We start from the raw sequence: 57,136 nt of genomic DNA, 5'->3' as shown, positions 1-57,136 counted from the left end.
TTTTACAGCTTCATACTCGGTGGTCATACCTCAAGGCTAGTCGAGAATTTCACCGGTAGTCATGTTCACACCCGCACGTGAAGTATCTTCCAAGGATTCTTTGATGGAAGTCGCAAGCTTTTCCCCGACTCCAGACACCGCCATGAGCTGCTCCAAGGACGCGGCCCGGATCTTTTTCATCGATCCAAAGTGCTTGCGGAGCGCTTCTTGCTTCGATTTGCCTAAGCCCGGAATGGCGTCCAAATCCGAGGAAATCATCGACTTCGAACGCTTGGCTCGGTGGAAGGTAATAGCAAAGCGGTGTGCCTCATCGCGCAGGCGCTGCACCAGGTACAACGCCGCCGAGGCACGCGGCAGGATCACCGGGAAGGGGTCCTCCGGCAGCCAGAGCTCTTCGAGCCGCTTCGCCAAGCCAACGACGGGAATATCATCAATCCCCAAGTCATCGAGGGCTTTTTGAGCAGCAGCTACCTGCGGCGGGCCACCGTCGACGATCACCAAGGACGGCGGGTAAGCGAATTTCTTGACGTCGCTGGCACCGGGCTCAACCTCGCCGGTATTAAAAGTCTCCGGGTCGATTTTTTCCTTCAGGTACCGGCTGAAGCGCCGGTGGATCACGTCGTACATGCTGGCGGTGTCATCCCGCGCGGCATCACCGGTAATCGAGAATTTTCGGTATTCGCTCTTCTTGGGCAGCCCATCTTCGAAGACCACCATCGAGGCGACGACGTTGGTCCCCTGCGTATGCGACGCGTCGTAACATTCGATGCGCAACAGGGCGGTTTCCGCTCCCAGCGCCTCCTGCAGTTCCTGCATCGCGGCCGATCGGGTCGAAATGTCGCCGGCGCGTTTGGACTTGTGCAGGCGCAACGCCTGTTCGGCGTTCTCCACCACGGTTGATGCCAGCGCCGCCTTGTCACCACGCTGCGCGACGCGCAGGGATACCTTCGAGCCACGCAGTTCGGTCAGCCAGGTGGTCACATCTTCAAGGTCATCGGGCAAGGTGGGCACCAGCACTTCGCGCGGGATCCGGTCGGCATGATCGGCATACACCTGGGTGAGCAGCTGTTCGACGAATTCGGCGTCGGTCAGGTCCGCAACCTTTTCGACCACCCATCCGCGTTGCGAGCGGATACGGCCATCGCGCACGTGGAAGACCTGCACCGCGGCTTCAAGTTCATCGGCGTGAATGCCGAAGATATCCGCTTCGGTGCTCTCGGCAAGCACCACCGCATTGCGCTCGAAAACCCTGTTCAGGGCGGCGATGTCGTCGCGATAGCGGGCCGCCTGTTCGTATTCGAGATCGGCGACGGCAGCGTGCATTTGCGCGGTCAGCTCGCGGGTGAACTTTCCCGCCTCGCCGCCCATGAAGGTGCACAGGTCATCGGCCAATGCCCGGTGGTCTTCCGGCGAGATCCGGCCGACACAGGGCGCGGAGCATTTATCGATATACCCCAGCAAGCACGGCCGGCCCGAGGCTTCGGCACGCTTGAACACCCCGGGCGCGCAGGTGCGCACCGGGAAGACGCGCAGAAGCGTATCGAGGGTTTCACGGATCGCCTTGGCCGGGTAGAACGGGCCGAAATACTTCACGCCCTTGCGCTTGTCCCCGCGCATGACCAGGGCGCGCGGGAACTTTTCGTCCATCGTGATGGCAAGGTACGGGTAGGTCTTGTCATCGCGGAAGACAATGTTGAATCGCGGAGTGTACTCCTTGATCCAGGTGTACTCGAGCTGAAGGGCTTCCAGCTCGGATCCGACGGTTGTCCATTCGACGCTGGCCGCGGTGAACACCATCGTGCGCGTTTTAGCGGTCAGGCGTTCGGGGTTAACGAAATATGAGGCCAAACGATTGCGCAGGACACGGGCTTTACCCACATAGATGACCCGGCCGTGCTCGTCGCGGAAGCGGTAGACACCCGGTTTGGTGGGGATATCCGAGGATTTCGGACGGTAGCTGGCTGGATCTGCCATGGCTACTTCGCGTCCGGCGGCAACTGGTTGTACGAGTCGACACGTTCCTGACCGCTCAGCTCGGCGATCGCGTCAACGATCCGGTCCGTCGCGCGGCGGCGTTCGGGCAGCGGGTGCTTGCGGCCCAGCTGGTCAAAGTACAGCGGCTCCCCGTAATGAATGGAGAACTTCGTCGGGCGAATGCCCTTGGTGTCGGCCGGCTGCAGCTTCTCGGTGCCGATCAGTCCCACCGGGATCACCGGGACGCCTGTGGTCAGGGCCAGCCAGCCCACGCCGGTGCGGCCGCGGTAGAGCTTGCCGTCGCGCGACCTGGTACCTTCCGGATAGATGCCGATTCCACTTCCGCTTTCGACGATGTCCACCAGCGAATCCAGAGCCGCCACGGAGGCCGCCTGTTCACCGCGCTGCACCGGGATCGAACCCACGGATTCGAAAAAGGTCTTCATCGCCTTGCCTTTGAGCCCGGGGGTGGTGAAGTATTCGGCTTTGGCGAAAAACGCGACGTCGCGAGGGGTCAACGCCTGGACGATGATCGAGTCGAGGAAGGACAAGTGGTTTGAGGCGACAATGAAGCCACCTTCTTTGGGCACATTATGGATGCCGGTGATCTCCGGACGGCACAAGGTGTGGAGCATGCCGCGGATCGAGGAGCGGGTCATGGTGTAGAGGCTCATTACTTCAGGCCCTCCTGCATCGGCTGTCCGTCTAGCGCAGCGGCGCGTTCTGCGTCCAGCAGCAAGACCGCGAGCTCATGCACGCTATCGGCCAGGTGGTCTGCCGCATCCAGCTCATTGGGAAGCGCAAAACCCCAGCTGACACCAATCGATGCCACCGAGTTTTCACGCGCCGCGTCCAGGTCGTAGTAGCGATCGCCGACGACCACGGTGCGCGCCGGATCCAGGTCGCCCGCTTGCAGTGCGGCCAAGACGATATGCGTCTTGCTCGAGCCCATGGAGCCGTGCTCCGAGGCGTTGCCGAAGATGGCGTCCAGCGAGGAGTCCAGTCCCTGCTTGGCGATCAGCTCCCGCGCAATGGGCTCCGGCTTGGCCGTTGTCACTGCGACGTAGATTCCGGCCGCGCGGAGCGCAGCCAGAAGTTCACGCAGTCCCGGGTACACCCGCGAGGCGGCCATGCCCACCGCGGCGTACCGGGCCCGGTATGCGGCGATGATCTGATCGATATTCTCATCGGTAACACCGTCCAGGGTGCGCAGGCCGATTTGCAGCGGTGGACCCACCAGCGCCTCGACGGCTTCCTCTCCGGGATCGGCGACATCATGCGCCGCGAGGGCATGACGAATTCCGGATGTAATGGAACCTGCGGGGTCCACGAGAGTCCCGTCCAGATCAAAGAGCACGCTTGTTACCGACATATTCACTTAGACATCATCCCATGAAGCGGACTCACGTTAGGAATCCATAACTGAAAACGCATATTCCGCGGGTCCGCCTCGCTCCGGATTTGAGGTTTTAAAGAATTTCGGCCAGGTACTTTCCGGTGTGCGATGCGGAGACCTTCGCCACGGATTCCGGGCTTCCGGTGGCCAAAATCGTTCCGCCGCCCGAGCCGCCTTCCGGCCCCAGATCGATCACCCAGTCGGCCGACTTGATGACGTCCAGGTTGTGCTCGATGGTCAACACGGTGTTTCCCTTGTCCACCAGTCCTTGCAGAACCAGCAGCAGCTTGCGGATGTCTTCGAAGTGCAGACCGGTGGTCGGTTCGTCGAGCACGTAGATGGAGCGGCCGTTTGAGCGCTTCTGCAATTCCGCGGCGAGCTTCACACGCTGCGCCTCGCCGCCCGAAAGCGTGGTGGCCGGCTGCCCCAGGCGCACATAGCCCAGTCCCACATCGACCAGGGTCCTCAGGTGGCGGGCGATCGGGGTGAACGCGGCGAAGAACTCGGCGCCCTCGGAGATCGGCATATTCAGCACGTCCGAGATGTTCTTGCCCTTGTAGAGCACCTGCAGGGTTTCGCGGTTGTAGCGCGCGCCCTGGCAGACCTCGCACGGCACATATACGTCCGGCAGGAAGTTCATTTCGATCTTCAGCGTGCCGTCACCCGAGCAGGACTCGCAGCGCCCGCCCTTGACGTTGAATGAGAAGCGGCCCGGCTGGTAGCCGCGCAGCTTCGCCTCATTGGTCTCCGCAAAGAGCTTGCGGATATTGTCGAAAACTCCGGTGTAGGTGGCCGGGTTCGACCGCGGGGTCCGCCCGATCGGCGACTGGTCCACGTGCACGACCTTGTCCAGGTGCTCGAGGCCCAGCACCCGGGTGTGGCGGCCGGGAACCTGCTTGGCGCCGTTGAGCTTATTGGCCAGCACCTTGTACAGGATGTCGTTGACCAGCGTCGACTTGCCCGAACCTGAGACACCGGTAATGGCGGTCAGCACGCCCAGCGGGAACTCCACGGTGACGTCCCGCAGGTTGTTTTCCTTCGCGCCCACCAGCTTGAGCATGCGCTTCTTGTCGGCCTTGCGGCGCTTTTTCGGCAGCTCGATCTGCTTGCGCCCGGAGAGGTAGTCTCCGGTCAGCGAGCGGGTGTTCTCCTTCAGCCCCTCCAGCGAGCCGGAATGGACCACCTCACCGCCGTGCTCCCCTGCGCCCGGACCGATGTCCACAATCCAATCCGCCTCGGCGATGGTGTCCTCATCGTGTTCGACGACGATCAGCGTATTGCCCAGCGAACGCAGATGCAGCAGGGTTTCGATCAGCCGGCGGTTGTCGCGCTGATGCAGGCCGATGGAGGGCTCGTCCAGCACGTAGAGCACGCCGACCAGCCCGGAACCGATCTGCGTGGCCAGGCGGATGCGCTGCGCCTCGCCACCGGACAGGGTGCCCGCGGCGCGTTCCAGGGTCAGGTATTCCAGGCCCACGTCCAGCAGGAACTTCATGCGCGCGCCAATTTCCTTCAGCACCTGGGTGGCGATCTGCGCCTCGCGGTCGCTGAGCTCCAAGGTGGTGAGGAATTCGGCCGCCGCGCGCAGATCCATGGCAGCCACCGCGGCGATCGACTTGCCGCCGATCAGCACCGACAGCGAGGCCGGGTTCAGGCGTGCGCCGCCGCAGGTAGGGCACGGAATCTGGCGCATGTACTGCTCGTAGCGGTCGCGTGCGTGATCCGATTCGGTTTCCTCATGCTTGCGGTGCACATAGGAGATGACGCCTTCGAATCCGGTGGAGTACTTGCGCTCCCGGCCGAAACGGTTCTTGTACTGCACGACGACCTTGTGGTCTTTGCCGTTCAGGATCGCCTGGCGCGCCGGTGCCGGCAGGTCCTTCCAGGCGGTGTCCATGCCGAAGCCCAGCTCCTTGCCGAGCCCCTCGATCAACCGGTTCCAGTATTCGGTGGTCGCCTTGCCCAAGGACCACGGCGCGATGGCCCCGTCGGCCAGCTTGACCTCGGCATCCGGGACGATCAGGTGCTCATCGACTTCAAGCTTGGTGCCGATGCCGCTGCAGGCGGAACAGGCGCCGAAGGGGTTATTGAAGGAGAAGGTCCGGGGTTCGATCTCATCGATGGCCAGCGGGTGCTCGTTCGGGCAGGCGAGGTTCTCGGAGAACGCACGGACGCGCTTCGGGTCATCCTCCGCCAGATCCACGAAGTCCACCAGCACGCGGCCATCGGCCAGAGTCAGTGCGGTTTCCACCGAGTCGGTCAGCCGCTGGTGCACCGTGTCGTTTATGGCGAGGCGGTCAACGACCACCTCGATGGTGTGCTTGACCTGCTTGGCCAGCTTGGGCGGCTCGGTCAGCTGAATGGTCTTGCCGTCGACCCTGGCACGGGAGAATCCCTTGGAGGAGAGCTCGGCGAACAAGTCAACGAACTCGCCCTTGCGGGCGCGCACCACCGGGGCCAGCACCTGGAAGCGGGTCTTCTCCGGCATTTCCAGCAGCTGGTCGACGATCTGCTGCGGCGACTGCTTCGAAATGGGCTCCCCGCATTCGGGGCAGTGCGGGCGTCCTACACGGGCCCAAAGCAGGCGCATGTAGTCATACACCTCGGTGATGGTGCCCACGGTGGACCGCGGGTTGCGGCTCGTGGACTTCTGGTCGATCGACACAGCCGGGGAAAGCCCCTCGATGAAGTCCACATCCGGCTTGTCGACCTGGCCCAGGAACATCCGTGCATAGGCGGACAGGGATTCGACGTAGCGGCGCTGGCCCTCGGCGAAAATCGTGTCGAAGGCCAGCGATGACTTGCCGGAGCCGGACAAGCCGGTAAAGACGATCATCGCGTCGCGCGGAAGATCCACATCTACGTTCTTCAGGTTGTGCTCGCGCGCACCCTTGACGATCAGACGGGACAAATCCAGTTTTTTGCTTTCTGCAGTAATAGCCACGAAGCAATACTAATCGAAAACTACTTCGAATAAACGTGGTGCTTGGCACAAATGCGCGTTACTTTCGCGCAGGGCGATATCCCGGGCATTTCCAGCCCTGAAGATTTGCTGGTCGGCGGCCGTTTGGGGCCTCAAACGGATCGAGCAGGAGAAACCAGACGATTAGGCACCAGCGTCGGCAGCGTTCATCCACTTGGCATGTCCCCATAAAATTTTCTTGACGAGCCTTGCTGCTTGCGCGTCTGGGCGAGGTGCTCCAGCCCGGCCACGGAACCCTTGGCCTTCAACTAAATACGGCCACCGGCGTCCGCTGGGATGACTTGCCAGTTCGCTCGGATAATGGGAGGCTGAGCTCCCGCGCCGGCATTGAGGAAATGTATCCACCATGAGCAAAACCATTATCATCACCGGCGGCAGCGACGGCATCGGTGCGGCCGCCGCGCGCACGCTGGTTGGCCGTGGCCATCGCGTCGTCATCGTCGGGCGCTCGGAGGGCAAAACCAAAAGCATCGCCGCAGAGCTGTCTGTGCCTTACTATGTCGCGGATTTCGCGGAGCTGAACCAAGTCAGAAAGCTGGCAGATGATCTGCTGAAGGCATACCCGGAAATCAACGTGCTCGCGAATAACGCAGGCGGGATCATGGGTAAGCGAACCCAAACCGTTGATGGGCATGAAACCACTTTCCAGGTCAACCACCTTGCTCCGTTCCTGCTCACCAGCTTGCTCATGCCAGCGCTATTTGCCGGCAAGGCAACGATTATCCAGACAGCCAGTGCGGCCGCTCGGATCTTCGGGCGGATGGATATCGAAGACCTGCAGAATACCGTGGGCTACGCCCCGCAGAAAGCCTATGGCAACGCGAAACTCGCTAACATCCTCTTCACTCAGGAATTGCAGCACCGGTTCGGACCACGAGGCGTCGCTGCCGTTGCTTTCCATCCGGGTATCGTCGCCAGCAGCTTTGCCAGCGAAACTACGCATTTCATGCGGCGCATTTACCACGGGCCACTCAAACGACTATTTACGGTCACTCCCGAAAAAGGGTCAGATCAGCTTGTTTGGCTCGCGGAAGGGACTCCTGGAACGACTTTCCTGCCGGGTTCCTACTATGAATCCCGCAGGATAGCGACAAGGGTAAGTGCCGAAATGCACAACCCGAAGTTCGCAGAACAGCTCTGGAAGAAGTCGGCTTCACTGCTCCGAACCGCCAACTGACAGGATTTGCCCGAGTTATCTGAGCGTGGCGCAGAATCTGCCGATGGTTCTGGTGCAGTGCGGTTTGGGCCCAACTTGCATGAACCAACCTCTAGGGACACTCAAATCGCGTTTCGGGTTAGCTCGCCTCGCACAGCCCGGTGCCCCATGGCCCGAAGGCCACTAATTAACGGGGCAGCGAGCTGAAAGCGGCGCGCAGGTATCTGACCGCGGTTTCTTCGTCCACCGACCAGGTCTGGGCAACGCGTGCCAGATCGGCTGCGGCATCGCTGACTTCTTGCTGGGCACGATCCTCGGCCGCTTGCACGATGGTTCCGTGCCGCCCGCGGGTCACGACCGCGCCTTGGGCTTCCAGCTCCTTATAGACCTTAGCCACCGTGTTCACCGCAAGATCCAGGTCACCGGCGAGCGCCCGCACCGAGGGAAGCTTGGTTCCGGGTGCCAAATCTCCACCCGCAATACGTGCCAGGATTTGCTCTCGTACCTGCTGGTACGGTGCGACAGCCGATTTCGAGTCGATACGGATGAAATCCAGATTGGCCATGGGCGCTCCATTCGGTGCAATGCTTTAGTTGATTCACTGAGCCTATCGCGTTCAAGCCAGTCGCCACCGTAGGGTAATGGGTATGAGTGAACTTCTATTAGCCGACGTCACGATTCGGTCGGTGAGCGTCTCGGAAATGAACAACAACGTTTACTTGGTCACCGAACGGGCCAGTGGCAAACAACTACTGATCGATGCGGCCGACGAAACTCCTGCGATTCTTGAACTCGTGGCCAGCGCCGCCAAGGATGGCCCCGAACCAGAGGTCGTTGGCATCGCCACGACCCATGAGCATTGGGACCACGTGCGGGCCCTGGCCGAGGTCGTCGAACGCTTCACCGTTCCCACGTACGCAGGCGCCGAAGATATCGACGGTATCGCCAAGGAGTCCGGCGTGAAGATTAGCCACGGGTTGACCCATGGCGATCGAATTTCCGTTGGCGAGATGGAGCTTGAGGCCATTCACCTTCGCGGGCACACCGCGGGCTCGATCGCCTATGCATTGCACGACTCCTCGGGACAACAGGTCATCTTCAGCGGAGACAGCCTATTTCCCGGGGGTGTAGGCAATACCTGGGAGGACCCGGAGCGGTTCGAGTCGTTGCTCAACGACGTATCCGAACGTATCTTCGAAAAATTCCCAGATGAAACCGCCGTCTTACCTGGTCACGGCGGCTCCACCACCGTAGGCACCGAGCGCCCGCACCTCGATGAATGGCGCCAGCGCGGCTGGTAGTCCATACTTTGAAGAATTGCCCGTCAGGCTACGGCCCGGTGGGCAATTCTTGCAGGTAGAGCAGCATCCGCCACTCACTGCCCGGTGCGTGGTTCACAAACCCGCGGTCCTCGTAAAAGCGACGAGTCTGCGCATCGTCTTCATCCACGTTGATGTGCATTTCGCTGCCCCCGCGCGCGGCCAGCTGGATCAGGACATGATCAAGGATGGCGCCGCCGATGCCTTGGCCGCGCAGTGGAGGGCGCACATACAGCTCATCAAGCACCGCGAGCGGTCCGTCGGAATAGATGGTTGGCCGCAGGGTAACGATGGCGTGACCCGATGGTTGAGATGCAGGACCGGCGAGCACTGCATAACAGTGCGGGCCAGCGAGCATGCCCCGCAACCGCCTGGCTAGTATCTGCTCCGCGGGGCAGGGAGAACCGAACTCCGCATTAAAATCAGCCTGCAGCTTGGCCAGCTGCGCGCAATCTTCCGCCGTAGCCAAGTGGGTGCGCCGCTTTTCCATGCGGCCATTGTCCTCCATGTCCAGCGGCGGCACCAGTGATTCAGCCCTGCTTGCGTGCCACCATAAAGATGCGCCGGAAGGGAAAGTTCGTCAGCTTGGCACCGTCCGGTGCCGTGAATGACGGGTAATGCTCGGCGACGGCAGCGGAGTAGTCCGCTTCGAAATCCAGGTATTCGTCCTCGGGCAGTGTTGCCTTGATGGGCAGCAACGCGGTGCCTCGCACCCAGTCAAGGATCGGGCTCTCCCCCACCATCACCTGGTGGTAGGTCGTCTCCCACACATTTGCCTGGAACCCTGCCTCTAGCAATAGCCGCTGGTACTCTTGTGGTTCGCCCACCACGTCTTCGTGCCGCAGCACGCCGCCGAGCCTGCCTGCCCACTTCTGAGAGTCGGCCACCTGACGCATCACCGCATGGGAGGCAGCGCCGAAGTTTCCCGGCATCTGGATTGCGACGTAGGCGCCGGCCTTCAAATCACCCAACCAGTTTTTGAGCAGTTCGCGGTGTTCGGGGAGCCACTGCAGCATGGCGTTGGAAAAGAGCAGGTCGATCTCGGGTCCCGGGTGCCAGTGGCGTGCGTCGAGCAGCTCGAAGCCCAGATTCGGCTGCTGCACCGCGCCGTTGGCTTGGGCGATCATCTCCGGGGAAGAATCCAATCCGGTCACCTGCGCCTGCGGCCACCGCTCGGCCAGCAAGCTCGTCTTGTCTCCCGGCCCGCAGCCCAGATCGACAATCTGCTTGGGGATGATTCCGCCTAGCTGGCCCAGCAGGTCTTCGTAGGGTCGTCCGCGGTAATCCGCGAATTCAGCGTATTTGTTCGGGTTCCACTTCATATTTCCGAGCCTAGTACCACGGCTCAGCGTTCAGCTAGCCTCCGGTCGCAGTTCTCAACGGATAGGCTTAGAACATCATGTTGCTCACCGATTACCTGCCTGCAGATGCGAAGAACGTTTCCGACGACGAGATTTACGAGTCCTTTGGCCGCTGGGTAACCACCCGCGGCATCGACCTATACCCTGCCCAGGACGAGGCTTCGATGGCCTTGGCCGCCGGAAGCAACGTCATTTTGGCGACGCCCACCGGCTCGGGCAAGTCGCTGGTCGCCATTGCCGCGCACTTCTACGCGATGTCCCGCGACCAGATCAGCTTCTATACCGCCCCGATCAAGGCCCTGGTGTCGGAGAAGTTCTTCGACCTGTGCAAGATCTTCGGCGCCGAAAACGTCGGCATGGTCACCGGCGATTCCTCGGTGAATGCCGACGCGCCGATCATCTGCTGCACCGCCGAGATCCTGGCCAACATCGCCCTGCGCGAAGGCTCGCGCGCAGATGCGGGTGTGGTCATCATGGACGAGTTCCACTTCTACGCAGATCCGCAGCGCGGCTGGGCCTGGCAGCTGCCGCTCATCGAGCTGCCGCAGTCGCAGTTCCTGCTGATGAGCGCCACCCTGGGCGACGTCAGCCGTTTCGAGAAGGAGCTTGAAGACCGCACCGGCAAAACCACCGTGACGGTGGCGCACTCCGAGCGTCCCATCCCGCTGCACTTCTACTACTCGATGGAACCGGTCCAGGAAGCCGTCGAGGAACTGATCAAAACCCAGCAGGTCCCGATCTACATCGTGCACTTCTCCCAGCTGGACGCCATCGATCGCGCCACCGGCTTGATGAGCGTCAACGTGTGCACCCGCGAGGAAAAGGACCGCATCGCCGAGCTGGTGGCCGGATTCCGCTTCGCCGCAGGGTTCGGCAAGACGCTGAACCGGCTGGTGCGCCACGGCATCGGCGTGCACCACGCCGGCATGCTGCCCAAGTACCGCCGGCTGGTCGAACAGCTCGCCCAGGCCGGACTGCTCAAGGTCATCTGCGGCACCGACACCCTGGGTGTGGGCATCAACGTGCCGATCCGCACGGTGCTGATCACCGCGCTGTCCAAGTTCGACGGCACCCGCACCCGCACCCTCAACGCCCGCGAATTCCATCAGATTGCCGGCCGCGCCGGGCGCGCCGGCTTCGACACCGCCGGCACCGTGCTGGTCCAGGCCCCCGAGCATGCGATCGAAAACCACAAGGCCATGGAAAAGGCCCTGAAGAAGCACGGCGAGGGCTCCTCAAAGCTCAAGCAGATCCCGAAGAAGAAGCCGCCGCAGAACTTCGTCACCTGGGGCGAGAAGACCTACGACAAGATCGTGCATGCCGATCCGGAAACGCTGAAGTCCTCCTTCCAGGTCTCCCACTCGATGCTGCTGAACCTGCTCGAACGCGAGGACAATGCCTTCGAAGCGGCCATGCGCCTGCTCACCGAGAACCATGAGACCCCCGCCTCGCAGCGCAAGCTGAAGCTGCGCGCCCTGGGCATTCTGCGCGAGCTGATCGCCACCGGCGTGGTGGTGCGGCGCGCGGAACCCGATGAATACGGCAACTACTACGAGCTGACCGTGCATCTGCAGCAGAACTTCGCGCTGAACCAGCCGCTGTCGCCATTTGCCCTGGCGGCCTTGGAACTCTTCGAACCAGAATCCCCCAGCTACGCGTTGGATGTCGTCTCGGTGATCGAGGCGACCCTGGAGAAGCCGCGCCAGGTACTTTCGGGCCAGGAGAAGAAAGCCCGCGGCGAGGCAATTGCCGCGATGAAGGCCGACGGCCTGGACTACGACGCGCGCATGGCGGCCCTGGATGAGGTCACCTACCCGCAGCCGCTGGCGGAGAAGCTCGAGGCGGCCTTCGAACAGTACCGTTCCGGTGCCCCCTGGTTGGCGGACTTCGAGCTTCAGCCCAAGTCCGTCGTGCGCGACATGTACGAACGCGCCATGGGATTCTCGGACTTCGTCCAGTACTACCAGCTGGCTCGTTCCGAAGGTGTGCTGCTGCGCTACCTCACCGACGCGTACAAGGCCCTGCGCCAGACCGTGCCGCAGGATTCGCTGCGCGAAGACCTCGAAGACCTCATCGAATGGCTGGGCGAGCTGATCCGCCAGATTGACTCTTCGCTGCTCGACGAATGGGAGGAGCTCTCCCGCGGCGAACTGCACGAGGAAACCGAGATCGCTCCCCCCGCCCCGGAGAAGTTGACCACAAATATGCGTGCCTTCCGGGTGATGGTGCGCAACGAGATGTTCCGCCGGGTCAAGCTCTTCGCCGATGAACAAGATCAGGCCTTGGGCGAACTCGATGGGCATAGCGGTTTTGCTGCCGAGGCGTGGGCCGAGGCCATGGATGACTACTTCGAGGAACACGAGGACATCGATGACGGCCCGAACGGGCGCGGCTCGAACCTTTTTGTGGTCACCGAGAAGCCGAACCGGATCTGGGAGGTCCGCCAGATCTTCGCCGATCCGGAAGAGCACCATGACTGGGGAATCAACGCCACCATCTCCTTGGACGACTCCGATGAACTCGGCGCCCCGGTAGTTACGGTCACCGCGGTCGGACGAATGGACTAGTTCTCCTCGGCAGTCGATTGCCTTGCCTTTAGCTCACCTAGTGGCGGTTGTCATACACCTGATTCAGGTGCATGAGAACCGCCACTTTTGTGGCAGCAGGGTTTTTCATATCTCCTAGTCCGACTGGTTATTAAACAAGGCTGGCCGGCTCTTGCCCCAGGGCAAACGCAGCCGATAAAAGTTTGGTGAAAATTAACCCGTCACGGCTAACCTTTTACGTGGATTCGACGGTATTGTTTGTCCCATGAATCCAATCAGGCTGCGCAAGATCGGCAGTTTCGTCATGTTCCTCGCATGGCTGAGTCTCATTAGCAATCACGCGGTGATGTTCACCGCCGAAGGTCTGCTGGCCACAGTGCTGCAGGTGGCGTTGACCGCGGCGGGTACGTGGCTGCTGTACCAGAGCTGGAAACCACGGTCCCAGGCGCAAGCGTTGCCTCAGCCCTAAACCGGCGAACCGCCCCCGTCCGGGGAAGAAATATTTCGCGGTTCGCTACGGCGCCTGGCCTAGCGGCTGGTTCCGCGCGCGGCGGCAGCCAAATTTTCCAGGACGCCTGCCTCCTCTTCACGGCTCAGACCGGTCCGTGCGCGGTCGGTTCCGTTGAGCCATTGAAGCGTGTCAAGACTCGTCCGCGCCAAAGGCCGGGTGCGCAGCCCCGCTTGCCGAGCCGGACGATGATCGCGATCAAGCATGCCGGCCACCGCCGGATCCGGGAGCCACAGCGGAAGCGAGTGTTCCCCGCTCCATGGCACGACGCCCTGCCCGTGCAGCAACGCAGCGTCGGCCCAGTGCACCCTTGGTTCGCCTTCCAGCGCCTCGAAGATCTGCGTGATGAATTCGCGGCGCGAGGTTGCCGGGCCCACCGCGTCAATGGTTCCGGTGCATTTATTCTCGGCGAGCTCGATGAGCCAGGTGGCCAGATCGCGCGCGTCCAGCACCTGCACCGGGTCTTCGGCGGCAAGCGGCACCAATAGTTCCAAGCCGTCCGCTAGGCTGCGCGCCGCATGCTCTGGCCAATAGCTGAACCTGCCGGTGGGATCCTTGGGCCCGATGAGCAGTCCCGGCCGGATGATCGCGGCCGGCGCGTGAAGTTCTCCAATGAGTTGCTCGCAGGCAACCTTCATCGCCCCATAGGACTCGGCCGTTGATTGCCCTCCGTCGCTTTCCAGCGGATCGAGCAGCTTGGTGTCGGCTGGTGTTCCGCCGGGGTGCGACAGATCGGCATACGCGGAAATGGTGGACACGAAGACCCAATGATCGGCGCGGAGCTCTTGCGTGGCCCGGCGCACGTGCGCCGGAATCCGCGACACATCGATCACCGCATCGTATTGCCGGGAGGCAAGTTCGGCTGGCGCCGGGTCGTTCCGGTCCCAAAAAATGAACTCGCTGCCCTGCGGAGCCACCCCGCTTTCCCCGCGGGCCGCGCAAGTCACCTGGTGCCCGGCATCCAACGCGAATTGGGCTACGTACTGCGATAGGAACATCGTTCCGCCAAGCACAAGAAGTTTCATGCTCCCAAGTACAGCAGTGGCAGAGACCACAACCAAGGGCTTTCACTCTGGGCACACCGCCAAGGCCCAGCTCCCTAGCCTCCGTATACCGTGCGTGTTAACATGTGAAAATTACCGGGCCGAGAAATGGTTCGCAGGAGGGTGTGCGCGATGAGTCGAAAGCTTGTTTATTATGTGGCGGTGAGCCTGGACGGTTTTATCGCGGCGCCCGATGGAGACTTTGCGGCGTTTCCCACCGAGGGAGACCACATGCAGACGATCCTTGGCGAATACGCCGACGCGGTACCCGCACATATTCACCGCGCCCTTGGTACCAGCGCTCCAGGCACCAAATTCGACACCGTGCTGATGGGCTGGAATACCTACAATCCCGAAATCTACGGCGGCCTCGACAGCCCCTACACCCATCTTCACCAGATTGTGGCGTCTCGTTCCGCGCGCTCGGTCCCGGAGCACATTGAACTCACCGGCGACCCGGTGGGCAAGGTACGCGAATTGAAACAGGAAGCCGGGCTGGACATCTACCTCTGCGGCGGCGGGCAATTGGCCGGAGCGCTCAGCGAGGAAATCGACACGCTCATCCTCAAGCGCTATCCGCTGGTCTTCGGCTCGGGAATTGCGGTGTTCGGCGCCGCCGGCTACGCAGCCTTGCCCTTTAGCCCGGTGCACACCCGGAGTTTCGACTCGGGCGTGAGCATCACCGAGTACGAGCGCAGGCGCTAAGCCAAGATCACCGCGACGGCTACATAGGAAGTCATCAGGCTGGCAAGGATCCATTCGGCTTTCGAACCGGTTTCGGCGAGGATCGGCAAGGCGACCCGCCCGTTGGCTTTCCAGCAGTCCCCGATGACCGGTATTCTGCGGAACCAACGCGGGGCACCGATCTTGATCGGCCACAACAGATTGCACCCGCCGATGGTGAGCATATCCCCCAGAATGTGCACGATCACCCCGGCGGTGACCGCCAGCGGGAACCAGGCCCGTTCGAGCGGAGCATTCATGCCGACGAACGCCCCGGCGGCCAGGGCAATCACCCAGCAAAGCAAGGGAGGCATGAATTTCACGCTTTTCACGGCGAAGGAAATCAGCAGGATCGCAAAGAGCGCTGCGCCGGGATACACCACCCCGAGCTGGGCGACGTCCATCGACCACGAGTCGGCCAGCCAGGCCACAAAAATGAAGAACAAGATGCCCAGGATCGAGTGCGTCCCGTTGCGGTGTCCGCCGGCGACCTTCCCGATGATCCGCGTGAGGATATTGGAGATCGGCGGCAGGGAACGGGCGATCGTGGCGTTGTGATGGTCGGCGTCGGGCAGCAGGGCCGCCCCGGCGCAGACGATCGCCCCCGCGAGGGTTTCCCACCGCTCCATGTGCAATGTGCCGAATCCCAGGTTCACGGATCCTACGGTCACCGGAGTTGTTATTGCTAGCCATGCGGCTGCGCCGCTCATGGCGTGGTGTCCACCCATCATGGATTCCACCTTAGGACTGGTCACCGACGTTATAGCCGCACGACGGCGGTAAGCTTAAGCACATGTCACGAATCAGAGAAGCGCGCCTCGCGGACTGCCCGCGAATCCTCGACTTGATCCACGAGCTGGCGGTGTATGAAAAAGAACCGGATGCCGTGAAGAACACCGTCGCGGACTTGGAAGAACACCTCTTCGGCGCGGATCCAAAGGTCTTCACCCACGTCGCCGAGGACGAGTCCGGGCAGCTTGTCGGAATCGCGATGTGGTTCCCGACCTACTCCACCTGGGAAGGACGCCACGGCATCCACCTGGAGGATCTGTACGTGCAGGAAAGCGAGCGCGGCAAGGGCACCGGCACCGCGCTGCTCAAAACCTTGGCGCAGATCTGCGTGGCGCGCGGCTACCGCCGGCTGGAGTGGGCGGTACTTGACTGGAACGCCCCGGCGATCGCCTTCTACGATTCGATTCTTTCGTCCACCATGGACGGTTGGAGCACCCGCCGCCTAGACGGCCCCGCACTAGAGGAGATGGCCCGATGATTCACTACCGAGGCATGGACGTCACCGAGCACCGCATCGAAGTCCCGCTGGAGCATGGGACCGCAGGCGGGGAGAAGATCACCGTCTTCGCCCGTGAAATCAGCACCGATGCGGGCAAGCCATGGTTGCTGTTCCTGCAGGGCGGCCCGGGCGGGAAAGCCCCGCGCCCCGGCTCCCTGTCCGGCTGGCTGGCCGAAGCGGTCAAGCACTTCCGCGTGTTGCTGCTCGATCAGCGCGGCACCGGCCTGTCCACCCCGGCGAACCACCAGACGCTGGGTTTGCGGGGCGACGCGGCCGCCCAAGCGCGCTACCTCACGCATTTCCGCGCCGACTCGATCGTGCGCGACGCCGAGGCGCTGCGTGAGCAGCTGGGCATCGAGAAGTGGAGCACCTTCGGGCAGAGCTACGGCGGGTTCTGCACGCTGACCTACCTGTCGATGTTCCCCGAATCCCTCGAACGCAGCCTGGTCACCGGCGGGCTCGCCTCCCTGGATGCCGATGCGCAGACCGTGTACCGGGCCACCTACCAGCGCATGGCCGAACGCAACCGCGAATACTTCTCCTGGTACCCGCAAGATTTCGAGACCCTGCACAGGATCTACGAGCACCTGCGGCACAATGACGACGAACTGCTGCCCGACGGGCGCAAGGTCACGGTGCAGCTGGTGCAGATGCTCGGCATGTTCCTAGGCGGCAACACCCGCGTGCACCTGCTGCACCACGTCTTCGAGGAGGCCTTCGCACCGACTCCGGGAGGCCCCCGGCTCTCGGATGCCTTCCTGTCCGCCCTGTACGCCCAGGCCTCCTTCGCCGCCAATCCGCTCTACGCGCTGATGCACGAAACCATCTACGCCCAAGGTTCGGCGACCCAGTGGGCCGCGGAGCAGGTACTGGAGGAGTATCCGGACTTCGCCGAGCAGGCGGACACCCCGCTGCTCACCGGTGAGATGGTCTACCGCTGGCATTTCACCGAAGATCCCGCGCTGCGCCCGCTCGAAGAGGTGGCGCGGATTTTAGCCGAGCACGAACATTTCGGCCCGCTCTACGACCTCGACGTGCTCGCGCGCAACACCGTCCCGGTCGCGGCCGCCGTCTACCACGATGACGTCTATGTCGACCGCGAACTGTCCTTGCGCACCGCTTCCCAAGTCAAGGGCCTGCAACCCTGGGTCACCGAGGATTTCCACCACGACGGAATCGGCGATGACGGTCCGGCCATCTTCCGCCGGCTGCTGGCGATGACTAACGGGGAAGACCCGGAAGCCGCAGCGGCCGGCGACTGAGCACTATCGCCGGTGCTCCGCGGTGGCTAGACTGGCACACAAGCAAAGGCGCCAACCAACCTCGAAGTTGCTTGGCGCCTTCGCTTTGGCGGGCCTTGGTGCAACTGGTGTGGCGGATGCTGTTCGCGCACGCCGCGCGTGCTAGGTTTTCGCTCAAGGGCAGCTAGCCCGATATATAGGTCGAAAGGAACACTATGGGAAACAATACTAATGGTGTCGATGTTCCAGACGATCTGGTCTCGAAGGTCGAAGAATTTGACGGCATCATCGCAGCCGCACACCTGCCATACAACATGACGATCGATCGCGCCGAAGAGGACGCGTTGGTCTACAAGTTCGTCGAGTCCGAAATTGACTTCGCTCTGGTTCTGCATGGTGAAGCAATTTTCGCCACGACCTCCGCACTGGATGATTCGGACGCGGATTTCGAGCCGGTTTATACCTTCGACCCGGAGTTCCCGCTCACCGCCGAGGACTTCGCCGAACGGCTCACCGACTTCGTGAACCTGACGCAGAATTGGCAGGAAGTTTCCGAACTGCCTTTCGTGGCCGAGCACCCCGAGTACTTCGGCCCCTCGGACAAGCCGAACAGTGTGCTGCTCTACGAGGATGGCTACCGCTACGAGCTGCTGTTCGTTGAGAACGGCGACCATTTGGTTCTGGCACGTCCCATCGATACCGAGGCCTACGAAGTGGACCCCGAAGAGGACGAAGACGAAATCCCGTTGATCTACACCAACCACCACATGCTGCACCCCACCATGGGCGGAGCATTCATCGTGATGTTGGCGGAGACCTTCGGGCTGCCGGCCGAGGAAGAGGCGCTGCTCGCGCCACTGCGCATCATCCTCACTCCGACGAACTAAGTATCAGTTAAACACGGCTGGGGCCTGAGTTACCTTAAGTGGTAAGTCAGGCCCCAGCATCGTTTTAAGCCCGGCTAGCGGGTCGAACCGGTGGGAGCCACCGTATCGGCGGCAGCTATTTCCTCGGGCCCCGTGTGCGCCCCGGCGCCGAGGTGGGACAGGTGCCCACCGAGCAGTCCCAGCACCAGGATCGAGGCGAACACGGCGGCGGCGCCGAACCAGTAGGGCGCGCCGGCCCCCATGGCCGCGGCGATCGGTCCGGCCACCGCAGGGGCGATCGCTCCTCCCAGGAAACGCACTCCCGAGTAGGTGGAGCTTGCCACGTTGCGCGGCAGCTCGGTGGCTTCCATCACCGCCTCGGTCAGCGCGGTGTTGAGGATGCCCAGCACCAGGCCGGCGACGACGATCAGCGCGATGAGCGCGCTCAGCTGCGTGTGCAACACCGCCATCGAGGCGAGCAGCAGTCCCAGCAGGCTCAGCGCGGCAAACATGATGGGGCGCAGGCCGAAACGCCGGGTCAGCAACGGGGCGACGAGCACCGAGGTGATCGCCAGCGACAGTCCCCAGCCGAAGAACACCCAACCAAGTTCCGCGGCGCCAAATTCGATTCCCTGCGTCTTGGCGGCGGCCTCCAGCGGGTAGGGCGAATAGGCCAGCAGCACGAAGAACCCGAAGTTGTACAGCACCGCGGTGAGCGCCATGGTGCGCAGGGCGGGATTCCGCAGGGCCGCAAAGCTTGCCCACGGGGAGATCTTCAGCTGGCCCGCGGGCTTGTCCGGCAAGCTGAGGAATGCGAGGATCGCGATGAGTCCGATCGCCATCAGCGAGGCGGTGCCGAAGAACGGTCCGCGCCAGGACAGGCTGCCGAGCACCCCGCCCAGCAGCGGCCCCACCGCCATGCCCACGCCCAGCGCCGCCTCGTAAAGCACGATCGCCTGCCGGCTGCCACCGCTGGCGGCGCCGACGATGGCGGCCAGGGCCGTGGAGATGAATAGCGCATTGCCCAGTCCCCAACCGGCGCGGTAGGCGAGGATCTGGTTGATCGAGCCGCTGGCCCCGGCCAGCGCGGCGAAGAGCACGATCAGCACCAGTCCGCCGAGCAGGGTCTGCTTCACGCCGATCAGCGTGGAGACCCAGCTGGTGAAGAACATCGCCAACCCGGTGATGAACAGGTAGCTGGTGAACAGCAGCATGGTTTGCGAGGCCGTGGCGTCCAGGTCTCGGCTGATCGCCGGAAGGATCGGATCGACCAGCCCGATTCCCATGAACGAGACCATGCAGGCGAAGGCGATGGCCCACACGGATTTTGGTTGGTGCAACAGCGGATTGCGCGGTTGAGTATTTTTCGTCATAAAGCCAGCTTCTGCGAATTATTAGTTGTTTTGGCAGGTGCGGCGCGGGGCTAGCGATCCAGGTTTTCGGCCAGTTCCAGCACCATGCGCTCGAGCAGCGGCAGCGCCCGGTTGAGCGTCTCCCGCTCCGGCTCGGTCATCGCTTCGATGCTGCCGGTCAACGCGTTGATCGCCCGTTGCCTATACGCCGTGAGCTCTTCTACCCCGAGCTCGGTCACCGAGACAAGCGAGGCGCGGCCGTCTTGCGGATCGGCGGCACGCTGCACCAGTCCGTCCTTTTCCAGGCGCATCACCAACCCGGTCATGCTCGGTTGGGCGATGCGCTGCTGCACGGCCAGATCCCCCACGCGCTGCGGTCCCTGCCGGTGGAGCACCGAGAGCACCCGCCATGCGGTGACCGACCGCCCGTCGCCAGCGGCCTGGCCGAGCAGCCGGGACATCGCCCCGGAAAAGAGCGTCAGGCCTCCCGCGAGGCCGGCCAGGGGATCTTCTTCGCTTGTCATAAGTACAACCTAGCAGATTTACATAGGCCACCTATGTAAATTGCGGCTTTATGTTACCCAGAGAACAGAAAACCCGCCGTATTCCATCGGTGAGGATGGAATACGGCGGGTGATTTCCCGATTCGGGTTCGGACTACTTGCCCGAGTCCTGATCGCGTTCGATCGAAGCATTGGAAGCAGCCTTTTCGGCCTCCGCAGCCTCGGCCTTGGCGGCCGCGTTGCGGCCCAATGGGGTCCAGAGCGAGAGCACCGTGGCAATAACGATGGTCGCCAGGATGACGATCAGCGACAGCGAGGTGCTGATGTCGAGCCATGGCAGGTCGATGTGCTGGCCGCCGTTGATGAACGGCAGCTCGTTCTCATGCAAGGCGTGGAATACGAGCTTGACGCCGATGAAGGCCAGGATGAAGCTCAGTGCGTGCTTCAGGAAGACCAAGCGGTTCATCAAGCCGCCAAGCAGGAAGTACAGCTGGCGCAGGCCCATCAGCGCGAAGATGTTCGCGGTGAAGACGATGAATGCCGAATCGGTCAGCCCGAAGATCGCCGGAATGGAGTCGACCGCGAACAGCAGGTCGGTCATGCCGATGGTAATGAAGACCATGACCATTGGAGTGAACAACTTCTTGCCGTTTACCACGGTGCGCAGCTTGTTGCCGTCGTACTCCTTGGCGAATGGCATCTTGCTGGTCAGCTTCTTGACCAGGCCGTTTTCGCTGCCCTCATCCTCATCGTCGTCCTTGAGCTGGTGCCAAGCGGTCCAGAGCAGGAAGGCGCCGAAGATGTAGAAGACCCAGGAGAAGTGCTCGATCATGGCCGCGCCGGCGAGAATGAAGATCGCACGCAGCACCAGTGCGATGATGATGCCGAACATCAGCACCTCTTGCTGGTACTTACGCGGCACCGCGAAGCGGGTCATGATGATGATGAAGACGAACAGGTTGTCGATGGACAACGAGTACTCGGTAATCCAGCCGGCGTAGAACTCCTGGCCGATCTGGGAGCCAGCCTGCCACCAGACAATGCCGCCGAAGATCAGCGCCAAGGTGATGTAGAAACCGACAAAAAGCCCGGCTTCCTTCATCGATGGTTCGTGCGGTCGACGCACGACGTACAACAAATCAAGCAGCAGGATGACGCACAGCGCCACCAAGGCAATGATTTCAAATTGGATAGTTAACCCTGTAGTGCCCACAGAAGAGCAGCCTTTCGTCGTAAGGGTAGGACAAAGATTCGCAAGTCTCTCCGCCGTCACAAATCAATTCGTGTTCGGCTGCTGCGCCCGGCGAAACTTCGATGGTCCGCGTGTTGACGTTCACAGCATTTGGGATACTCCCCTACGTACGAGATTCAATTGTAGCCTACAGGCGGTCTAGCGCGCGCCCCGGGCGGGGCACCCCACTGCCGCGCCACCACCCTTCCTGCACCTCCAGCGCCTGCATCCACGCTAGTCAGAGGGTACACGGACGGCGCTGATTAACATTGTGTTAAGCGTGCCCGGCGTCCTTCATCTGGCGTAGTTCCTTCTTCAGCTCCCCCACCTCGTCGCGAATGCGCGCGGCCAGCTCGAACTGCAGCTCGGCGGCCGCCGCATGCATCTGCTCGGTCATCTGCTCGATCTGCCCGAGCAGGTCTTCCGCCGGCGCGGCGGCCAGACCATCCTTGCGGATCGGCGCGGCCTTGCGCTTGGCGTCCTTGGCCAACCGGTTGTTGCTCAGCAGCTCCTGGGTGTCGGCATCCTCGCGGGCCAGCTGATCGGTGATATCGGCGATCTTCTTGCGCAACGGGGTCGGGTCGATCCCGTGCTTCTCGTTGTGCGCCCGCTGGATCTCCCGGCGCCGGTTGGTTTCTTCGATGGCCTTTTCCATCGCATCGGTGACCTTGTCCGCGTACATGATCACCTGGCCGGACACGTTGCGCGCGGCACGGCCGATCGTCTGGATCAGGCTGGTCGCCGAACGCAAAAAGCCCTGCTTGTCCGCATCCAGGATCGTCACCAGCGACACCTCGGGAAGGTCCAGGCCCTCGCGCAGCAGGTTGATGCCCACCAGCACGTCGAAGGAGCCCATGCGCAATTCGCGCAGCAGCTCCACGCGGCGGATCGTATCCACATCCGAGTGCAGGTACTGAACGCGGATCTGGTGCTCGGTGAGGTAGTCGGTCAGGTCCTCGGCCATCCGCTTGGTCAGCGTGGTCACCAGCACGCGCTCATTGCGGGCCACGCGCACGCGGATCTCGTCGAGCAGGTCATCGATCTGCCCCTTGGTGGGCTTGACGATGATCTCCGGGTCGATCAGCCCGGTGGGACGGATGATCTGCTCCACGAAGCCATCGGCCTTGCCCAGCTCGTACTTGCCCGGGGTCGCCGAAAGATACACGGTCTGCCCGACGCGCTCGAGGAATTCATCCCACTTCAGCGGGCGGTTGTCCATGGCCGAGGGAAGCCGGAAGCCGTGTTCCACCAGGTTGCGCTTGCGCGACATATCCCCCTCGTACATGGCGCCGATCTGCGGCACCGTCACATGCGACTCGTCGATCACCAGCAGGAAGTCATCGGGGAAATAGTCGATCAGGCAGTGCGGGGCGCTGCCCGACTCGCGGCCGTCGATATGCCGCGAATAGTTCTCGATGCCGTTGCAGAAGCCCATCTGCTCCATCATTTCCAGGTCATAGGTGGTGCGCATGCGCAGCCGCTGGGCCTCGACGAGCTTATTCTGCGACTCCAGCTCCTTCAGCCGCGCCGCCAGCTCGTCCTCGATGGTCTTGATCGCCTTGTGCATGCGCTCGGCGCCGGCGACATAGTGGCTGGCCGGGAAGATGTACATTTCGGTTTCCTCGCGGATGACCTCCCCGGTCACCGGGTGCAGCGTGTAGATCGCTTCCACCTCGTCGCCGAAGAACTCGATGCGCAGCGCCTGCTCCTCGTACATCGGGATGATCTCCACGGTATCCCCGCGCACCCGGAAGGTGCCGCGGTGGAAGTCCATGTCATTGCGGGTGTACTGCATGGCCACAAACTGGCGCAGCATCGCGTCGCGGTTCAGCTCCTCGCCGCGGCGCACCGTGACCATGCCCTCCACGTACTCCTCCGGGGTGCCCAGGCCGTAGATGCAGGACACCGTGGCCACCACGATCACGTCCCGGCGGGTGAGCAGCGAGTTGGTCGCCGAGTGCCGCAAGCGCTCGACCTCCTCGTTGACCGAGGAGTCCTTTTCGATGAAGGTATCGGTCTGCGCGACATAGGCTTCGGGCTGGTAGTAGTCGTAGTAGGAGACGAAGTACTCGATCGCGTTATTCGGCATCAGCTCGCGGAACTCGTTGGCCAGCTGCGCGGCGAGCGTCTTGTTCTGCACCAGCACCAGGGTGGGGCGCTGCACCTGTTCGACCAGCCAGGCGGTGGTCGCCGACTTGCCGGTACCGGTGGCGCCGAGCAGCACAATGTCCTTCTCGCCGCCGTTGAGCCTTTGGGTCAGCTCCGCGATGGCGGTGGGCTGATCACCGGCGGGGGTGTATTCGCTGACGACTTCGAAGGGGGCGACGACGCGCTTGATCGGCTGTGCAAGGCTCATGCCTCCAGCATAACGAGGCGCACCGGCACTCGCCTACGCTCGGGGGCATGCCGATCGCGAAATTACTTGCCGCGGCCCAGCCGGGTGCCGGTGCGCACCGCATTGCGCGCCGCGGTCCGGCGGATCTGCGCGCCGAAGAACCCGACGGTCAGCGTGGTGGCGGCGATCAGCCCGAGCAGGGCGATCCAGCCGGAGAGGTACACCACCGGCGAGTAGGGGCCCGCAGATCCGACGTATTCCGCCCGGCCTCCGAAGCCCAGCCAGAGCACCAGCGCGAGGGCGAAGCTCGCCAGCATCGTCCACTTCGAAATTTTCAGCATCAGCGGCGCAGTTCCTTCTCAAATAGTTCGGTCACCCGGGCGCGGAGCTCTTCGAGTGTCCCCTCATTATGCAGCAGATGGTCGGCGATCGCCGCGCGCTGCGCGTCACTGGCCTGGGCGGCCATCCGGGATTCGGCCTCCGCCTCGCTCCACCCGCGGTCCTCGACCATCCGGCGGATCCGCTCCGCGCGGGGGGCCTGCACAACGATGACGGTGTCGAAATCCTGTGCCTGCCCGGATTCGGCGAGCAGCGGAATGTCCTCCACCACGATCGCCTGCTGCCCCGCGGCCGCCCGCAGCTCCTGCGCCCGGGCGCGCACCAGCGGGTGCACGATGGCGTTGAGCTTGCGCCGCTGGGCCTCGTCGCCGAAGACCAGCGCACCGAGCGCCGCACGGTCCAGCGTCCCGTCGGCGGCGAAGACCGCGTCCCCGAAGGCCTCCCGGATCGCCTCCAGGCCCGGGGTTCCGGGCGCAACAACCTCCCGCGCGAGCTTGTCCGCGTCGATCAGCACCGCGCCGAGTTCGACCAGGCGCGCCGCCACTGCCGATTTGCCGGAAGCCACGCCGCCGGTCAGTCCCACATGGATCATGCCTACCACCCTATAAACTAAGTACGATGAACACCAACGACTCGGCCGCCACCCGCTACACCACGCTCGGCGGCGACAGCGTGCACGAGGTCGAGATCAAGCGTTCGCGCTTCATCACCTACCTCTTCCGCGTCGAATCCGAGGCCGCCGCCCGGACGCATCTCGCGGCGCTGCGCAAAACCCATTTCGACGCCCGCCACCACTGCAGCGCGTTCATCATCGGCCCGGATCGGATGACCCAGCGTTCGAACGATGACGGGGAGCCCTCGGGCACCGCCGGAATCCCGATGCTCGAGGCGCTGGCCAAACGCGATACCGGGCAGGGCGCTGACCTCTCCGATGTCCTCGCCGTCTGCGTGCGCTACTTCGGCGGCATCAAGCTCGGCGCCGGCGGCCTGGTCCGCGCCTATTCCGACTCGGTCTCCCAGGCGCTGAACCACGCGGCCCTGCGCACCCGCCAACGGCTGCGCCTCTTCGAGCTGCCCGCCGCGCATGCGCTGGCCGCCCGCTGGGAGAACGAGCTGCGCTCCGCCGGCTACCAGCTGGGCGACACGCTCTGGCGGGAGACCGACGCGGTGCTGCGCATCGGCATCAACGACGAGCCCGGTGACGCCCAGGCGCTGCGCACCGCCATCGCCACACTGACCTCCGGCGCCGGAATGCTGCGCCCGATCGACACCAGATGGGTGGACCTATGAGCCGCGAACTCCTGGCGCAGCTGCGCCGCTGGCCCGATATCGAGGCGGAGAACCTCTTCGCCGCCGATGCCGCGGACCGGCTGATCCTGGACACCGTCACGCACTGGCCGGAGACGGTGGCCGTGATCGGGGACCATTACGGCGCGCTGGCCCTCGGGGCGCTGGCCTCCGGCGCAAGCCGGGTGCAGGTGCACACCGACTCGCTGACCTCCGCGCGGGCGATCAGCGCGAACCTGCAGCGGCTGGCCCCGGACTGGGCGGACCGCCTGGAATTCCGCGCGCTCGATGAGGTCGCCCGCGGCGCGACCCTGGTGCTGCTCTGCCTGCCGCGCGGGCTGGATGTGCTTGACGAGCAGGCCGCCGCCATCGCCGCGCAGTGCGACGCGCACACCATCGTGCACGCCGGCGGCATGCTCAAGCATATGAACCGCACGATGAACGAGCTGCTGGCCAAGCGCTTTGCCGCCCTGGAGGTCTCGCACGCCCGGCAGAAGGCCCGCGTGCTCACCGTGCACACCCCCTTGCCCGGGGCACCGTCGGGCGCCTACCCGCTCGCGGCCACGCATTCGGTGAACGGGACCGAATTCACGCTGCGCGCCGGGGCGGCCACCTTCGGCGCGCAACGCCTGGACCCGGGCACCCGGCTGCTGCTGGAAAACCTGCCGGAGCTCTCCGACCATGCCACGCTGCTCGATCTGGCCTGCGGCAACGGCTCCATCGGAGTCTACGCCGCGCTCACCCACCGCGCGCTGCGCGTGGACGCCTCGGATCATTCGGCCTCGGCGGTCGCCTCCACCCGGCTTTCGGCCGCCGCCAATGGGCTCGAAGGACGGATCAGCGCCGTGCAGGACGACGGCCTGGCCCGGCACCCCGCGGCCAGCGCCACGCTGGTCACGCTCAACCCGCCCTTCCACATCGGGAACACGGTCCACGCCGGCATCGCGCTGAAATTGATCGACGAGGCGGCCCGCGTCCTGGCCGAGGGCGGGATCCTGCTCTGCGTCTTCAACTCGCACCTGCGCTACCGCGGCGAGCTCGCCCGGCGCATCGGCCCCACCGAACAGCTCGCCCGCAACTCCACCTTCACCGTCACCCGCTCCGTTCGCCGCCGCTGACCTTATCCACACCCCGGAACCCGGCCGCGCGCTTCGGGCCGCGCCCCGGGCACACTGGAGCCATGAGTACGAGGATCGAGCAGACCGTCGCGGATCTGCAAGCGCAGCTGGCCGGCTCGGGGGAACTTTCCACCCCCGAGCTGCTGGCCCTGTCCTCGCTCGCCGCCAGCATCCTGCCCGCCCTGCGCACCGCCAGCACCACGCTCACCGACCCGCGGGCCGCGCTGGCCCTGAGCACGCACACCGAACGGCTGGCCCATGAGGCGGTCCGCACCCAAACCCACTGCGCCCACCTGGTTGAAGCCAGCGGCGCGCACCGCTTGGACATCGCCACCCTCGACGCGCTGCGCGCGCAGGCCACCGACTACGCCACAGCCCCGGCCTTCGCCGAGTCCCGCCCCAGCTACAAGGGCGCGACGGAACTCCTCGCCGCCTGGCTGAACCTCGACATTTTCGAGGCCCGCCGCCGGGTGGAGGACGCGCACCTGGTCATCTGCCAATTCGACCAGCAGGGAAACCGCTGCCCGGCGCAATTCCCCCGCCTCGCCCAACGCTTCGCCACCCGCGGCGCCGACCCGCGCGAAACGCTGAGCGCCGCCCGCCGGCTGCATAAGCTCGAACCGGTTCCGGGAGAATTCGACGCACCCGGCACGGCCTGTGCGCAGGATGCCAGCGGGCAGCTGGTCGAAGAAGCCGCCGTGGAACTGCTGGAGGAGCCGGAACCGAAAACCCGGTCCAAGAAGTTGAACCAGCTGATCAAATCCGCCAAGGCCACCGCTGCCGAGCTCGAGCCGGAGTCGGCTGCCGGAATCTACCGCCAGGGTGAAAAGGATGGGCTCATCGTCTACCAGGTCCGGCTCTCCGCCTTGGACGCCGCTGCCTTCGAATCGCTGCTTTCGCAGGCGGACAATCCGCGCACCGAGGCCGGCGCCGCCAGCCGCCAAGTCGAATCGGCCCACGCACCGGGCGCCATCCCGGAGCACCCGGATTTCGTCTCCGACGAACAGGCCGCGGCGAGCACCTGGAACCCGCTGGTGGAGGCGACGGTCGCCCGGCGCCGACTGCAGGGGCTGATGAACCTGTTGACGGTCAATAGCAAGAAGCTCAGCCGGCTGCTGACCGCCCGCACCGCGCAGAAGCCCTCCGCGGGCACACCCGGCGAGGCGCTCGCCCCGGCGGACCCCGAGATCCCGGTGGTTCAGCCCACCATCATGGTCCATCTGACCTTGGCGGAGCTGACCGGATTGGCCAAAACCCACGGGGTGACCGACAGCGGCTTTGAAATGCGGCCCACCGACCTAAGACAGGCCCTGGCCAAAGCGAAGATCATTCCCCTGGTGCTCGGCGGCCGCGGCGAAATCCTGGACATCGGCCGCGAACAACGAAACTTCCCCAAGTACATGCGCCGGGCGATCAAAGCCAGAGACCGTGGCTGCATTGTGCCCGGTTGCACCGTGCCGCCCGAGCACTGCGAACTCCACCACATCTGGTGGTGGTCAAACGGCGGACCCACCGCGGTGTACCTAGGCTGCTGCCTGTGCACCGGGCATCATCACGACGTGCATGCCGGAGTGCTGAAGGTTGCCTCCAACGGCGGCGTCCCGCAGGTCATCCTGCCCAAATTCGTCGATCCGACGCAGACTCCGCAACGCAACAGCATCAATGCCCGCCGCGCGGCCTAGCCTACCGGGTGTTCGCAGATAAACGGCCGCTTGCTGCGCACCCGCACCGCATAGCCATCGATCCCGGCGCCAGCCAAGGAGATCCGCTCGAACTCCGGCAGTGCGGCCGGGTCAAACTGTTCGACCTGCATGGTGTTATCCGCTCCATCGCGCCAATGCAGTCCACGCGCCTGGCGTTTGCGCGGTTCCGCGGCCCGGCGCGGCAGGTAGTTCGCGGCCGCTTGGCGGCCCTGGCCGAACACCGTACGCACCTCCAAACGCACCGGCATCGAGTCCCAGCCGCTGAGCCCGGCGATCACCATCCGGTCCCCGCGCCGCACCAGACGGTCGCTGACATGCTCGCCCCAGACCCATGGCTGATCGGCCACGCGCAAGAATTCGGCGGGGCTCAAGTTATTAACCGCCGCGATCCCATGCACCCGGCAGTTATCGAGGCATTCGGCGAATTGCCCGTATTCCAGCGTCTTGGGCTCCCGGCCCGGATCCGTGCAATCGCATCCGCCCCCGGACGGCGGCTCGGTCGGCACCACCTTGCCCACCGCGGTGAAACTCAGCGGTCCATATCCCCGGGCCAGCGGGATCTCCAGTGCAAGGTGCCCGGCCAGCCGTTGTTCGATGAACCGCACGAGCACCACGACCAGGCACAGAGCCAATGCCATGACTCCGATGACCAGGGAGTCGATGCGATCCCGATCCAGCGCGTTGACCACCTGCTTCGCATCGGTGAAAAACTGCCAGACCAGCTTCAGCAAGGGGTAGATCATCGAGCCCAGCGCCAGATACCACAACGTTTTCGGCAATTGCCGGTAAGCGTGCAACCGCGAGCGCTGCTCGGGCGGAATATCGACCGTGGAGGTTGAAAGAGCACGCCAACGACGCAACCTGGCGATAAAGCGCAGCTGATTGAACAGTCCCGTCAGCGCCAGCAGCCCGAAGAAGGCGCCGCTGCCCAGCAGCACCAGCTGCGGCACACCCACCGGCTGCAGGATCAGATACAGCGCGGCCGTCGCCGTCAAAGCCAACCAGGGCGCGATCCGGCAGGCGGCCCACATCACCGCAACGCATGCGGCGATCACCGAGAAGGTCAGCAGTCCGCCCAGTTCGAGCTCTTCCCGATCGCGGTAGGCGAAGCGGAACAGGTAAACGTTCAACGCGATCAGCGGCAGCCAGCTCGCGAGCAGGACGATCACATTGGGGATGTCGCGCGGGATGCTGCGCCACTCTTCCTCGGTCACCGAGTAGAACGGCACAGGCTTGCTTTGCGCCGCCCGCACTCCCTCCGAGGCGTATCTCGCCTTCAACTGAGCCATTGCTTATCCTCACCGGCCTCGACTACCCGCTAACAATGATTTAGTCTATAGGCCGGACTTTATGCTTGCACTCCACCTTTGGGTTGATCTTCAATACGCCCCCTACGCAGCCTGGATGAACTGTATCTGGAAAAGAGCAGTTAAATGAAGGAAAGGCCCAACCCGGAGCGGGTTGGACCTTTCCTCTCAGTACTTGCCTAGCTAGACGCTAAGCTCAGCGCAGCAACAGAAATTAGTTGCCGGTCAGCTTCTCGCGCAGGGCAGCCAGTGCTTCGTCCGAAGCCAGGGTGCCTGCATCGGTGGCTGGAGCCTCCGAGGAGTACGATGCTGGAGCAGCAGCTGCGGCAGTTTCGCCGGCAGCAGCAGGCTCTGCTTCTGCGTCGGCAGCGATTGCGGCAACAACCTGCTTCTTGTGAGCTTCCCAACGCTCCTGAGCGGCAGCGTACTGCGCCTCCCAAGCGGCGCGCTGGGTGTCGAAGCCCTCGAGCCATTCGTTCGACTCTGGGTCGAAGCCCTCTGGGTACTTGTAGTTGCCCTCTTCGTCGTACTCTGCGGCCATGCCGTACAGAGCTGGATCGAATTCGGTACCCTCTGGGTCCACGCCTTCGTTAGCCTGCTTGAGCGACAGCGAGATGCGGCGGCGCTCCAGGTCGATGTCGATGACCTTGACGAACAGCTCGTCGCCCACGGAGACAACCTGCTCGGCCAGTTCAACGTGGCGCACTGCAAGCTCGGAGATGTGGACAAGGCCTTCGATGCCGTCTTCGACGCGAACGAACGCACCGAATGGAACCAGCTTGGTGACCTTACCTGGTACAACCTGGCCCAGCGCGTGAGTGCGGGCGAAGGTCTGCCAAGGATCTTCCTGGGTAGCCTTCAGCGACAGCGAGACGCGCTCGCGGTCCAGATCGACTTCGAGAACCTCGACGGTGACTTCCTGGCCAACTTCGACAACCTCGGATGGGTGGTCGATGTGCTTCCAGGACAGCTCGGAAACGTGGACGAGGCCGTCTACGCCGCCAAGGTCCACGAATGCACCGAAGTTGACGATGGAGGAAACGACGCCCGGACGAACCTGGCCCTTTTCCAGCTTGTTGAGGAAGGTCGAGCGGACCTCGGACTGGGTCTGCTCGAGCCATGCACGGCGGGAAAGCACAACGTTGTTGCGGTTCTTGTCCAGCTCGATGATCTTGGCTTCGATTTCCTGGCCGATGTACGGAGCCAGGTCGCGCACACGGCGCATCTCGACGAGCGATGCTGGCAAGAAGCCACGCAGGCCGATGTCCAGGATGAGGCCACCCTTGACAACCTCGATGACGGTACCGGTAACGACGCCGTCTTCTTCCTTGATCTTCTCGATGTCGCCCCAGGCACGCTCGTACTGAGCGCGCTTCTTGGACAAGATCAGACGGCCTTCCTTGTCTTCCTTGGTCAGGACCAAGGCTTCGACGCTGTCGCCAACGGTGACAACTTCACCTGGGTCAACGTCGTGCTTGATGGAAAGCTCGCGGGAAGGGATGACACCTTCGGTCTTGTAACCGATATCGAGCAGAACTTCGTCGTGGTCAACCTTGACGACGGTGCCTTCGACGAGGTCACCATCGTTGAAGTACTTGATGGTGGCATCGACTGCGGCCAAGAAGTCCTCAGCGGATCCGATGTCGTTAATTGCGACAACTGGTGCGCTGCTGTTCTCGTTCGAGGTGATGGTCATGTAGTAGGGACTCCGATGTGGATAGATTTGATCAGTCGAAACCCCGGAAGTCCCGGAATTTCGAAGGGGGTAGAACATGAATGCGGACACGACAAAGCCATGGCACGCTGTTCAAGTCTACGCGCCTAGCACACGGCGGGTCAAAGCGTAACCCGCCAACATCCTCGCAAGCGTTTTGTGAACTTCGTCATATCTGCCGGTTAATGCGACCCGTCCCACTAGAAACCGTGCGGAGTGAATCCCTCGCAAGCCGTGCTGAATAAGTCCAGCCACGGCCCTGCTGTTCCTCCGCCTTCCAGTTCAGCGCGTCCTGACGCAAGCAGGAGGTCCAGCTGAACCGTGCCCAGATACAGTCCAGCCAGATCCCGCTCCGACAGCGCCACCCGCGGCAGATCGGATTCGGCCTGCCCTTCCTCGATTCGGCTCACCGTGGCGCGGGAATCGGACACGTCGAACAGGTAGGTTCCGGAGATCAGGTTCATCGGATCATTCACGCACAACAGCAGACGGCCGTCACGCTTGTAGCCGCGGGCTTCGAAGGCAGCGGCAACGTCAAGCACCCGAAGCCACAGCACATCATCGATCGAACGCACCTGGTAGTCCCGCACGTTATCCAGTACATTGCGCAGTGGATCCGCCACAGGGCCTTGGCCGTGCACTTCCTCGACCAGGTCATGGTTGCCCAGGTACTCGAAGAGCTTGAAGCGGGCGGCGTCGCTCGTGGCCACCAGCTTTTGCACGACCAGCTTTGCCTTGGGCTCATCCCATCCGCCGAACTTGTAGGCGGCGAAACCACCGAGCTGGCCGGCGCCGTCGTAATAAGCGGCGAAGCGCAGGTTCTTCGGCTTATCCAAGGTCTCCCAAGTGTCCCAGCGTCCCAGGGCGAAGCCGTTGTCGTACTCGGTGCTGTCCACGGAACCGAAGGTTTGCTCCAGCGCACGCACGGCCAGCGCAGCATACTCGGCTCCGAACTGCTTCGGATCGATGTCGATCACCTGTCCAGGCACCTGCACCCGCAGCTTGACCCCGTGGGCGCACTTGAGCGTGAATCGGCTTTGGTAGGTGGCTGGCTCGAAGCCGTACCGCCCGTAAATGGTCGCCTCCGACGCGGTCAACGCCGCAATCGGGAATCCCGCCTGCTGGGCATAAGCCAGGTCGGCAGTGATCTGCCTCGACAGGATTCCGCGCCGCCGATAGCTCGGAGCGACCGTGACCGCAGTAATCTTGTGCGCTGCAACGGGCGCCTGGCCGCCGGCATTGAGCAGCCCTGGGAACGCGCCATAGGTGTGCACCGGGTGCGCGGCATGTCGCGAGTGCGGCTCGGCAGCTGGATCGAACACCAGTGAAAAGCGCATTTTCAGCGCGTAGGTCAGATCCAGGTAGTTCGACCACTGGTTCTCTTCGGGCAGCTGCTCATAGAAGCCGATCCCGGTGGCCTGGTGGAACAGCTTGATCGATTCATCGAGCTCGGGGCTGCGGACGGTGGCCTGGTAGGTCCGGGTTTCCAGCTTCGGCTTGCTTGCTAATTCCATCGTGCTCCTCGGCAGGAAATATGTGGCTGATCACAGTCTATGCTAGCGCCGGTGCGGCGCAAGGGGTTCACCAGGCTTCGGAGAGCTTAACGAACTCCAGTCCGTCCTGGAGGGCACCAGCCAGTCCGCGAGCGATCCCCCGGGCCGTGCCTGACGCCGGTTGGTTGAAATGCCCGATCCCCACGCCGCCGTCCTTCAGCAACTGAAATTGTGCGGCCACCGTTGCTGCCGGGAAGGTCGCGCCCGCATCCAGATTCACCGTGAAGTTCATCGGGATCAGTCCCAGCTGGCGGCACAGCGCCGCTGAGACCTCATCCATATGCGCGGTGCCCGATCGGAAAAACCGCGCCGCCACCCCGAACTCATCGTTCAGATACCGCTGGTTGCCCATGACCTCGTCGTAGGCTTCGCCCACCGAACGAGTTCCGGAAATTCCGTAGGCCGCTTGCCCATCTATGGTCAATGGAACATGCGAGGTTCCATGATTTGCGATTTCAAACAATGGATCGTCTACCAGCTGCGCCAAGTATCTGCCGTTGCTCCTGGCCCATCGCTGGTTGACGAACAATGTTGCGGGCACCTCGCGCTCGCGCAAGGCATCGATCAGCGCATGGTCGATAGCCGAACCATGCGCTCCCCCGCAGGCGTCAAAGGTCAGCGCCACCCTATTTTTCCCGGTGGGCATCGCCAGTTCGATCCCCTTGGCCTCCAAACCGAACTCGCCTGCCGGAGCATTCTTGAATTGCTCGATGATCTGCGCGCGCGTGGGGTACTGCTGCGCGGGGCTGGCAACGGACGAGGGCGCGTTGGTTGCAGGGGTACTGGTTGTCGAAGCAGGCGAGGATGCAGCCATCGATTCCGACGCACCCTTGGGCACCTGTGCAGCGCAGCTGCTAAGCAGCCCCGCTGCGGCTGCCCCGAAGCCCAAGGCTCCGGCCTTCAAAGCCCAGCGGCGCGAGCGCTGTTCCATGTTCGTCTCTTCCATCATGCACAGTGGTTCGCACCGAGGGGCAGGTGCACCATCAGATGCCCCTGCCCCTCGGTGTTTGCTTCGCTTCGGGAGCAGGGCTCCTAGTGCTCGGCCTCATGCCAGGACTTGCCGATGCCCGGCTGGACGTCCAAGGGGACCTTCAGCTCGGCGGCCCGGCTCATCTCGCCCGTCACCAGTTCCTGCACCGCGTCGAGTTCACCGGCGGCTATTTCCAGCACCAGCTCATCGTGCACCTGCAAAAGCATCCGGGATTTGTACTTCCCCTCGGCCAGCAGCTTGGCAATGTTCAGCATCGCGACCTTCAGCAGATCCGCGGCGGATCCCTGGATCGGCGCGTTCAGCGCCGCGCGTTCGGCGATATCGCGCAGCCTGCGATCGGAGCTGTTGAGCTCCGGCAGGTAGCGCCGGCGGCCGAAGATCGTTTCGGTGTAGCCGTCCTTGCGCGCCTGGTCGACGACGGAACGCAGATAGGTGCGCACCGCGCCAAAGCGTGCGAAGTAGTCCTTCATCAGCGTGCGCGCCTCGTCGACGGAGATCTTCAGCTGCTTGGACAGCCCGAAGGAGCTCAGCCCGTAGGCCAGGCCGTAGCTCATCGCCTTCACCTTCGAACGCATCTCGCTGGTGACCTCTTCGGGGGCCACGTCGAAGACATGCGAACCGACGAACCGGTGCAGGTCCTCGCCGCTCTGGTAGGCCTCGATCAGGCCCTCGTCGCCGGACAGGTGCGCCATGATACGCATTTCGATCTGCGAGTAGTCCACGGTCAGCAGGGTTTCGTATCCCTCGCCGACGACGAACACGTCGCGGATGCGCCGGCCCTCTTCGGAGCGGATCGGGATGTTCTGCAGGTTCGGGTTCAGGCTGGACAAGCGTCCGGTCGCGGCCACCGTCTGCGCATAGGTGGTGTGGATCCGGCCATCGTCGCCGATCGATTTGAGCAGCCCCTCAACGGTCTGGCGCAGCTTGATCGCCTCGCGGTACGCCATCAGCGCCACCAGGAACGGGTGCTGGGTCTTGACCAGCAGATCCTGCAGGGATTCGGCATCGGTGGTGAAACCGGTTTTGATCTTCTTCGTTTTCGGCAGGTCAAGCTCTTCGAAGAGCACCACCTGCAGCTGCTTCGGGCTGGAGAGGTTCACCTCGTGCCCGATGGCGTCGTAGGCCTCCTTGGTGGCCTGGTCCACCTGCGAGGTGAAGTGCGCGTGCAGCTCGTCCAGGCGTTCGCGGCTCACCGCAATGCCCGCACGCTCCATCCCGAAGAGCACGTCGATCAGCGGCAGCTCCATGTCCTTGGCCAGCTCCGCGGCATGCTTTTCGGCGAGCTTGGTGGCCAGGAACGCGGACAGATCAAAAACCGCCTGCGCCTGGGCCAGCGTCGGCTCGGCCAGGTCCGCGGTGAGGCCCAGATCCAGTTCGCCCTTCTTCGCCGGCTTGAGCACCGGCACCGTGTACTTCAGGTGGTACTGCACCAGATCCACCAGCTCGTGGCTGCGCCGGTCCGGCTGGATCAGGTAGGCGCTGATCAACGTGTCATCGCCCAGGCCGGAAACACGGAAACCACGCTCGTAAAGCCGATGCATGGCGAGTTTCGCGTCGTGGAAGATCTTCGGCGCCTGCGCGTCCGCCAGGAAGTCGGCAAGCACCTTCTCGCTGTCTTCGCCCAGGCTGGACAGCTCCAGCCAGAGCGCCTTGCCCTCACGGAACAGCGCCACCCCGACGGCTTCGCCGGCGGCCACCGCCACTTGCACCGCAATCGGCGCCCCCTGGCCTTGGGCGATGAATTCGCCCAGCGCCTTCGCATCCTGCGCTTCAAGCCGCTCGAACGCCGCCGCTTCGGGCTGTTCTTCATCCTCCTGCGCGGCAAAGAGATCGAAGAGCCGCTTGCGCAGGGTGTTGAATTCCAGGGCGTCAAAGAGGTTTTCGATCTCGTCGCGGTTCGGCGCGACCAGTTCGGCCTCGTCCAGGCTCACCGGCAGTTCCAGATCGTGGCGCAACTGGTTCAGCCGCCGGTTGCGGGTGACATTGTCCAGGTGGGCGCGCAGGCTCTCGCCGACCTTGCCCTTGATCGCGTCGGCGTTTTCCAGGATGCCGTTGAGGTCGCCGTAGAGGTTCAGCCATTTCGCGGCGGTCTTCGGCCCCACCCCGGGCACGCCCGGCAGGTTGTCGGCGGTCTCCCCCACCAGCGCGGCCAAGTCCGAGTAGCGCTCGGGGCGCACGAAGTACTTGGTCTCTACCGCTTCGGCATCCATCGGCGGGATATCGCTGATCCCCTTCTTCGGGTAAAGCACCATGGTCTTGTCGGTGATCAGCTGGAAGGCATCGCGGTCGCCGGAGACGACAAGAACTTCGAAGCCCTGTTCTTCGCCCTGGGTTGCCAGGGTGGCCAAGATGTCGTCGGCCTCAAAGCTTTCAAGGGTGATGCTGGGAATGTTCATCGCCTTCATGACCTCTTGAATCAGGTCGATCTGGCCATAGAATTCTTCCGGAGTCTTATTTCGTCCGCCCTTGTATTCGGTGTATTCCAGGGAACGGAACGTTGGGGTGTCCAGGTCGAAGGCCACCGCAACGTGCGTAGGCTTCTGCTGGCGGATCATCGTCAACAGCATGGAGACGAATCCGTGGACGGCATTGGTGTGCTGGCCGGTGCTTGTCGCAAAGTTTTCGGCTGGCAGCGCATAGAACGCGCGGAAGGCCATCGAGTGTCCGTCGATGATCAGAAGTTTCTTGTCCGACGTGAATGTCGTTTTGGTAGTTTCGCTCACACCTGAAAGCCTAGTTGCCATGAGCGACAATTTCACTTCTCACGACGAGCAATCTTCAGCACACCCCTTTGCCCAGCAATTGACCAGGCATGGTGTCCCGCAGGCGATGTGGCCTTTTCTCCACGGGCACGGGGTGGGCACGCTGGTCGAAAAGCTTGATATCCACTTCACCGAGTTTGGCGCCGACCGAGTCTGCGCGACCATGCCGGTAGCAGGAAACGCTCAGGTGGTAGGCATCCTGCATGGTGGGGCGTCTGCCGCGCTGGCCGAGACCTTGGGCTCGATGGCTGCGGCCCTGCACGCGCAGGGCAAGGCAAACCCGGTAGGAGTCGACCTGAATGTCACCCACCACAAGGCCGCGCGCCAGGGGCTGGTCAGCGCCGTGTGCACGCCGCTGCACTTGGGCCGGCGCATCACCACCCATGAGATCGTCATCACCAACGAGGCAGGCCAACGCGTGGCCACGGCCCGGATCACCAATATGCTCCTGCCCATCGAGGGCTAGCCGAGAGCTAGGAGACGGCGTAGCTTGAGGCGAAGATATCGTCGCCGAGTTCACGGATTCTCAGCCCGGATAGCTGCGCGTTGGTGTCGCGGCCGAAAATGTTCACCCCGCCGCCGAGGAACACCGGCACCGTCACCACGGTGAGTTCGTCGAGCATTCCGGCCTCGATGAAGCCGCCGGCCAGATCCGCACCGCCAACGAGCCAGACATCCCCGGCGCCGGCGCTTTTGGCAATGTCGCGGCTCCAGAAGCTGATTTCACCGCGGATGAAGGTCAGGTCCGTGTCCGGCAACGAGGGAAGCTCGTGGTGGGTGAAGATCCACACCGGCTTCGCGCCGAATGGCCATTGCAGGCGCCCTTCGCCGATATCCCGCACGATCGTGTCGTAGGTTTTGCCGCCGATGACCACCGCGCCGATGCTGTCGAAGAACTCGCGGAGGTCGGCCTGGTAGCCGGGCAGCTCGGTGAACGGGCGTAGCCAATGCGTGTCGCCCGAATGATCGGCCACAAAGCCGTCGATGGAGGCACCCACGTAGTACTTGAAGCTAGTCATAGCTCCAGTCTAGGGGTGCCTCCATCGAAGGCAATATCTAGTTTTTGCCGCCCACCGGGCGTGCCGGATGCTTAGAGGCCCAAGATCGCTTCGCTCAGCTGCGGAACGATGAGCACCACGCCGAAGAGCACGATCAGCCCGCACAGGCCGAAGCACAGGTAGGCGCCGTACTTATTAGCCTGGGTATTGCTGTGTTCGTCGCGGGCCACCGCCAGCAGGCGAACGCCGAAGGAGTATGCGACCACGATGCACATGGCAGCTACCCAGCTGACCAGTGCGACGATGAGAAAAGCTGACCAGTCGATCATGAGATATCCGCTTCCTTGTCCATGGCTTCCTGCGCAAGCTTCTGGGCGGTCTTTGCTTCGGCCTTGGCGCGGGCGCGACGCTCCTTCTTCGAAAGGATATTGACCGCCGCTCCCGAATTATCGATGTCGGACATCGCGGTATCGTGCCCTACATGGTCCTTGCGGGACATGTACCAGAACAGCAGCAGCGTTCCCACGCCGACCACGGCGACGATCCCGACGCCGACCGGGCCGATGTGGGTCAGCGCCGCGGCGGCACCGCCAACGATGGCGGCCGCCGGAAGGGTGAACAGCCACCCCAGGGCAATACGGCCAGCGGTGCCCCAGCGGACTTCGGCGCCCTTGCGTCCCAGGCCGGAACCGATGACCGAGCCGGATGCCACCTGCGTGGTGGACAAGGCGAAGCCCAGGTGCGATGAGGTAAGAATCGCCGAGGCGGTCGAAACCTCGGCGGCGAAGCCCTGCGCGGGTTTCACATCGGTCAGCCCCGAACCCATGGTTCGGATAATGCGCCAGCCACCGGTGTAGGTACCCAAGGCAATGGCCACCGCACAGGTAGCAACGACCCAAAGGTGCGGGCCGGTCCCGGCGCTCTGCATCCCCGAAGCGACCAGAGTCAGGGTGATAACACCCATGGTCTTCTGCGCGTCATTGGTGCCGTGCGCCAGCGCCACAAGCGAGGAAGAGAAGATCTGTCCGTAGCGGAAGCCGCCACGTTTAGGCGAGGCACCGTTCTGCCGCTTCGTGATCGAGTACGCAAGCTTCGTGCAGAGGTACGCGGAAATACCCGCAATCAGCGGGGCGCACAATGCCGGCAGAAGCACCTTGGAGAGCAGCACACCGTAGTCGATGGCGCCGAACCCGGCACCGACGATCGCGGCGCCAACCAGCCCGCCGAACAGGGCGTGGGAGGAGCTTGATGGCAGGCCGAGCATCCAGGTGAATACGTTCCAGATCACCGCGCCCATAAGTCCCGCGAAGATCATTTCCGGCATGATCTGCACGCCGGTCGTGGGATCTTCGTTGATAATGCCGCCAGAAATGGTCTTGGCTACCTCCGTAGAGAGGAACGCGCCGACGAGGTTCAAGACCGCAGCGAGAGCTACAGCCTTTTTTGGAGTGATTGCTCCGGTTGCGATTGGGGTGGCCATCGCATTGGCCGTGTCATGAAAACCATTGGTGAAGTCGAAAAACAACGCCAAGGCGATGACTAGGACGACGATTAGCGTCAAATCCATTGAATACCAGCCTGAGGGTCGAACGGCAAGGAAAAAGAACTTGGGCCGAGAGCTGCGAAATCCAGCGAAGATAATGGCGTGCGGGATTGGGCTCAAAGCGCAATTTCAATCTTATGCCCCTGAACAGATACGTCAATCCGGCCAGTCAACATACAGAAGGCAAATTCCATATGAACTTTTGGTGTCCAAGTAGGCAATTACCGCGTTCATGCCGGATCGCCCATTTGCGGGCATAGAAAATGTGCGCCAAACCATAGGTGGCTTGACGCACATTCACGCGGCTCGCTGCGCCGCAGGCAATGGTGGGAGGTTATTTAACCTGATCGATCACGGTGTCCGCGACCTGCCGCATGCTCAGCCGACGGTCCATCGAGGTCTTCTGGATCCAGCGGAATGCTTCCGGTTCGGTCAACCCCATCTTGGTGATGAGCAGGGATTTGGCCCGGTCTACGAGCTTTCGAGTCTCGAACTGCTCGGCTAGGTTGCTGACCTCGGACTCCAGCGCACGCAGTTCGTCGTTGCGCGAAATCGCGATTTCAATCGCTGGGGTCAGATCGGCCGGGGTGAAGGGCTTGACCACGTAGGCCATGGCGCCGGCTTCGCGCGCCCGCTCCACCAGTTCCTTTTGGCTGAAGGCGGTGAGCAGCACGACGGGGGCGATGCGCTCCTTGACGATCGATTCGGCGGCGGTAATGCCGTCCATCACCGGCATCTTGACATCCATCAGCACCAGATCCGGCTTCAGCTCACGCGCCTTCTCCAGCGCGCTCTGGCCGTTGTCGACCTCGGCCACCACGTCATAGCCTTCGGAGCGCAGGATCTCAACGATATCCAGGCGGATCAGCGTCTCATCTTCGGCTACGAGCACGCGTCGCGCCGCGGAGGGCGCTTCGGAAGGGATTTTGGTAATTTCTGGTAGCTCGCTCATAGGGCGCCTTCCTTAGTGGTCTGCGTACCTGCCTCGTTAGCCGGCAGAATTCAAGATGTATTTCGCGGCGAGCCGCGCTGCTCCCGTTTCGTATCTAAGCCTACTTGCATGTACTCTTATTAGGGCGATGACGCGAGGTTATCGATTAGGAAATCTACGAAACCTCTAGTAAACTCGTCAATGTGCTCGCCCAAGTGGCGGAATCGGTAGACGCGCCGCACTCAAAATGCGGTATCGAAAGATGTGTGGGTTCGAGTCCCACCTTGGGCACATCATGAATGTCGTCGGGGAAAGTGAGAGCTTTCTCCGGCGACATTTTTCGTTTAACTATTCACCCAACTGTGATGCATCTCGCAGCGAAGAAAAATAGGCTCCAAACGCGAATGAGCCTGCCCGCAGGGTCGATGACACGACCTTGCGGGCAGGCTCATTTTTGTTGGCTAAAAGCTACGGCTTAGAGATCCTTGGGCGTCGAAACGTTCGCAGGATCCCATGGCCCGACAACTTCGCGGGTCGGCATTGGCTTGCCGTCGACCAGCTGACCGGCATCGGCCAGGTCTCCGACCTTATGCACGCGCAGCGAATTGGTCGATCCTGCTTGGCCCGGAGGGGAACCGGCAGCGATGCAGACCAGATCATTGATCTGGGCCAGGCCTTCGCTGAGCAGCTGCTCATCGACCTGTGCGGTCATCTTGTCGGTGTGATCCGCATAGGCCACCAGGCGTGCCTGCACTCCCCACATCAAAGTCATGATGTTGTAGGTCTGCTGCAGCGGGGTGAAGGCCAGCACCGGGCGCTTCGGGCGCAGGCGGGAAAGACGTCGAGCGGAGTCACCGGACTGGGTGAAGGCGACGATGTATTTCGCGTCGAGCTGATCGGCGATCTCCACGGCGGCACGGGTAATCGCTCCGCCTCGGGTCTTCGGCTGCGAGCCGAGACGTGGAATGCGATCCAGGCCGTGCTGCTCGGTGGAGGAAATAATGCGCGACATGGTTTCCACGGTCTCCACCGGGTAGGCGCCCACCGAGGTCTCCCCCGAAAGCATCACCGCGTCGGCGCCGTCGAGCACCGCGTTGGCGCAGTCCGAAGCCTCGGCACGGGTTGGGGTCGGCGATTCGATCATCGATTCGAGCACCTGGGTGGCGACGATGACCGGCTTGGCCCAGCGGCGCGCGAGCTCCACCGCACGCTTCTGCACGACCGGAACCTCTTCCAGCGGCAATTCCACGCCCAGGTCGCCACGGGCAACCATGATCGCGTCGAAAGCGTTGATGATTTCTTCCAGCGCGGCGACTGCCTGAGGCTTTTCGATCTTGGCGATCACCGGCAGGCGGCGGCCTTCCTCGTCCATGATTTCGTGCACACGCTCGATATCGCTGGCATTGCGCACGAAGGACAACGCAATCATGTCGACGCCGGCACGAATGGCCCAGCGCAGATCGTCCTCGTCCTTTTCGCTCAGCGCAGGCACATTGACCGCAACGCCGGGCAGGTTGATGCCCTTGTTATTGGAGACCTCGCCCCCGACCACAACCTCGGAGCGCACCGCGGTGTCGGTGACCTCGATGGCTTTGAGCTTCACCTTGCCGTCGTTGATCAGCAGGAAGTCCCCGGGCTTCACATCGGTTGGCAAGCCCTTGAAGGTGGTCGAGCACAGGTTGCGCGTACCCTGGATGTCCTCGATGGTAATGGTGAATTCTTCGCCGACTTCCAAGATGTACTTGGCGTCGTCCTTAAAACGTCCCAGGCGGATCTTCGGTCCCTGCAGATCGGCGAAAATGCCGACCGCGCGCCCCACCTCGGTCGCCGCGTTGCGGACGTTTGCCAAGGATTGAGCATGCATGGAGTAGTCTCCATGGCTCATGTTCAGTCGGGCGACGTCTACGCCCGCTTGAAGTACCGCTACGGTGTTTTCATAGCTCGCTAGGGCCGGGCCCCATGTTGCCACAATTTTTGCGCGTCTCATACCGTCAGCCAAATGCCTTTCATGTTTGCATAGGCAAAATGCGGCGAACCCGTTTGGGTTCGCCGCATCAAAGCTTATGCCACTCAAATGATGCTGATGGCTCTATCTGTTGGAGCAACTGGTGCAGGAAGGTTCGTCGTTTCCATCAGGAACTTATCGACTCCGGCGGCGCAAGCGCGGCCTTCGGCGATAGCCCAGACGATCAGCGACTGCCCCCGACCGGCATCTCCGGCGGCGAACACCGATTCGGAGTTCGTCATGTAGTAGCCATCTCGGGCGACGTTGCCCCGGTTGTCGAATTCGATGCCGAGCTGCTCATCGAGCCCGGAAGGTTCCGGACCGGTGAAGCCTAGAGCCAGGAGAACCAGATCCGCTTTGATAACGCGTTCGGTTCCAGGCTTCGGCAGGCGCTTGCCAGCAACGAATTCTGTCTCTGCAACTGTAACACCGATCACCTTATTCTGCTCGGTTCCCGCGCCGGAAACGAAGTTCACGGTCGAGGCGAGATAGCTGCGTTCGCCACCCTCCTCATGCGAGGACTGCACCTCGAAGAGCAGCGGCATCGTCGGCCACGGCTGGGCGTCGGCGCGTTCGGTCGGCGGCTTCTGCCCGATGGCCAAGGTGGTCACCGAGGCGGCTCCCTGGCGCAGTGCGGTGCCGATGCAGTCCGATCCGGTGTCACCGCCGCCGAGCACGATCACGTGCTTGCCCTTCGCATCGATGCGCGCAGCGTCCAGCGTTCCGGCCACCACGCGGTTGTTCTCGGTGAGGAACTCCATGGCGTGGTGCACCCCATCCAGGTCGTGGCCTTCAATGGGAAGCTCACGCGGGATGGTGGCGCCGGTGGCGACAATCACCGCGTCATAATCGCGACGCAATTGATCCCAGCTGATCTCCTTGCCGATCTCGATGCCGGTGCGGAAGATCGTGCCCTCCTCACGCATCTGGGCCAGCCGCTGGTCAATGACCTGCTTCTCCAGCTTGAAGTCCGGGATGCCGAAGCGCAGCAGGCCGCCGATCTGCTCATCGCGCTCGTAGACCGCCACGGTGTGGCCCACCCGGGTCAGCTGCTGGGCGGCAGCCAGTCCGGCCGGGCCGGAACCGACGATGGCCACGCGCTTCTCGGTGTGGCGCGCCGGTGGCTGCGCGACGAAGTCCCCGGCGTCCATCAGGTGCTCGGCCAGCTCGGCCTCGACCTGCTTGATGGTGACCGCGGGCTGGTTGATGCTCAGCACGCACGCCGCCTCGCAGGGGGCCGGGCACAGCTTTCCGGTCAGTTCCGGGAAGTTGTTGGTGCTCAGCAGCCGGGCCGCGGCATCGTCCATCCGCCCGCGATAGGTCAGGTCGTTGAACTCCGGGATCAGGTTGCCCAGCGGGCAGCCCTGGTGGCAGAACGGGATGCCGCAGTCCATGCAGCGCGAGGCCTGCTGCTGCAGCGTGCCGGCCTGCTGGCGCTCAAGGACCTCCTTGTAGTCCATCAGGCGCACCGGCACCGGGCGCTTAGGTTGGGTGACGCGATCGGTCACCTTCAAAAATCCGCGTGGATCAGCCACGGGTCACCTCCAAAATCTTGTCCCATACCTGCGGCGAATCCGGATTCTCTCCGGCTGCTGCCGCTTCGGCACGAATATTTTCCACCGCTGCGAAGTCGCGCGGGATGATGCTGGTCAAGCGCTGACGCGTCTGCTCCCAATCCAGGATCAGGCGCTGCGCCTGCGGCGAGGCGGTCAGCGCGATGTGCTCGGTGAGCAGCGCGTGGATCGCCTGCGCCTCGGCCTCGTCGATTCCGCGGACCAGCAGATCGCCGGCCGCGGCGGCCAGCGGATTCAGGTTCCTCTCCTCGAAGTCCAGCACCCAGGCCATGCCGCCGGACATCCCGGCACCGAAGTTGCGTCCGGTAGCGCCGAGGATCAGCACCCGGCCGCCGGTCATGTACTCGCAGCCGTGCTCGCCGATGCCTTCGGTGACGATCGTGGCGCCCGAGTTGCGCACCGCGAACCGTTCCCCGACCATGCCGTTGATGAACATCTCGCCGCTGGTCGCGCCGTAGCCAACCACATTTCCGGCGATCACCTGGTCCTGCGGGCTGGACAGGGTGGTGCGCGGCGGGTGGATAGCGATCCGTCCACCCGAAAGCCCCTTGCCGACGTAGTCGTTCGCGTCGCCGGAAAGCCCGAGGGTGATGCCCGCGGGCAGGAAGGCGCCCAGAGACTGGCCCGCGCGCCCGGCCAGGTTCACCCGGATGGTGTCCGCGGCCAGTTCCTCGAGCCCGAAGGTCTTGGTCACGTGGTGGCCGAGCAGCGTGCCCACCGAACGGTCGGTGTTCACGATGTCCGCGTCGATCACCACCGGGATCCGGTCCGCCAGGGTCTGCGCGGCGGCGGCCAAGAGCCGCTGGTCCAGATGCTTGTCAAGACCGTGGTCCTGGCCGATCCGGCGGCGGCGTGCGGCCGGCTCCACGTCGGGCACGTGGGTGATCGCGCCCAGGGCCAGAGACTGGACCTTGTCGTGGGCGCCGGCCTGCGCGCCGCTGAGCAGCTCCACCCGGCCGATGACCTCCTCCAGGGTGCGCGCACCCAGGCTGGCGAGCAGTTCGCGGACCTCTTGCGCGATGAACTCGAAGAAGTTCACCACGAATTCTGCCTTCCCGCTGAAGCGTTCGCGCAGCGCGGGGTTCTGCGTGGCCACGCCCACCGGGCAGGTATCCAGGTGGCACACGCGCATCATGATGCAGCCCGAAACCACCAGCGGGGCGGTGGCGAAGCCGAATTCCTCGGCGCCGAGCAGGGCGCCGATGAGCACGTCGCGCCCGGTTTTCAGCTGGCCGTCCACCTGCACGGTGACGCGGTCGCGCAACCCGTTGAGGATCAGCGTCTGCTGCGCCTCGGCCAGGCCGAGCTCCCACGGGGTACCCGCATGCTTGAGGGAGTTCATGGGGCTCGCGCCGGTGCCACCGTCATGCCCGGAGATCAGCACGACGTCGGCCTTCGCCTTGGCCACACCGGCTGCGACGGTGCCGATGCCGGACTCGGAGACCAGCTTCACATGCACGCGGGCGGCCGGGTTGGAGCACTTCGCGTCGTGGATCAGCTGGGCCAGGTCCTCGATCGAGTAGATGTCGTGATGCGGCGGCGGGGAAATGAGTCCCACGCCCGGGGTGGAGTGCCGGGTCTTGGCGATCCACGGGTAGAGCTTCTGGCTCATCAGCTGGCCGCCCTCGCCGGGCTTCGCTCCCTGGGCCATCTTGATCTGGATGTCGTCCGCGTTGGTCAGGTACAGGCTGGTCACCCCGAAGCGGCCCGAGGCGATCTGCTTCACCGCGCTGCGGCGCACCGGATCGAGCAGCCGCTCGGGATCCTCGCCGCCCTCGCCGGTGTTGGATTTGCCGCCCAGCCGGTTCATCGCGATGGCCAGGGTCTCGTGCGCCTCGGCGGAGATCGAGCCGTAGCTCATCGCCCCGGTGGCGAAGCGCTTGACAATCGAGCTGACCGGCTCCACCTCGTCGATGGGGATCGGGGTGATGGACTCGGTGTTGAACTTCAGCAGCCCGCGCAGGGTTTTCAGCTCGGAGGCCTGGTCGTCGACGGCCTTGGTGTACTCCTTGAACACGTCGTAGCGGCGGGTCCGGGTGGAGTGCTGCAGGCGGAACACGGTCTGCGGGTCGAACAGGTGCGGCGGTCCTTCGCGGCGCCACTGGTATTCCCCGCCTACCTCCAGCTCGTTGGGCTGGCTCGCCCCGGAGTGCTCCGGATAGGCGCGGGAATGGCGGGCCGCGGCCTCGGCGGCGACAACGTCCAGCTCGATGCCCGAGAGCTTGGTGGTGGTTCCGGTGAAGTACTGGTCGACCACGCGCTGGGAGAGCCCCACGGCCTCGAAGGTCTGCGCCCCGCAGTAGGAGGACACCGTGGAGATGCCCATCTTGCTCATGATCTTCAGCACCCCCTTGCCCAGGGACTTGATCAGATTCGCGGCGGCGGCCTGCCCGGTGATGCCCGGCAGCGACCCTTCCTCGGCCAGCTGCTCGACGCTTTCCAGCGCGAGGTACGGGTTGATGGCGCTGGCGCCGTAGCCGATGAGCAGCGCGATGTGGTGGACCTCGCGGGCGTCGCCGGACTCGATGATCAGCGACACGCGGGTGCGGGTCGAGCTCTTGAGCAGGTGGTGGTGCACCGCGGAGGTCAGCAGCAGGGATGGGATCGGAGCCCAGGCCGCGGAGGAATCGCGGTCCGAGAGCACGATGTAGCGCACCCCGCGGTTCACCGCCGCGGAGACCTTTTCGCAGATTTCCTGCAGCCGGGCGCGCAGTTCGGACTCGCCGCCGGCCGGGCGGTAGAGCCCGCGGACCTTCAGCGAGTACTTGGCGCCCGACGCGTCGCGCAGGTTCACGATCTTCGCGACCTGGTCGTTGGTCAGCACCGGGTAGTCCAGATCGATCTGGGTCTGCGCCACGCGGTCCAGGGAGAGCAGGTTGCCGTCGGGTCCGATGGAGGTGCGCATCGAGGTGACCAGCTCCTCGCGGATCGCATCCAGCGGCGGGTTGGTGACCTGGGCGAAGGACTGCGTGAAGTAGTCGAAGAGCAGCCGCGGGCGCTGCGAGATCGCGGCGATCGGGCTGTCGGTGCCCATGGCGCCCAGCGGCTCGGCGCCGGTGGTGGCCATCGGGGCCAGCAGCATGCGCAGCTCCTCGGCGGTGTAGCCGAAGGTCAGCTGGCGCTGCAGCACGGAGGCCGAATTGTGGCGCACATGCTCCAGGTCCGGGAAGTCCTCCAGGGACTTGATATTCGTCCCGACCCATTCGCGCCACGGCTTCGCGGCGGCGACCTCGGCCTTGATCTCGGCGTCATCCACGATGCGTCCGGCATTCAGGTCCAGGGCGAACATCTTGCCCGGGGCCACGCGGCCCTTGGAGACGATATGCTCCTCGGCGATGTCGATGACGCCGACCTCGCTGGCGAGCACCACCAGGTCATCGTCGGTGACCCACCAGCGCGCCGGGCGCAGCCCGTTGCGGTCCAGCACCGCGCCGGCCAGCTGGCCGTCGGTGAAGCAGACCGCCGCCGGACCGTCCCACGGTTCGATGAGCATCGAGTGGTACTGGTAGAAGGCGCGCAGGTCGGCATCCATCTGGGTGTCGTTTTCCCAGGGCTGCGGGATCATCATCATGATCGCCTCGGTGACCTTGCGCCCCGAGAGCATCAGCATCTCCGCGACCTCGTCGAAGCTCGCGGAGTCCGAGGCGCCGGGGGTGCAGATCGGGAAGAGCTCCTCGGGCACCTCGCCGAGCAGCTCGGATTCCAGCGTCGACTGGCGGGCGCGCATCCAGTTGCGGTTGCCCTTGACGGTGTTGATTTCGCCGTTGTGCGCGATGGTGCGGAAGGGCTGGGCCAGCGGCCACGACGGGAAGGTGTTCGTGGAGAAGCGCGAGTGCACGATGGCGCAGCGGCTGGTGAAGCGCTCGTCGGACAGATCCGGGAAGAACGGCTCGAGCTGCGCGGTGGAAACCATGCCCTTGTAGACGATGGACTGCGCGGAGAAGGAGGCGAAGTAGACGCCGATCTTATTGTGCGCGCGGCGGCGGATGCGCCAGGCCGCCGCGTCCAGGGCCCGGGAGTCGAGCTCGCCGGAGGCCGCGCTGGAGGCGACGAAGAATTGGGTGATATGCGGCATGACCGCACGGGCGGAGGCGCCGAGCACTTCCGGATTCACCGGGACGGTGCGCCAGCCGAGCACGGTCAGCGACTCTTCGGCGGCGAGCTCTTCGAGTTCGGCCTTGGCGAACTCCAGCTCGTTCTGCGCCGCGGGGAGGAAGCCCATGCCGACCGCGTAGTGCCCGGGGGCGGGCAGCTCGAATTCGGTGACGGCGCGCAGGAAGGCATCGGGCAGGTGCAGCAGGATGCCCGCTCCGTCGCCGGTCCCCTCGTCGGCGCCGATGGCCCCGCGGTGTTCCAGGCGGCGCAGCGCGGTCAGCGCGTGGCTGACGATCTCATGAGTTGGGTGGTTCTTCAGCGATGCAATCATCGCCAGTCCGCAGGCATCCTTTTCGGCGCTCGGGTCGTATAGACCCTGCGCCGGCGGAATTGCCGCGAATCGGGTATAGGGCGAGGGGGCGGCCTCGCCAAATCCGGGCGAGGCGTTCAACTGGACTCCGGTCATGCTCATGAGCGTGCCTTTCGTGGTTCATGCGGCGGAAAAAGGCGAACCGGGTCCCACCTTGGGGATTCTCGAAGGTGCGTCAGCCACCGGTCGCCTTAACCTCGTGGCCAGCTGCGCCGCCGGCGGGGTATGGCCGAGCGGGTGCGCTGCTTCGAAGGTTGAAGGATCCACCGCGTTGTGGTTCCTGCGCCTCGCCCGGGTCATGGGGTGTGGACTCCCGGAGAGGTGCGTAGATTCACCTTACGCCCCCTATGTTTCCCGCTTTCGCGCGGTTTTGTTTCGAAAATGTTAAAACGGTCACGCGCAGCGCCAGCTAAAAAGCAGGTTTATTCGCGGCGGCGCTGGCCGTTTCCATGGTTTCGTCCGGGGTTGTGCCGATTCTAAATGTTTCGCGCAGATTGCGTACCGCCCGCCCAAGGGGCAAAAAAGTCCTGCGTTAACGCCGAAACGGGGACCGAAAAAACACGCGCTGGTGTTCTTCGATCCCCGTTTCAGGTGCGGATGCAGCTCCGCGATCAGCCCGGCGGGTGCTCGTCGTCCTTCGTGATCTGCTGCTCTGAGTTGCTCTGCGACGTGCCGTTCGACGGAGCGTCGGTGCCCGCCGCCGCGGCGCGGGCCGCCGGCTCGCGCCCGGGCAGGAAGAGCGAATCCTTGCCTTCGGGGCGCAGCTTCGCCAGCACGTAGGCCAGCGCCAGGGAGCCGAAGACGACAAGGGCGATGGCCAGCCACTGGTGGATGCGCAGGGACAGCGGGCCGATGCTGATGATCTCCGCCGCGTCCAGGCGCAGCGACTCGGTGAAGGTCCGTCCGATGCCGTACCAAATCACATAGCAGCAGAACAACGCTGTGCGGCGCAGCGCGAACTTCTTATCCAAGGCCAGCAGCACCACCACGCCCAGCAGGTTCCACAGCGACTCATAGAGGAAGGTCGGGTGGAAGAGCGTCTCGGCGGGCAGCGAGGCTGGGAAATTGTAGTGCTCCGGGTCGATCTCAAGTCCCCAGGGCAGGGTGGTCGGCGCGCCGAAGAGCTCCTGGTTGAACCAGTTGCCCCAGCGGCCCACGGCTTGGGCCAGCAGCACGCCGGGGGCGACGGCGTCGATGAAGGCCGAGAGCCGCACCCCGGTCCGCCGGCAGCCGATCCAGGCGCCGACGATGCCCAGCGAGACCGCACCCATAATGCCCAGTCCGCCCAGCCACAGCTGCGGGATCTCGGCGAAGTGCGATTGCTGCCCGCCGAGCCCGAAGTAGTACATCGGGTCGGTGATCAGCACATGGTAGAGCCGGCCGCCGACGATGCCGAAAGGGATCGCCCAGATGACGATGTCCCAGAGCATGTCCGAGTCGCCGCCACGGGCACGCATGCGCCGCCCGGTGAGCCACAGCGCCAGTACGATGCCCAGCAAAATGCACAGCGCGTAGGCGTGGATGGTCAGCGGGCCCAGGGAGAGCTTGGAAAATTCCTCGGGCGGAGACGGGATGGAGACCGGGAGCATGCCTAGGCCCGTCCGCTCAGCTCCGCGGCGAGGCGGCCCACGGCGGGCACTCCCCCGTCACGCAGCGCGGCGACCAGCGCGGTGCCCACGATGACCCCGTCGGCGTAGCCGCCGATCTCGGTGACGTGTTCGCGGCGCGAAACGCCGAGTCCGACGCAGGCGTTCGCGGCGCCGGCGGCATGGGCGGCGTCCACCACTGCCTGCGCGGCGGAGGAAACCTCGCTGCGCGCACCGGTGACACCCATCAGCGAAACGCAGTAGACGAACCCGGAGGAGGCCGCGACGGTTTGCTTCACGCGCGCCTCGGTGGAGCTCGGTGCGATCAGGAACACCCGTTCCAGGTCGTACTTCTCGCTTGCGGCCTGCCATTCGGCGGCCTCATCGGGCACCAGGTCCGGGGTGATCAGCCCGGCCCCGCCGGCCTCGGCGAAGCGCCGGGCGAACTCGTCCACGCCCAGGCGCAGCACCGGGTTCCAGTAGGTCATCACCATCACCGCGGCGTCGGTGCGTTCGGTGATTCCGCGCACGATGTCGAAGATCTGCGCGACGCGGAAGCCATTGGCCAGCGCGTGGTTGGTCGCTTCCTGGATGACCAGCCCGTCCATCACCGGGTCCGAGTAGGGGATGCCCATCTCGATGACATCCACCCCGTTTTCGGCCAGCGCGACGGCCGCCTCGATGCTGGTTTCCACGTCCGGGAAGCCCGCGGGCAGGTAGCCGATCAGCGCCGGGCGGCCTTCGGCACGCGCCGCGGCGATCTTTTCTGCACTAGTGACACGCGACATTTACTTGCCCTCCGGGGTGTTCTCGGCGGCCTCGGAATCGAGCATGCCGAACCATTGCGCGGCGGTGGACACGTCTTTGTCCCCACGGCCGGACAGGTTTGCGATGATGATGGTTTCCTCGGGGACCGCGCCCGCTGCGAGCTTGCGCGCAGCCAGGCGGATGGTTCCGGCCAGCGCGTGCGCGGATTCGATCGCCGGCAGGATGCCCTCGGTGCGGCACAGGATCTTGAACGCATCCATGGCCTCGGTGTCGGTGACCGGTTCGTAGCGCACGCGGCCGATGTCGGCCAGGTAGGCGTGCTCCGGGCCGACGCCCGGGTAGTCCAGGCCCGCGGAGATCGAGTGCGACTCGATGGTCTGCCCATCGTCGTCCTGCATCAGGTAGCTCTTCGCCCCGTGCAGCACCCCGGGCTTGCCCAGCGTGATGGTCGCCGCGTGGCGGTCGGTGTCCACGCCGTCGCCGCCGGCCTCGAAACCGTAGAGCTCCACCTCCTTGTCGTCCAGGAAGCCGTGGAAGATGCCGATGGCGTTCGATCCGCCGCCGATGCACGCGGTGACCGCATCGGGCAGGCGCCCGGCCTGCGCGATGATCTGCTCGCGGGCTTCCTCGCCGATGACCTCATGGAAGTAGCGCACCATGGCAGGGAACGGTGCGCCGCCGGCGGCGGTGCCCAGCAGGTAGTGCGTATTGCCCACGTTGGCGACCCAGTCGCGCAGCGCCTCGTTGATCGCGTCCTTCAGGGTCTGGGAGCCGACGGTCACCGGGATCACCGTGGCGCCGAGCAGCTGCATGCGCGCGACGTTCAGCGCCTGCCGGCGGGTGTCTTCGGCGCCCATGTAGACTACGCATTCCAGGCCCATCAGGGCCGCGGCGGTGGCCGAGGCGACGCCGTGCTGGCCGGCTCCGGTCTCCGCGATGATGCGGGTCTTGCCCATGCGCTTGGCCAGCAGCGCCTGGCCGAGCACGTTGTTGATCTTGTGGCTGCCGGTGTGGTTCAGGTCCTCGCGCTTGAGGAACACGCGCACCCCGCCGCAGGCTTCGGTGGAGAAGCGCTTCGCCTCGGTCAGCAGCGAGGGGCGGCCCGAGTAGCTGCGGTTCAGCTCCTTGACCTCTTCGATGAACGCCGGGTCGGCCTTGGCCGCCTCGAAAGTCTCGTTCAGCTCGTCCATGGCCGCCATAAGCGATTCGGGCATCCAGCGTCCACCGTACTGCCCAAAGTACGGTCCGCTGGCATGTTTCAGCGAGTCATCCGATGCGTTCATCGATTCCCTCTTCTCTTGAATTTTTTAGCGGTGCCCGGCCAGGAAGCAGACCCTGGCCGGGCACCGAAGATCTGGGTCCGGTTCGCCTAGCGCGCCGGCTTGGCTGCGGTACCCGCCGCGATGAACTCCGCGACGGTGGCTTGCGGGTCGGCGTGCTTGACCAGCGCCTCTCCGACGAGGATCGCGTCCGCCCCGGCCGCAGCGTAGATTTCCACCTGTTCGGCCGATTCGACACCCGACTCGGCAATGAGCACCGCGTCGCTTGGCAGCAACGGGGCCAACGCGCCGAAGGTGTCCACGTCCACCTCGAGGGTCTTCAGGTTGCGCACGTTCACTCCGATGATCTTCGCCCCGGCCTTCACGGCCCGCGCGATTTCTTCCTCGGTGTGCGTCTCCACCAGTGCGTTCATTCCCAGCTTGTGGGTTAATTCTAGGAAACCGGAGAGCGTTTGATCATCCAGCGCCGCAACAATGAGCAACACGAGGTCCGCGCCGTGCGCCCGGGCCTCGTAGATCTGGTACTCGTCGACGGTGAAATCCTTGCGCAGCAGCGGGATCGAGACCGCCTCGCGGACCGCGTCCAAATCGGCCAGCGAACCGCCGAAGCGCCGCTGTTCGGTGAGCACGGAGATCACCGAGGCGCCGCCGGCGGCGTACTCAGCGGCGAGCACCGCAGGTTCGGGGATCTGCGCCAGCGCGCCCTTGGACGGGGACTTGCGCTTCACCTCGGAGATCACCCGCAGCGTGGTGTCGCGCGCGGCGGAACCGGCCTGGCCGCCGAGGGCCGCGAAGCCATCGCGAGCCTCCGGCATGGCGGCCGCGGCGGCCTTGACCTGCGCGAGGCTGGTGATGGCGCGACGGGCGCCCAGGTCTTCCCGGACGCCCGCGATGATGTCATCAAGAACAGTCAATTTAGTGTGCTGCTCCGCTGCGCGAACCGCCCACGCCGAAGCCGGCCTTCTTCATGATCCAGCCGACGATCAGGCCGAGCACCATAATGCCCGCGCCCGCGTAGACGATGGCCGCGTTGTGGAACGCGAAGGCGACGCCGCCGACGATCGAACCGACGATCATGGTGCCGACGCAGGCCCAGGCTGCGATCGAGTTGCCGTGGCCGATTTCTTCGTTGTAGACCGGGTCGATCTCGGTGTTCTGCGACATTGCTGGATGTCTCCCTTTTGCTCTTCAGGTTGCGCGCCGCCCCGGCGGACCGGTCGGCGCGATGGACTTCGCTTACTATTCTGCCACTTGGACTTGATGATGGCCTATTCCACGGCGCTTCGTTGCGTCCCGGTGGGCCGAATCACCTATTGCTGGCCGCTGGTGGGATCCTCACCCTTGGAGAGCTGCTCCCAGTCGGAGATCCCGCGCGATTGCGCGTCCTTGGCCGCGGGGGCCACGGAGACCTCCCGGTCGTACTTCGAGTTCTTCTTCCACCCGCCGCAATAGATCAGCACCAAAATTCCCTGCAGCACGATGATCGCCCCGGCCACCACGGTCAGCGAAGGCCAGAGCGAAACGGTGTACTGCCCGGCGCCGCTGGTCAGCCCGGTGGCCTCGGCCACCGCGCCGGCGGCCGCCGCCTGCGGGTTGGTGACCGCATTGACTCCGGCGGCGATCACCGCGATGCCGGCCAGGAGGGTGATCAGCCCGATCAGGTAGCGGGCGATCTTCCCGGCGATCAGCAGCGCAAGCGCCCCGGCGAGCACCGCCACGCAGAGCGCGGTGACCGAGGCGGCGGCGGTGGACCCGTCGACGATGATCTCCGGGACCTGCACGGTGCCGGATTCGACCTGGACCACCACCCAGGTGCGGGTGGCAGTCCACAGCCCGGCCAGGGCCCCGAGGATGCCGAGCAGTGCGGTATTGCGGGCGGTGAGATGTTTTTTCACTTGGTTCCACCAGTTTCGGTATTGGCTGGGCGCATCGAGCCGGCGGCCCACACCGCGCGCAGCGGGGCGGCGGCCTTGTTGACGGTTTCCAGGGCTTCGTCGGCGAAATTCGAATCGTTCACGATGCCGCCGCCAGCCTGGACGTAGGCGCGGTGATCCTTGAGCAGCGCGGAGCGGATCGCGATGGCCATGTCCATGTCCCCGGCGAAGTCCAGGTAGCCCACCACGCCGCCGTACACCCCGCGGCGGTAGGGCTCGTACTCATCGAGCAGCTGCAGCGCCCGGGGTTTGGGCGCCCCGGAGAGCGTGCCGGCCGGGAAGGTGGAGGCGAGCACATCGTAGGCGTCGACGTCCTCCCGGGCCTTGCCGACCACGTTGGAGACCAGGTGCATGATGTGGCTGAAGCGCTCCACCTCCATGAACTGGGTGACCTCCACGGTGCCGGCTTGGCACACGCGGGAGAGGTCGTTGCGCGAGAGGTCCACCAGCATCAGGTGCTCGGCGCGTTCCTTCTCGTCGGCCAGCAGCGACTTCTCGTGCAGCTGGTCTTCCTCGTAGTTCGCCCCGCGCGGGCGGGAGCCGGCGATCGGGTGGGTGACCACATGCGAATCGTTGACCGTGACCAGCGCCTCCGGGGAGGAGCCGACGATCTGGAAGGGTTCGCCGTCCTCGTTCTCGAAGTTGAACAGGTACATGTAGGGGCTCGGGTTGGTCGCGCGCAGCACCCGGTAGACGTCCAGCGCATCCGCCTTGGTCTCCAGCTCGAAGCGGCGCGAAACGACGATCTGGAAGACCTCGCCGTCGACGATGGCCACCTTCGCCTTCGCCAGCGCCTCCAAATACTCGTTTTCGGCCCAGGAATGGCTGACCGCTTCCATCAGCGTCTCGCGCGGCACGTCGGTGCCCTGCAGGGTGATGGCCGTCGAGTCCAGCGGGGTGCCGAGCTGGTCGAGCATCTTCTGCAGGCGTTCCACCGCGGCATCGTAGGCCGCCTCGGCGTGCTCCTCGCGGCCATCGAAGTTGATCGCATTGGCGATCAGCGTCACGGTGCCCTCGGTGGCGTCATGCGCGGCCATGTCGGCGACCAGGTTCATGCTCAGTTCGGGGATGTTCAGGTCATCAACCGGCGGATTGGGCAGGCGCTCCCAGTGGCGCACGCACTCCCAGCCGATGAAGCCGACCATGCCCCCGGTGAGCGGCGGCATGCCCGGGACCGGTTCGGTATGCAGCGCGCGCACGGTGTCGCGCAAGACGTCCACGCTCACCCCGCCGGTGGGCAGCCCCTCGGGCACATGGCCCTGCCAGTAGGCCTCTCCCCCGCGGGTGCTCAGCGTCGCGGGCGAGTTCACCCCCACGAACGAGTACCGGCTCCACACCCCGCCGGGGGCGGCGGACTCCATCAGGAAGGTGCCGGGACGTCCGCCGGCCAGCGAACTGTACAAGCCGATCGGGGTCAGCGAATCGGCCAGCACCGAGATGGTGACCGGAATGACGCGGCGGTTGGGTGCCATGGCCAAAAAGGCCTCGCGGGACGGGGAAATCTTGCCTAGGGTTTTCATTCAGCTTCTTTTCAAACGCGTAAACTTTGCGGACGCCCGATGCTTGCCGGGGCGCTCGTGGGCTGCGAGCCCGGACTATTCGGGACGGTGGCCGACGGTGGCGGGCAGCTGGCGGTCGGTAAAGCAGGACTCGGTGCCGGTATGGCAGGCGGCTCCCACCTGGTCGACCATCAGCAGCAGCGCGTCGCCGTCGCAGTCCAGGGCGGCGGACTTCAGGTACTGCCCATGCCCCGAGGTATCTCCCTTGCGCCAGTATTCCTGGCGGGAGCGCGAGTAGAAGGTGACTCGCCCGGTGGACAGCGTGCGGCGCAGCGCCTCGTCGTCCATCCAGCCGAGCATGAGCACCAGTCCGGTGTCATGCTGCTGCACGATCGCGGCGAATAACCCGTTCGCATCGCGCTTCAAGCGCTGCGCGATCTGCGGGTCGAGATTTTCTGATTCGGGGCTCGGATTCGAGCCGCTCTGAGAAGTAGACATCCCCTTTAGCATACTGGGTATCCCGCCTTCATCTCCCGAGCGTGACGCACCGCTTAGAGCCAATCGCAACCGCTTGGCGACACCCGCAGATGATTGCACCCATCAATCGCCGACCCGTGCTAGTTTCAGAGGTGATGCACCTAGTACAAGCTTCCAGATTGGCGTTGGCCGAGACCCTGCTAGCAGCGGGCCCCACCGCCGACACTCTGTGCGCCGGTTGGCAGACCCGCCACCTCGCCGCGCACTTGGTCCTCCGCGAAAATTCTCTGCTCAGTGCCGGTGTCGTGCTGAAGCCGCTCGCTTCGAAACTCGATGTGCGTCTGCAAGAGCTCGCCGAGGACGCGCAAACCCCCGAACGGTATGCGGCACTGGTGCGCCGTTTCCGTGCCGGACCCAAGGGCTACTCCCCTTTTTCCTTCGAAAAGCTGGACAAAGCGCTGAACCTGAACGAGTTCTTCATCCACACCGAAGACGTGCGCCGCGCGCGCACCCAGTGGGCGCCCCGGGTACTGGACAAGGAGTACACGGAGCTGCTGTGGCAATCGCTGATCAAGACCTCGCGCCTGTTCTTCCGCAAGGCCCCCGTAGGCATCATCCTGTGCCGTCCGGATGGGCAACGCCATGTGGCGAAGAAGGCTCCAAACGCCGTCTCCATCAATGGCCCGGTCACCGAGCTGATGATGTACGCCTCCGGACGCACCGATGAAGCCCTGGTCACCTTCGAAGCCGGTCAAAGCGCGCTGCAGATTATCCGCGGCTACCACCCTTCGATCTAGCGCTCGGCACCACTCTGGGCTCAGCCTGACGGCCTCGGGTTATCCACACATTTCGCGCATACCCCTCCCAATAACGGCGCGAGGGGTCTAGGATATCGCTCAAACGCGATCCTCGACATGCTCGGAGAGTTCACATGAACACTCGGAAAATTGCAGTGGCACAATCTGTCGTTTTGGCTTGTGCATTGACGGTTACGGCCTGCGCGGGTGGCGCCTCCCCGCCGGACCCCTCAGAGTCATCTAGCCCGGTGGTGCAAGAATCGAAAACCACCACGCCAAGCCCGTCCCCGGCGAAGCCGGAATACGAGCCGGCAACCGCAAAAGGGCCCGCGAAAAATGTTCCGAAGCCGCAGATGCCAGAGCTGGCCAAAAAGCAAAATGAAGAAGGCGCCATTGCCTTCGTCAAGTACTACTTCGACTTAGTTAATTATTCTCTCGAAACTCATACTGTCGACGACATAACCAAAATAACGATGCGTAGCTGCAAGGTCTGTGGCGACAACCTAATCGATCCAGTTAGTAGTCGAGCAAAGCTCAAGTACTGGCAGGTCGGCGGTCAGTACGATGCAGATGTTGAAAGCGTCAAGAAAACGAGCAGTACCGAAGCCATCCTGTCTTTTTCAGCAACAGCCGAGAAGACAGAGATTTATTCAGCACCCAGCGAGCTTGTCGCGCGT

At 63.9% G+C, this 57,136-nt stretch carries 50 protein-coding genes and 1 tRNA gene (1 of these 51 cut by a window edge); 15 read left to right on the top strand and 36 right to left on the bottom strand.

The window, feature by feature from the left end:
• The 5 genes from rapZ to uvrA form a co-directional block, all read right to left on the bottom strand.
• On the bottom strand, positions 1-27 hold the 5' end (the start) of the coding sequence (gene rapZ, locus ACT3TP_RS10495) for an RNase adapter RapZ (protein ID WP_096285160.1). 867 nt of this gene lie to the left of the window's left edge; only the first 27 of its 894 coding nucleotides appear in the window; it begins with the start codon at positions 25-27; its stop codon lies off the left edge, out of view.
• A gap of 9 nt (positions 28-36) precedes the next feature.
• Complete coding sequence (uvrC, locus tag ACT3TP_RS10490; RefSeq protein WP_096285162.1) at positions 37-1,974, bottom strand: excinuclease ABC subunit UvrC; 1,938 nt, start codon at positions 1,972-1,974, stop codon at positions 37-39.
• A 2-nt stretch (positions 1,975-1,976) separates the two neighbouring features.
• Complete coding sequence (locus ACT3TP_RS10485; protein ID WP_096285164.1) at positions 1,977-2,648, bottom strand: lysophospholipid acyltransferase family protein; 672 nt, start codon at positions 2,646-2,648, stop codon at positions 1,977-1,979.
• Positions 2,648-3,346 carry an HAD hydrolase-like protein gene (locus ACT3TP_RS10480; protein WP_444620577.1) on the bottom strand — a complete coding sequence of 233 codons (699 nt, stop codon included), beginning with the start codon at positions 3,344-3,346 and terminating at the stop codon, positions 2,648-2,650. The genes ACT3TP_RS10485 and ACT3TP_RS10480 overlap by 1 nt, the downstream gene beginning before the upstream one ends.
• A 97-nt stretch (positions 3,347-3,443) precedes the next feature.
• On the bottom strand, positions 3,444-6,314 hold the full coding sequence (gene uvrA / locus ACT3TP_RS10475; protein WP_444620555.1) for an excinuclease ABC subunit UvrA: 2,871 nt from the start codon (positions 6,312-6,314) through the stop codon (positions 3,444-3,446).
• Between the two features lie 385 nt (positions 6,315-6,699).
• Between uvrA and ACT3TP_RS10470 the strand changes: the two genes are divergently transcribed.
• Positions 6,700-7,530: an SDR family NAD(P)-dependent oxidoreductase gene (locus ACT3TP_RS10470; protein WP_444615312.1), complete on the top strand. Its 831-nt coding sequence runs from the start codon at positions 6,700-6,702 to the stop codon at positions 7,528-7,530.
• Between the two features lie 166 nt (positions 7,531-7,696).
• Here ACT3TP_RS10470 and ACT3TP_RS10465 read toward each other — a convergent pair whose 3' ends face one another.
• Positions 7,697-8,074: a GntR family transcriptional regulator gene (locus ACT3TP_RS10465; RefSeq protein WP_096285172.1), complete on the bottom strand. Its 378-nt coding sequence runs from the start codon at positions 8,072-8,074 to the stop codon at positions 7,697-7,699.
• 82 nt (positions 8,075-8,156) lie between these two features.
• Here ACT3TP_RS10465 and ACT3TP_RS10460 point away from each other — a divergent pair, with 82 nt between their 5' ends.
• Complete coding sequence (locus ACT3TP_RS10460; RefSeq protein ID WP_444615313.1) at positions 8,157-8,810, top strand: MBL fold metallo-hydrolase; 654 nt, start codon at positions 8,157-8,159, stop codon at positions 8,808-8,810.
• Positions 8,811-8,838: 28 nt separating this feature from the next.
• Here ACT3TP_RS10460 and ACT3TP_RS10455 read toward each other — a convergent pair whose 3' ends face one another.
• Both ACT3TP_RS10455 and ACT3TP_RS10450 read right to left on the bottom strand, forming a co-directional pair.
• The gene (locus ACT3TP_RS10455) at positions 8,839-9,318 is read right to left on the bottom strand and encodes a GNAT family N-acetyltransferase (RefSeq protein WP_444615314.1); all 480 of its coding nucleotides are present in this window, start codon (positions 9,316-9,318) and stop codon (positions 8,839-8,841) included.
• A 40-nt stretch (positions 9,319-9,358) separates the two neighbouring features.
• Positions 9,359-10,150, bottom strand: a complete 792-nt coding sequence (locus tag ACT3TP_RS10450; protein WP_444615315.1) for a methyltransferase domain-containing protein — start codon at positions 10,148-10,150, stop codon at positions 9,359-9,361.
• A 77-nt stretch (positions 10,151-10,227) separates the two neighbouring features.
• Here ACT3TP_RS10450 and ACT3TP_RS10445 point away from each other — a divergent pair, with 77 nt between their 5' ends.
• Both ACT3TP_RS10445 and ACT3TP_RS10440 read left to right on the top strand, forming a co-directional pair.
• Positions 10,228-12,756: a DEAD/DEAH box helicase gene (locus ACT3TP_RS10445; protein WP_096285178.1), complete on the top strand. Its 2,529-nt coding sequence runs from the start codon at positions 10,228-10,230 to the stop codon at positions 12,754-12,756.
• 244 nt (positions 12,757-13,000) lie between these two features.
• Positions 13,001-13,204, top strand: a complete 204-nt coding sequence (locus tag ACT3TP_RS10440) for a hypothetical protein (RefSeq protein WP_096285180.1) — start codon at positions 13,001-13,003, stop codon at positions 13,202-13,204.
• Between the two features lie 59 nt (positions 13,205-13,263).
• On the opposite strand, the gene ACT3TP_RS10435 is transcribed toward ACT3TP_RS10440, so the two are convergent.
• Complete coding sequence (locus ACT3TP_RS10435; protein ID WP_444620554.1) at positions 13,264-14,268, bottom strand: NAD-dependent epimerase/dehydratase family protein; 1,005 nt, start codon at positions 14,266-14,268, stop codon at positions 13,264-13,266.
• A 150-nt stretch (positions 14,269-14,418) separates the two neighbouring features.
• On the opposite strand from ACT3TP_RS10435, the gene ACT3TP_RS10430 reads away from it, so the two are divergent.
• A complete protein-coding gene (locus tag ACT3TP_RS10430) occupies positions 14,419-14,991 on the top strand; it encodes a dihydrofolate reductase family protein (RefSeq protein WP_096285184.1) in 573 nt (190 codons plus the stop codon).
• Here the strand turns inward: ACT3TP_RS10430 and ACT3TP_RS10425 are convergent.
• Positions 14,988-15,740 carry a metal-dependent hydrolase gene (locus ACT3TP_RS10425; RefSeq protein ID WP_096285186.1) on the bottom strand — a complete coding sequence of 251 codons (753 nt, stop codon included), beginning with the start codon at positions 15,738-15,740 and terminating at the stop codon, positions 14,988-14,990. The two genes, ACT3TP_RS10430 and ACT3TP_RS10425, sit on opposite strands and share 4 nt — an antisense overlap.
• Positions 15,741-15,802: 62 nt before the next feature.
• On the opposite strand from ACT3TP_RS10425, the gene ACT3TP_RS10420 reads away from it, so the two are divergent.
• The 3 genes from ACT3TP_RS10420 to ACT3TP_RS10410 all read left to right on the top strand — a co-directional run bounded on the left by ACT3TP_RS10420 (position 15,803) and on the right by ACT3TP_RS10410 (position 18,428).
• A complete protein-coding gene (locus tag ACT3TP_RS10420) occupies positions 15,803-16,279 on the top strand; it encodes a GNAT family N-acetyltransferase (RefSeq protein ID WP_096285188.1) in 477 nt (158 codons plus the stop codon).
• Positions 16,276-17,562 carry an alpha/beta fold hydrolase gene (locus tag ACT3TP_RS10415; RefSeq protein WP_444620553.1) on the top strand — a complete coding sequence of 429 codons (1,287 nt, stop codon included), beginning with the start codon at positions 16,276-16,278 and terminating at the stop codon, positions 17,560-17,562. Before ACT3TP_RS10420 ends, ACT3TP_RS10415 begins: the two co-directional genes overlap by 4 nt.
• A gap of 194 nt (positions 17,563-17,756) precedes the next feature.
• Positions 17,757-18,428: a hypothetical protein gene (locus tag ACT3TP_RS10410; RefSeq protein ID WP_444620552.1), complete on the top strand. Its 672-nt coding sequence runs from the start codon at positions 17,757-17,759 to the stop codon at positions 18,426-18,428.
• Positions 18,429-18,502: 74 nt separating this feature from the next.
• Here the strand turns inward: ACT3TP_RS10410 and ACT3TP_RS10405 are convergent, their stop codons facing one another.
• The 6 genes from ACT3TP_RS10405 to coaE all read right to left on the bottom strand — a co-directional run bounded on the left by ACT3TP_RS10405 (position 18,503) and on the right by coaE (position 24,759).
• The gene (locus ACT3TP_RS10405) at positions 18,503-19,780 is read right to left on the bottom strand and encodes an MFS transporter (protein ID WP_444620551.1); all 1,278 of its coding nucleotides are present in this window, start codon (positions 19,778-19,780) and stop codon (positions 18,503-18,505) included.
• A 50-nt stretch (positions 19,781-19,830) separates the two neighbouring features.
• Positions 19,831-20,283, bottom strand: coding sequence for a MarR family winged helix-turn-helix transcriptional regulator (locus tag ACT3TP_RS10400; RefSeq protein ID WP_096285196.1), 453 nt, complete (start codon positions 20,281-20,283; stop codon positions 19,831-19,833).
• A gap of 133 nt (positions 20,284-20,416) precedes the next feature.
• Complete coding sequence (locus ACT3TP_RS10395) at positions 20,417-21,475, bottom strand: TerC family protein (protein ID WP_105568920.1); 1,059 nt, start codon at positions 21,473-21,475, stop codon at positions 20,417-20,419.
• A gap of 292 nt (positions 21,476-21,767) precedes the next feature.
• Positions 21,768-23,849: an excinuclease ABC subunit UvrB gene (gene uvrB, locus ACT3TP_RS10390; protein ID WP_096285200.1), complete on the bottom strand. Its 2,082-nt coding sequence runs from the start codon at positions 23,847-23,849 to the stop codon at positions 21,768-21,770.
• Between the two features lie 62 nt (positions 23,850-23,911).
• Entirely contained in the window at positions 23,912-24,169 is a 258-nt protein-coding gene (locus ACT3TP_RS10385; protein WP_096285202.1) for a hypothetical protein, read from the bottom strand.
• Entirely contained in the window at positions 24,169-24,759 is a 591-nt protein-coding gene (gene coaE, locus ACT3TP_RS10380) for a dephospho-CoA kinase (RefSeq protein WP_444620550.1), read from the bottom strand. Before coaE ends, ACT3TP_RS10385 begins: the two co-directional genes overlap by 1 nt.
• A gap of 26 nt (positions 24,760-24,785) precedes the next feature.
• Between coaE and ACT3TP_RS10375 the strand changes: the two genes are divergently transcribed.
• The 3 genes from ACT3TP_RS10375 to ACT3TP_RS10365 all read left to right on the top strand — a co-directional run bounded on the left by ACT3TP_RS10375 (position 24,786) and on the right by ACT3TP_RS10365 (position 28,254).
• A complete protein-coding gene (locus ACT3TP_RS10375; protein WP_105552330.1) occupies positions 24,786-25,457 on the top strand; it encodes an IMPACT family protein in 672 nt (223 codons plus the stop codon).
• Positions 25,442-26,572 carry a class I SAM-dependent methyltransferase gene (locus tag ACT3TP_RS10370; RefSeq protein ID WP_105649534.1) on the top strand — a complete coding sequence of 377 codons (1,131 nt, stop codon included), beginning with the start codon at positions 25,442-25,444 and terminating at the stop codon, positions 26,570-26,572. Before ACT3TP_RS10375 ends, ACT3TP_RS10370 begins: the two co-directional genes overlap by 16 nt.
• Before the next feature lie 62 nt (positions 26,573-26,634).
• A complete protein-coding gene (locus ACT3TP_RS10365; RefSeq protein ID WP_444620549.1) occupies positions 26,635-28,254 on the top strand; it encodes an HNH endonuclease signature motif containing protein in 1,620 nt (539 codons plus the stop codon).
• Here the strand turns inward: ACT3TP_RS10365 and ACT3TP_RS10360 are convergent.
• The 5 genes from ACT3TP_RS10360 to polA all read right to left on the bottom strand — a co-directional run bounded on the left by ACT3TP_RS10360 (position 28,251) and on the right by polA (position 36,584).
• Positions 28,251-29,564: a hypothetical protein gene (locus ACT3TP_RS10360; protein ID WP_444620548.1), complete on the bottom strand. Its 1,314-nt coding sequence runs from the start codon at positions 29,562-29,564 to the stop codon at positions 28,251-28,253. The two genes, ACT3TP_RS10365 and ACT3TP_RS10360, sit on opposite strands and share 4 nt — an antisense overlap.
• 232 nt (positions 29,565-29,796) lie before the next feature.
• Positions 29,797-31,278, bottom strand: coding sequence for a 30S ribosomal protein S1 (gene rpsA, locus ACT3TP_RS10355; RefSeq protein WP_105552334.1), 1,482 nt, complete (start codon positions 31,276-31,278; stop codon positions 29,797-29,799).
• Between the two features lie 218 nt (positions 31,279-31,496).
• Positions 31,497-32,810, bottom strand: a complete 1,314-nt coding sequence (locus tag ACT3TP_RS10350; RefSeq protein ID WP_444620547.1) for a GNAT family N-acetyltransferase — start codon at positions 32,808-32,810, stop codon at positions 31,497-31,499.
• A gap of 67 nt (positions 32,811-32,877) precedes the next feature.
• Positions 32,878-33,780, bottom strand: coding sequence for a polysaccharide deacetylase family protein (locus ACT3TP_RS10345; RefSeq protein WP_105568916.1), 903 nt, complete (start codon positions 33,778-33,780; stop codon positions 32,878-32,880).
• 101 nt (positions 33,781-33,881) lie between these two features.
• Entirely contained in the window at positions 33,882-36,584 is a 2,703-nt protein-coding gene (gene polA, locus ACT3TP_RS10340; protein WP_444620546.1) for a DNA polymerase I, read from the bottom strand.
• Here polA and ACT3TP_RS10335 point away from each other — a divergent pair.
• Positions 36,583-37,068 (top strand): hotdog fold thioesterase, encoded by a 486-nt coding sequence (locus ACT3TP_RS10335; RefSeq protein ID WP_444615320.1) that lies wholly within the window; start codon positions 36,583-36,585, stop codon positions 37,066-37,068. The genes polA and ACT3TP_RS10335 overlap by 2 nt on opposite strands.
• A gap of 7 nt (positions 37,069-37,075) precedes the next feature.
• On the opposite strand, the gene ACT3TP_RS10330 is transcribed toward ACT3TP_RS10335, so the two are convergent.
• From ACT3TP_RS10330 to ACT3TP_RS10315, 4 genes are all read right to left on the bottom strand, one after another.
• Complete coding sequence (locus ACT3TP_RS10330) at positions 37,076-37,621, bottom strand: dihydrofolate reductase family protein (RefSeq protein ID WP_096285224.1); 546 nt, start codon at positions 37,619-37,621, stop codon at positions 37,076-37,078.
• A gap of 71 nt (positions 37,622-37,692) precedes the next feature.
• On the bottom strand, positions 37,693-37,929 hold the full coding sequence (locus ACT3TP_RS10325; RefSeq protein WP_096285226.1) for a hypothetical protein: 237 nt from the start codon (positions 37,927-37,929) through the stop codon (positions 37,693-37,695).
• A complete protein-coding gene (locus ACT3TP_RS10320) occupies positions 37,926-39,167 on the bottom strand; it encodes an inorganic phosphate transporter (protein ID WP_096285228.1) in 1,242 nt (413 codons plus the stop codon). Before ACT3TP_RS10320 ends, ACT3TP_RS10325 begins: the two co-directional genes overlap by 4 nt.
• A gap of 310 nt (positions 39,168-39,477) precedes the next feature.
• On the bottom strand, positions 39,478-40,095 hold the full coding sequence (locus ACT3TP_RS10315; RefSeq protein WP_096285230.1) for an ANTAR domain-containing response regulator: 618 nt from the start codon (positions 40,093-40,095) through the stop codon (positions 39,478-39,480).
• A gap of 188 nt (positions 40,096-40,283) precedes the next feature.
• On the opposite strand from ACT3TP_RS10315, the gene ACT3TP_RS10310 reads away from it, so the two are divergent.
• A tRNA-Leu gene (locus ACT3TP_RS10310) sits at positions 40,284-40,365 on the top strand.
• A 184-nt stretch (positions 40,366-40,549) separates the two neighbouring features.
• Here ACT3TP_RS10310 and pyk read toward each other — a convergent pair.
• From pyk to hisI, 11 genes are all read right to left on the bottom strand, one after another.
• The gene (gene pyk / locus ACT3TP_RS10305) at positions 40,550-42,061 is read right to left on the bottom strand and encodes a pyruvate kinase (RefSeq protein WP_096285232.1); all 1,512 of its coding nucleotides are present in this window, start codon (positions 42,059-42,061) and stop codon (positions 40,550-40,552) included.
• A gap of 83 nt (positions 42,062-42,144) precedes the next feature.
• Positions 42,145-43,614, bottom strand: coding sequence for a glutamate synthase subunit beta (locus tag ACT3TP_RS10300; protein ID WP_444620545.1), 1,470 nt, complete (start codon positions 43,612-43,614; stop codon positions 42,145-42,147).
• Positions 43,607-48,220 (bottom strand): glutamate synthase large subunit, encoded by a 4,614-nt coding sequence (gene gltB, locus ACT3TP_RS10295; protein ID WP_444620544.1) that lies wholly within the window; start codon positions 48,218-48,220, stop codon positions 43,607-43,609. The genes ACT3TP_RS10300 and gltB overlap by 8 nt, the downstream gene beginning before the upstream one ends.
• A 509-nt stretch (positions 48,221-48,729) precedes the next feature.
• Positions 48,730-49,707 carry a prolipoprotein diacylglyceryl transferase gene (gene lgt, locus ACT3TP_RS10290; RefSeq protein WP_444620543.1) on the bottom strand — a complete coding sequence of 326 codons (978 nt, stop codon included), beginning with the start codon at positions 49,705-49,707 and terminating at the stop codon, positions 48,730-48,732.
• A gap of 2 nt (positions 49,708-49,709) precedes the next feature.
• Positions 49,710-50,492, bottom strand: a complete 783-nt coding sequence (gene trpA, locus ACT3TP_RS10285) for a tryptophan synthase subunit alpha (protein ID WP_096285238.1) — start codon at positions 50,490-50,492, stop codon at positions 49,710-49,712.
• Entirely contained in the window at positions 50,493-51,755 is a 1,263-nt protein-coding gene (gene trpB, locus ACT3TP_RS10280; RefSeq protein WP_096285240.1) for a tryptophan synthase subunit beta, read from the bottom strand. It abuts the gene before it with no gap.
• 86 nt (positions 51,756-51,841) lie between these two features.
• Positions 51,842-52,666, bottom strand: a complete 825-nt coding sequence (gene trpC, locus ACT3TP_RS10275) for an indole-3-glycerol phosphate synthase TrpC (RefSeq protein ID WP_444620542.1) — start codon at positions 52,664-52,666, stop codon at positions 51,842-51,844.
• A gap of 1 nt (position 52,667) precedes the next feature.
• Positions 52,668-52,916 (bottom strand): HGxxPAAW family protein, encoded by a 249-nt coding sequence (locus ACT3TP_RS10270; protein ID WP_096285244.1) that lies wholly within the window; start codon positions 52,914-52,916, stop codon positions 52,668-52,670.
• A gap of 146 nt (positions 52,917-53,062) precedes the next feature.
• Positions 53,063-53,647, bottom strand: a complete 585-nt coding sequence (locus ACT3TP_RS10265; protein WP_176484134.1) for a Trp biosynthesis-associated membrane protein — start codon at positions 53,645-53,647, stop codon at positions 53,063-53,065.
• Entirely contained in the window at positions 53,644-55,206 is a 1,563-nt protein-coding gene (locus ACT3TP_RS10260; RefSeq protein ID WP_444620541.1) for an anthranilate synthase component I, read from the bottom strand. Before ACT3TP_RS10260 ends, ACT3TP_RS10265 begins: the two co-directional genes overlap by 4 nt.
• A gap of 75 nt (positions 55,207-55,281) precedes the next feature.
• Positions 55,282-55,683, bottom strand: coding sequence for a phosphoribosyl-AMP cyclohydrolase (gene hisI, locus ACT3TP_RS10255; protein WP_444615323.1), 402 nt, complete (start codon positions 55,681-55,683; stop codon positions 55,282-55,284).
• Between the two features lie 134 nt (positions 55,684-55,817).
• On the opposite strand from hisI, the gene ACT3TP_RS10250 reads away from it, so the two are divergent.
• Both ACT3TP_RS10250 and ACT3TP_RS10245 read left to right on the top strand, forming a co-directional pair.
• Positions 55,818-56,459: a TIGR03085 family metal-binding protein gene (locus tag ACT3TP_RS10250; RefSeq protein WP_444620540.1), complete on the top strand. Its 642-nt coding sequence runs from the start codon at positions 55,818-55,820 to the stop codon at positions 56,457-56,459.
• Between the two features lie 134 nt (positions 56,460-56,593).
• A partial coding sequence (locus tag ACT3TP_RS10245; protein ID WP_444620539.1) for a DUF6318 family protein occupies positions 56,594-57,136 on the top strand: 543 nt, incomplete at its 3' end.

Origin of the sequence: Glutamicibacter sp. AOP38-B1-38 (assembly GCF_052377485.1) — a bacterium.
GTDB lineage: Bacteria > Actinomycetota > Actinomycetes > Actinomycetales > Micrococcaceae > Glutamicibacter.
Note: the sequence above shows the minus strand (reverse complement) of the source record. Positions and strands in the feature narration are given on the sequence as shown.

Coding starts and splice junctions, on each gene's coding strand:
- uvrC (WP_096285162.1), bottom strand. CDS start 1,974: ATGGCAGATCCAGCCAGCTACCGTCCGAAATCCTCGGATATCCCCACC.
- ACT3TP_RS10485 (WP_096285164.1), bottom strand. CDS start 2,648: ATGAGCCTCTACACCATGACCCGCTCCTCGATCCGCGGCATGCTCCAC.
- ACT3TP_RS10480 (WP_444620577.1), bottom strand. CDS start 3,346: ATGTCGGTAACAAGCGTGCTCTTTGATCTGGACGGGACTCTCGTGGAC.
- ACT3TP_RS10470 (WP_444615312.1), top strand. CDS start 6,700: ATGAGCAAAACCATTATCATCACCGGCGGCAGCGACGGCATCGGTGCG.
- ACT3TP_RS10465 (WP_096285172.1), bottom strand. CDS start 8,074: ATGGCCAATCTGGATTTCATCCGTATCGACTCGAAATCGGCTGTCGCA.
- ACT3TP_RS10460 (WP_444615313.1), top strand. CDS start 8,157: ATGAGTGAACTTCTATTAGCCGACGTCACGATTCGGTCGGTGAGCGTC.
- ACT3TP_RS10455 (WP_444615314.1), bottom strand. CDS start 9,318: ATGGAAAAGCGGCGCACCCACTTGGCTACGGCGGAAGATTGCGCGCAG.
- ACT3TP_RS10450 (WP_444615315.1), bottom strand. CDS start 10,150: ATGAAGTGGAACCCGAACAAATACGCTGAATTCGCGGATTACCGCGGA.
- ACT3TP_RS10445 (WP_096285178.1), top strand. CDS start 10,228: ATGTTGCTCACCGATTACCTGCCTGCAGATGCGAAGAACGTTTCCGAC.
- ACT3TP_RS10440 (WP_096285180.1), top strand. CDS start 13,001: ATGAATCCAATCAGGCTGCGCAAGATCGGCAGTTTCGTCATGTTCCTC.
- ACT3TP_RS10435 (WP_444620554.1), bottom strand. CDS start 14,268: ATGAAACTTCTTGTGCTTGGCGGAACGATGTTCCTATCGCAGTACGTA.
- ACT3TP_RS10430 (WP_096285184.1), top strand. CDS start 14,419: ATGAGTCGAAAGCTTGTTTATTATGTGGCGGTGAGCCTGGACGGTTTT.
- ACT3TP_RS10425 (WP_096285186.1), bottom strand. CDS start 15,740: ATGATGGGTGGACACCACGCCATGAGCGGCGCAGCCGCATGGCTAGCA.
- ACT3TP_RS10420 (WP_096285188.1), top strand. CDS start 15,803: ATGTCACGAATCAGAGAAGCGCGCCTCGCGGACTGCCCGCGAATCCTC.
- ACT3TP_RS10415 (WP_444620553.1), top strand. CDS start 16,276: ATGATTCACTACCGAGGCATGGACGTCACCGAGCACCGCATCGAAGTC.
- ACT3TP_RS10410 (WP_444620552.1), top strand. CDS start 17,757: ATGGGAAACAATACTAATGGTGTCGATGTTCCAGACGATCTGGTCTCG.
- ACT3TP_RS10405 (WP_444620551.1), bottom strand. CDS start 19,780: ATGACGAAAAATACTCAACCGCGCAATCCGCTGTTGCACCAACCAAAA.
- ACT3TP_RS10400 (WP_096285196.1), bottom strand. CDS start 20,283: ATGACAAGCGAAGAAGATCCCCTGGCCGGCCTCGCGGGAGGCCTGACG.
- uvrB (WP_096285200.1), bottom strand. CDS start 23,849: ATGAGCCTTGCACAGCCGATCAAGCGCGTCGTCGCCCCCTTCGAAGTC.
- ACT3TP_RS10385 (WP_096285202.1), bottom strand. CDS start 24,169: ATGCTGAAAATTTCGAAGTGGACGATGCTGGCGAGCTTCGCCCTCGCG.
- coaE (WP_444620550.1), bottom strand. CDS start 24,759: ATGATCCATGTGGGACTGACCGGCGGCGTGGCTTCCGGCAAATCGGCA.
- ACT3TP_RS10375 (WP_105552330.1), top strand. CDS start 24,786: ATGAACACCAACGACTCGGCCGCCACCCGCTACACCACGCTCGGCGGC.
- ACT3TP_RS10370 (WP_105649534.1), top strand. CDS start 25,442: ATGGGTGGACCTATGAGCCGCGAACTCCTGGCGCAGCTGCGCCGCTGG.
- ACT3TP_RS10365 (WP_444620549.1), top strand. CDS start 26,635: ATGAGTACGAGGATCGAGCAGACCGTCGCGGATCTGCAAGCGCAGCTG.
- ACT3TP_RS10360 (WP_444620548.1), bottom strand. CDS start 29,564: ATGGCTCAGTTGAAGGCGAGATACGCCTCGGAGGGAGTGCGGGCGGCG.
- rpsA (WP_105552334.1), bottom strand. CDS start 31,278: ATGACCATCACCTCGAACGAGAACAGCAGCGCACCAGTTGTCGCAATT.
- ACT3TP_RS10350 (WP_444620547.1), bottom strand. CDS start 32,810: ATGGAATTAGCAAGCAAGCCGAAGCTGGAAACCCGGACCTACCAGGCC.
- ACT3TP_RS10345 (WP_105568916.1), bottom strand. CDS start 33,780: ATGGAACAGCGCTCGCGCCGCTGGGCTTTGAAGGCCGGAGCCTTGGGC.
- ACT3TP_RS10335 (WP_444615320.1), top strand. CDS start 36,583: ATGAGCGACAATTTCACTTCTCACGACGAGCAATCTTCAGCACACCCC.
- polA (WP_444620546.1), bottom strand. CDS start 36,584: ATGGCAACTAGGCTTTCAGGTGTGAGCGAAACTACCAAAACGACATTC.
- ACT3TP_RS10330 (WP_096285224.1), bottom strand. CDS start 37,621: ATGACTAGCTTCAAGTACTACGTGGGTGCCTCCATCGACGGCTTTGTG.
- ACT3TP_RS10325 (WP_096285226.1), bottom strand. CDS start 37,929: ATGATCGACTGGTCAGCTTTTCTCATCGTCGCACTGGTCAGCTGGGTA.
- ACT3TP_RS10320 (WP_096285228.1), bottom strand. CDS start 39,167: ATGGATTTGACGCTAATCGTCGTCCTAGTCATCGCCTTGGCGTTGTTT.
- ACT3TP_RS10315 (WP_096285230.1), bottom strand. CDS start 40,095: ATGAGCGAGCTACCAGAAATTACCAAAATCCCTTCCGAAGCGCCCTCC.
- pyk (WP_096285232.1), bottom strand. CDS start 42,061: ATGAGACGCGCAAAAATTGTGGCAACATGGGGCCCGGCCCTAGCGAGC.
- gltB (WP_444620544.1), bottom strand. CDS start 48,220: ATGAGCATGACCGGAGTCCAGTTGAACGCCTCGCCCGGATTTGGCGAG.
- lgt (WP_444620543.1), bottom strand. CDS start 49,707: ATGCTCCCGGTCTCCATCCCGTCTCCGCCCGAGGAATTTTCCAAGCTC.
- trpA (WP_096285238.1), bottom strand. CDS start 50,492: ATGTCGCGTGTCACTAGTGCAGAAAAGATCGCCGCGGCGCGTGCCGAA.
- trpB (WP_096285240.1), bottom strand. CDS start 51,755: ATGAACGCATCGGATGACTCGCTGAAACATGCCAGCGGACCGTACTTT.
- ACT3TP_RS10270 (WP_096285244.1), bottom strand. CDS start 52,916: ATGTCGCAGAACACCGAGATCGACCCGGTCTACAACGAAGAAATCGGC.
- ACT3TP_RS10260 (WP_444620541.1), bottom strand. CDS start 55,206: ATGAAAACCCTAGGCAAGATTTCCCCGTCCCGCGAGGCCTTTTTGGCC.
- hisI (WP_444615323.1), bottom strand. CDS start 55,683: ATGTCTACTTCTCAGAGCGGCTCGAATCCGAGCCCCGAATCAGAAAAT.
- ACT3TP_RS10250 (WP_444620540.1), top strand. CDS start 55,818: ATGCACCTAGTACAAGCTTCCAGATTGGCGTTGGCCGAGACCCTGCTA.